Below are 57,671 nucleotides of genomic sequence, written 5' to 3'. Positions count from 1 at the left end.
TCTACGAGGCCGGCCGCGGCTGGTTCACCACGGCGCCCTTCAGCGAGCCCGAGGTGTTCGACTTCCCCGAGGGCATCGGCCCGGTGGAGTGCGTCAACGTGGAGCACGAGGAGGTGCTGCTCGTACCGCGCTGGGTGGACGCCCGCCGGGTCACCTTCAAGTACGGTCTGGGCCGCGAGTTCGTCGACACCCTGAAGACGCTGCACAAGCTGGAGCTGGACCGCACCGCGCCGGTGACCGTGCCGAGCGCGGCGGGCCCGGTGCCCGTCTCGCCGCGGGACGTGGTGGCCGCCTGTCTGCCCGACCCGGCGACGCTGGGCGAGCGCATGCACGGCAAGACGTGCGCCGGCACCTGGGTGCGGGGCGTGAAGGACGGCGCGCCGCGTGAGGTGTACCTGTACCACGTGGTCGACAACCAGTGGTCCATGGCCGAGTACGGCAGCCAGGCCGTGGTGTGGCAGACGGCCGTCAACCCCGTCGTCGCCCTGGAGCTCCTCGCCGGCGGCGCCTGGTCCGGCACGGGTGTCCTCGGCCCCGAGGCGTTCCCGGCCCGCCCCTTCCTCGACCTGCTGACGGCGTACGGCTCCCCGTGGGGCATGCGGGAGCAGTGACGAGGTTTCCCGGTCGCGTCCGTTTCACTTCCGCCGCTGCGGTGACCCGCTGTCGAGCGACGCCCGCGGTAGGGCGAAGTACCGCGGGAACAGCGAAGAACACGGACGACTTTCGATCGGAGCGACTTCGATGGACGACTGGCGACAGCATGCGGCGTGCCGCCACGAGGACCCCGACCTCTTCTTCCCGATCGGCACATCGGGCCCGGCCCTGCTCCAGACGCAGCAGGCGAAGGCGGTCTGCCACCGCTGCCCCGTGCGGGAGCAGTGTCTGGACCGGGCGTTGGCCACGGACCAGGCCGTGGGCGTGTGGGGCGGCACCACCGAGGCGGAGCGGCGCGCGCTCAGGCAGCGGACCGGAGCCCGCCGGGGTTCCTGACGCGCGCCGCCCCGGCCGTCACGGGGTGCCGGGCTTGCCCGCCTGGTAGAGCCACTTCTGGAACAGGGGCCCGAGGTTCTGGCCGGACTCCCGCTCCGCGAGCCGCTCCAGCTGGGCGGTGGTGCCGTGGCCGCCCCGGTGCTGCTGTGCCCAGGCGCGCAGTACGCGGAAGAAGGTCCGGTCGCCGATCGCGACGCGCAGGGCCTGGAGGGTCATGGCGCCGCGGGCGTAGACGGGGGAGCCGAAGAGGTTGGCGCCGCTGCCGGGGGTGCCGGGCGGGTACGCCCAGACGTTGTCGGTGGCGGGAGTGGCGTACAGCGCGTCGAACCTCTTCTGGGCGCTGTCGCCGCCGTGCTGCTCGGAGTACAGCCACTCGGCGTAGGAGGCGAAGCCCTCGTTGAGCCAGATGTCCTTCCAGGACGTCAGGGAGACCGAGTCGCCGAACCACTGGTGGGCGCTCTCGTGGACCAGCGTGCTCAGGCTGGGCGCGCTGTCGTACACCGGCCGGGTCTGGGTCTCCAGGGCATAGCCGACGCCCGGCGCGTGGTCGACGATGGAGCCGGCGGCGCGGTAGGGGTAGGGCCCGAAGAGGGCGCTCTCCCATTCCAGCACGGACGGCAGCTTCTTGAGCACGGGCGCGGCGGCGCGGGCCTCGCGCGGGTCGACGGCGTCGTACACCTTGATGCCGTCCCGGGTCGTGTACTGCTTGACCTGGAACGTCCCCACGGTGGCGGTGGCGAGGTAGGCCGCCATGGGTTCCTTCTGGCGCCAGTGGAAGGTGGTCCTGCCGTTGCGCGTGGTCTTGCCGAGCAGGATGCCGTTGGAGACGGCGGTGCAGCCCCGGGGGACGGTGATCGTGATGTCGTAGGCGGACTTGTCGAGGGGGTGGTTGTTGGCGGGGAACCAGGTCATGGCGCCCTGCGGTTCCCCGGCGACGAAGGCGCCGTCGTCGGTGGGCACCCAGCCGTCGAGGGAGCCGTCGGGGTCGGTGACCGGTCCGGGCTTGCCCTGGTAGGTGACGGTGACCCGGAAGGTCTGGCCCTTGCGCAGGGGGCGGGCGGGGGTGACGACGAGTTCCTGGCCGTCGCGCCGGTGGGCGGCCTCGCGGTGATCGACCGTCAGGCCGGTGATCTTCAGGCCCTTGAGGTCGAGGTCGAAGCGGCTGAGGCGCTGGGTGGCGCGGGCGGTCAGGACGGCCTTGCCGGTGAGATGGCCGCTGCTCGGGTCGTAACCGAGCGTCAGACCGTAGTGGGAGACGTGGTAGCCGCCGTTCCCGGCGAGCGGGAAGTACGGGTCGCCGACGCCGGGCGCGCCCGCCGAACCGGCCGCGGTGGCGGGTCCGGCCGCCGCCAGCAGGGCCGCCAGGGCGACCGGGACGGTGGCGACGACGGCTTCCCGCCGTAGCGGGGCGGGGCGTCTGCGGGAGAGGGTCACGTGCGCTCCTTGGGGGGTGGCGAGTGATCAAACGCCCATCAGACTAGGCAACGCGCCGCCCGGAGTCCCCCTCCTCCAGGTCAAACCGCGCGGCGTCGGGGGACGGCCGCGGGCAGGCCCTACGCTCGGCGGCATGACTGTCCGTGTGCGCCGCGTCTACGAACCGCCCGAGCCCGCGGACGGCGTCCGTGTCCTCGTCGACCGGCTGTGGCCGCGCGGCCTGGCCAAGGACGCGGCGCGGATCGACGAGTGGCCCAAGGCGCTGACCCCCTCGACGGAGCTGCGCCGCTGGTACCACGCGGGCGAGGCGTCGTACGAGGAGTTCTCCCGCCGTTACGAGGCGGAGCTGGCCGCCCCCGAGGCGGCCGAACTCCTGGACCACGTGCGGACGTTGGTCCAGGAGGGGCCGGTGACCCTGCTGACGGCCGCGAAGTCCCCGCAGGAGAGCCACGCGGCCGTCCTGCTGGGGCTGCTGGGCTGACGGCCGCTCAGCCGGTCTGCCGGGCCGCCGCCCGGCCCGCCGCGCGGCCCGAGAACAGGCAGCCGCCGAGGAAGGTGCCTTCGAGGGCGTTGTAGCCGTGGACGCCGCCGCCGCCGAAGCCGGCGACCTCACCCGCCGCGTACAGGCCCTCGATGGGCTGTCCGTCGGCGCCGAGGGCGCGCGAGTCGAGGTCGGTCTGGATCCCGCCGAGCGTCTTGCGGGTCAGGACGTGCAGTCTGACGGCGATCAGCGGGCCGGCCTCGGGGTCGAGGATGCGGTGCGGGGTGGCGACCCGGCCGAGGCGGTCGCCAATGTAGCGGCGGGCGTTGCGGATGCCCTGGACCTGCGCGTCCTTGCTGTACGGGTTGTCGATCTGGAGGTCGCGGGCGCGGATCTGGCGGCGCAGTGCGTCCGCGTCGAGCAGGGGCTTGTCGGTGAGCGCGTTCATCTTCTCGACGAGCCGGTCGAGGGTGTCGGCGACGACGAAGTCCGCGCCGTGGTCGAGGAACGCCTGCACGGGGGCCGGGGCGCCCTTGCCGAGCAGCCGGTCGCGCAGGACGGCCCGGCGGTCCTTGGCCGTGATGTCGGGGTTCTGCTCGGAACCGGAGAGCGCGAACTCCTTCTCGATGATCTTCTGGCTGAGGACGAACCAGGAGTGGTCGTACCCGGCGATGTCCTCGGTGGTGCGCAGGTGTCTGAGGGTGCCGAGGGTGTCGTAGCCCGGCAGGCACGGGTCGGGCAGCCTGCGGCCGAGCGCGTCGAACCACATCGAGGACGGGCCGGGCAGGATGCGGATGCCGTGGCCGGGCCAGACGGAGTCCCAGTTCTGGATGCCCTCGGTGTAGTGCCACATGCGGTCCCGGTTGACCAGCCGGACGCCGGCCTCGGCGCTGATGTCGAGCATGCGGCCGTCGACGTAGGCGGGCACGCCGGTGACCATCTCGGCGGGCGGGGTGCCGAGCCGCTCGGGCCAGTAGCGGCGCACGATCTCGTGGTTGGCGCCGATGCCGCCGCTGGTGACGACGACGGCCTGGGCGGTCAGCTCGAACTCGCCGATCGCCTCGCGGCTGGAGACGACGCCGCGGGCGGAGTCGTCGGGCGCCAGGACCGTGCCGCGGACGCCGCGGGCGGCGCCGTCCGTCACGACCAGCTCGTCCACGCGGTGGCGGTGGTGGAAGGTGAGCAGCCCGTCCTTGGCGGCCTGCTTGGCGTAGCGGACGAACGGCTCGACGACACCGGTGCCGGTGCCCCAGGCCACATGGAATCGGGGCACGGAGTTGCCGTGGCCGTCGGCGCGCAGGTCGCCGCGCTCGGCCCAGCCGACGGTCGGCAGGAGCGAGATCCCGTGTCCGGTCAGCCAGGTCCGCTTCTCCCCCGCGGCCCATTCGACGTAGGCGCGGGCCCAGCGCACCGCCCAGGAGTCCTCGTCCTCGGTGCGGTCGAACTGCGCGCTGCCCTGCCAGTCGTTCCAGGCGAGGTCGAGGGAGTCCTTGATGCCGAGGCGGCGCTGCTCCGGGGAGTCGACGAGGAACAGTCCGCCGAAGGACCAGAACGCCTGGCCGCCGAGGTTGGCGGCGTTCTCCTGGTCGACCAGGGCGACCCGCCTGCCCCTGCTGGTGAGTTCGTGCGCCGCGACGAGGCCCGCGAGGCCCGCTCCGACGACGATGACGTCCGCGTCCATGGCGACCGTTGCCTTTCTGTGACGGGGAGCTGCGATGAGGTGCTATTGCGGGGCGCTGCCGTCGGTCAGCAGCGCGGTGAGCAGTTGCTTGAGCCAGGCGCGGGCGGCGTCGACGTCCTTGTCCAGCAGCAGTTGGGTGGTGACCCCGTCGTACGCGGCCACGACCGCGTGGGCGGCGGAGTCGGCGTCGCCGAGGACGGCGGGCAGCGGGAGGGGGCCGCGGGCCCGGGCCAGCCGGTCGGCGATGGCGCGGCGCAGCCTGGCCCGTTGTTCCAGGAGGGTCTGCGCGACGACCGGGTCCCGTGCCGCGTGCACCAGGAAGTCCGTCTTCACCAGCAGCCAGTCGAGGTCGAGGAGCAGCACCTCGGTGACCCGGTCCACCGAGGCCGGTACGTCGAGATCGGGGCCGTCGCCGGCGAGGGCGTCGGCGACCTGCTGGGCGATCAGGTCCGCGCGTTCCTGGTAGAGCGCGAAGAACAGCTCGTCCAGCGTGGCGAAGTTGGAGTAGAAGGCGCCCCGGCTGTAGCCGGCGGCCTCGCAGACCTCCTCGATGGAGACCCGCCCGAATCCCTTGGCGGCGAACACGGCGAAGGCGGCGTCGAGCAGGTTGGCCCGGGTGCGCACCCGGCGCCGGGTGACCCGGCCGGTCGCCCGTTCGTTCTGTTCCGTCACCTCGGTTCGGACCTCCGTTCGATACAGCAATGTATCGGATGCACTGATGTATCGAAAGGGGTCTCCCGGAGCTACGGCGCCCCTGCCCGGGCTACGCCTGCCCGGACACCTCCGGGGGCAGGTTGAACGGCGTCACCACCTGGAGCGCCGAGGGCAGCGCGGGCCCGTCGCCGGGAAGCCCCCCGTGGGCGCGCATCACGGCCTGGCAGGCCCGTCGTACGGCCGAGGGGATAGGCGGCGGTGCTCCCGGCGGCCCGGTTGCCGATCCCGACGTACGCCACGCGGGCGCTCGACGGCAGGTCGGTGACCAGGGTGACGACGGGGATGCCGGCGGCGGCGAGCCGGCCGACGGCGGCGCTGGTCTCGGGCAGGTCCGGCGCCTTGAGGATCACCCCCTCGAGCCCCGCCGGGCGATCCGGTCGAGGATGCCGGTCAGTTCACGAACGGGCGCGGTCTGGCGGAATTTCGGCGGTGGAGAACCGCTCCGGCGCCTGCATCACGGTGTCGATCATGAAGGTCCGGCCCGGACGGTGCTCTCGCGGACACCGCCGCGGCGGTTGACCGGGTCCTCAACCGCCGCGGCGGTTGAGGACCCGGTCGACCGTGGCCGCGCTCAGGCCGGACTGACGGGCGATCTCCTTGATCGCATAAGGGTGCCGCATGCCTGATTTCCCACGATTGCTGAGGTGTTTTTGATGTATTTCCGAGCCTTGAACGATCGCTCCGGGCTCAGAAGACTGGCAGAAAAGCGAGGGCTGAGAAAGGACCCGCGATGATCCCCTCCCCCGTGCGCTCCCGGACCTGGCTGGCCGAGGAGGACTGCGCTCTCGACGTGTTCCGCTCGCTCGTCGAACAGCGGACCGACCCCGCCGACCATCCTTCGGCCCTGCGGATCGAGCAGAACGTCCCGCTCTACGACAGTGGCCGGCTGCGCGAGCTGACGGCCACCGCCGAGGGGCGGCGCGAGGTGCAGAGCGAGCTGGTGCGGGCCCTGCTGGACGGCCCCGGTGTCGTGGTCCTCCTGGGTGCGTACACCGACCCGGCGGTGGTGGACCGGGCGTCGGAGGTGTTCCGGGCGCTGATCGAGGAGGAGCGGGCCTCCGGCACGGCCCGCGGTGACCACTTCGCCAGGCCGGGCGCGAACGACCGGGTGTGGTGCGCGCTGGACAAGATGGCCGTCCGGGCGCCGGAGGTGTTCGCGGACTACTACGCCAACGACATGCTGGAGCTGATCGCCGAGGCCTGGCTAGGTCCGGCCTACCAGGTGACCTCGCAGGTCAACGTGGTCAACCCGGGGGGCGCCGCGCAGAGCTCGCACCGCGACTACCACCTCGGCTTCCTGTCCGGGGCGCGGGCGGCCGCGTACCCGGCGCATGTGCACCGGCTGTCGCCCGTGCTGACCCTCCAGGGCGCGCTCGCCCACTGCGACATGCCCGTGGAGTCCGGTCCGACCCTCTATCTGCCGCACTCGCAGAAGTTCGAGCCCGGCTATCTCGCCTGGCGGCTGCCCGAGTTCGTCGCCTACTTCGAGGCCCACCACGTCCAGCTCCCGCTGCGGAAGGGGGACGCGGCCTTCTTCAACCCGGCGCTGTTCCACGCGGCCGGCCACAACGCCTCCCCCGACATCCGGCGGATGGCCAATCTGCTCCAGATCTCCTCCGCGTTCGGCCGGGCGATGGAGACGGTCGACCGGGAGGCGATGGCGAACGCGCTCTTCCCGGTCCTGCGGCAGCGCCGGGCGGAGGGCGCCGGGGAGGACTGGCTGCGCCGTGTGGTCGCGGCCACCGCCGAGGGTTACCCCTTCCCCACCGACCTCGACCTCGACCCGCCGGTCGACGGTCTGGCCCCGCCCTCCCAGGCGGACACCCTCTGGCAGGCGGTCGCCGAGGACTGGGAGCCGGAGCGGCTGCGCCGCGAGCTGGCGGCGGGCAGGCAGCGCCGCAGGAGCTGAACCGGCGTACGACCTGGAACGGCGTACACCCGGCCGCCGCCACACAGGCTTGACCGGCGGGGGGCCGAACGGCTCACGAGCGCGGCCGCCGGCCACCGCCCGCTGCCAGCTCGCCTGCTTCGTCCCGGTCCGACCAGGGCGACGACGGCCCCCGCCGGGTCCGACGGTGACGACGCGCGCCGGGGCGACTCACGGCGTCGGCCGCCCACCGGTCCGACGGGGCGGGCCATCGGCCCCGCCGGTTCCGACGGTGACGACGGGAGCCGGGACGGCTCACGGCCCGTCCGCCCGCCGGGCGGACGGGGCGGGCCCCGGCACCCCGGCGAGGACAGGACGCCGGCCGGAGCCCCACGCGGCGCGGGCAGCCGGATGCGGTGATCGAGCCCTTCCCGCACGCGGTCACCGCAGCCGGACCGGGCCCACGCGCGGATCATCGGCCCCCACCGGTCCGACCGTGACGGCGGAAGCCGGGACGGCTCACGGCGTCGGCCGCCCACCGGTCCGACGGTGACGGCGGAAGCCGGGGCGGCAAACGGCGCCCCCCCGGCCGCCGGGCGGAAGGGGCGGGCCCCGGCGCCCCCTACGAGTACACGACACCGGCCAGAGCCCCGCGCGGGGCGGGCAGCCCGGGCGCGGGGATCGGGTCCTTCCCGTACGCGAGCAGCTCGGCGTGGTGCGGGGGCGCGCGCGGACGTCGTGCGGTCCGCATCGGCCGCGCGGTGTCGACCCGGCACAGCCGGAGCATCCGGAAGTGACGAGTCCGGCGGACGACATCCCGTCGCGGGGGTCGGGGACGGTCCCCCCCCCTCGCGGCAGGCTCACCCCTCGCGGTCGTGGTCCCTCGCCGGGCGGCCGGGCGGGGGCTCGCCCGCCGTGAGGTGCTCCAGGACCTCCACCAGTTCCTGGCAGGCCTGCTCCACCGACCGCCGGGTGTTGCGCTGTTCCATGATCACTGCGGAGAGCAGCAGGGCGGAGAGGGCCATCGTCCCGTTGAAGGCCTGGAGCTTGATCATCACCTCGACCCGGCTGAGGCGGGCGAACGGCCCGATCCGGTCGGTGGCGGAGATCGTCGCCATGACGGAGGTGAACAGCGCGCACAGCATGCTGCCGGCCAGCAGGAAGCGCAGGGCCGCCCAGATCAGCAGCGGATAGACGAGGAAGAGCAGGCTGACCGTGCTCCGGGTGGCCACAGGCACGAGGGCGAGGCAGATCACCGCGAGGCCCGCGGCCTCCTTCCAGCGGGACAGGAGCGGGGGGCGGCGCGCCGTCCGCAGGAGCAGCAGCACCGGCGTGACGATCAGGACGCCCATCGCGTCACCCACCCACCAGCCCAGCCAGACCGGCCAGAAGGACTGCGCGTCGAGCCTGTCGGTGAGGATCAGCAGGCACACGCCCACGCTCGCGCTCAGCAGCATCGCGGTGAGCGCCGCCAGGAAGACCAGGGCGAGGCCGTCGCGTAATCGGGCGAGGTCGCTGCGGAAGCCGACCCCGAGCAGCAGGAGGTAGGCGCAGACGGGGGCGGCGGTGTTGCCCACCACGTTGACCAGGACGAGGGGGTGCAGGGTGGTGATCGACAGGACGACGAGCAGGACCCCGAGGGCGATGCCCGGCCAGGCGCGCAGCCCGAGGATCAGCAGGGAGGCGACCGCGACGCCGGTGGGCGGCCAGATGGGGGTGAAGACGGCGCCGTCGACGACGAGCCGGCGGATGAGTCCCAGCCGTCCGGCCCCGTAGTAGCAGACGGCGACGGCGAGCGTCTGGACGGCGAAGACCGCCGTCCGGCGCAGCTCGAGGTCCCGGACACCCACCACAGCAGCCATCAGACACCGTCCCGGCGCGGTCGGCGAGGTGAGAGCCGTGCCGCACCGAGCCCTTTGACCGCAGTCGGGGGCCCTACGGCCGCATCCGGCGTACGTCCGCGAGGAGTCCGTCGTGGCCGACCACCAGGACCGCAGCGTCGTCCTCGTGTCCGGAGCGATCGGCGCCCCGGAGCACGGCGGCGGCGAGCGAACCGGCCTCCATGCCGGCCACCGCGGCGATGCCCGCGAGACGGACGACCTGGTCCAGGCCCTCATCGACGCTGAGCCGGGGTCCCTCGACCACACCGTCCGTGAGCAGGACGAACAAGCCGCCCTGCGTGAGGCGGTAGCGGGTGACCGGGTAGTCGACGCCCCCGACGACACCGAGCGGCGGGCCCCCCTCGTCCTGGGCTATGCCGGACTTGCCGTCCGCGGTGGCCCAGACGCAGGGGACGTGCCCGGCCCGGGCGCTCTCCAGGACCCCGCTGGCCGGATCCAGCCGCATGAAGGTGCAGGTGGCGAAGAGCTCGCCGCCGAGGGAGAGCAGCAGGTCGTTGGTGCGGGCGAGGAGCTCGCCGGGCTCGCCGGTGACGGAGGCGAGCGCCCGCAGGCCGACCCGGACCTGCCCCATGAAGGCGGCCGCCTCGATGTTGTGGCCCTGGACGTCGCCGATGGACAGGCCTATCCGCCCGTCGGGCAGGGTGAAGGCGTCGTACCAGTCGCCGCCGACGTTGAGGCCGGAGCAGGCGGGGGCGTACTGCACCGCGAGCCGGTACCCGGGGGCCACGGGCAGGTCACGGGGCAGCATGCCGCGCTGTAGGGCGAGCGCCAGTTCGACCCGGGACCGCTGCAACTCCGCGCGCTCCCGGGCCTGGGCGGTCAGCGACCCGAGCCTGGCCAACAGCTCGTCGCCTTCGTCCGGGGGGCGCCTGCGGGACATCGATCACTCCGGTGCAAAACAGACATTTTACGCTTAGAGGATCATATCCGGCCGTGGGGCGGCGCGGGGCGCCGGTGCGGAGCGCCCCTGGCCACCGTCGGCTCCCTTTCCGTCAGGCCTCCAGGGCCGCCGTCACCACCGCCTTGGCCTCCTCCTGGACCCGGGTGAGGTGCTCGGCGCCCTGGAAGGACTCTGCGTAGATCTTGTAGACGTCCTCGGTGCCGGAGGGGCGGGCCGCGAACCAGGCGTTGGCCGTGGTCACCTTGATGCCGCCGAGGGCCGCGCCGTTGCCGGGGGCCTCGGTGAGGACGCCGGTGACGGGCTCCCCCGCGAGCGTGTCGGCGGTGACCTGCGCGGGTGAGAGCTTCGCGAGCAGCGCCTTCTCCTCGCGGGTGGCCGGCGCGTCGATACGGGCGTAGGCCGGCTCGCCGAAGCGCTCCGTCAGGGCGGTGTAGTGCTCCGAGGGCGTCTTCCCGGTGACCGCGGTGATCTCGGAGGCCAGCAGCGCCAGGATGATGCCGTCCTTGTCGGTGGTCCACACGGAGCCGTCGCGGCGCAGGAAGGACGCCCCGGCCGACTCCTCGCCGCCGAAGCCGAGCGAGCCGTCGACCAGGCCGTCCACGAACCACTTGAAGCCGACCGGCACCTCCACGAGCCGACGCCCGAGGTCGGCGGCGACCCGGTCGATCATCGACGAGGACACCAGTGTCTTGCCCACCCCCGCGTCGGCGGGCCACTGCTCGCGGTGCGCGTAGAGGTAGGCGATGGCGGCGGCCAGATAGTGGTTCGGGTTCATCAGGCCCGCGTCCGGGGTGACGATGCCGTGCCGGTCGGCGTCGGCGTCGTTGCCGGTGGCGATCCGGAACCGGTCCCGCTGTCCGATGAGCGAGGCCATCGCGTACGGCGAGGAGCAGTCCATGCGGATCTTGCCGTCCCAGTCCAGCGTCATGAACCGCCAGGTGGGGTCGGTGAGCGGATTGACGACGGTCAGGTCGAGCCGGTGCTGCTCGGCGATCCGGCCCCAGTAGGCGACCGAGGCCCCGCCGAGCGGGTCGGCGCCGATCCGGATCCCGGCCGCGCGGATCGCGTCCAGGTCCAGGACGGCCGGGAGGTCGGCGACGTACGTGCCGAGGAAGTCGTGACGCCCGGTGGTGGGCGCGGCGAGGGCCTGCTGGTACGGGATGCGGCGGACGTCCTTCAGACCGGCGGCGATGATGTCGTTGGCGCGGTCCTGGATCCAGGAGGTGGCGTCGGAGCCCGCCGGGCCGCCGCTCGGCGGGTTGTACTTGAAGCCGCCGTCGGCGGGCGGGTTGTGCGAGGGGGTGACGACCACGCCGTCCGCGAGACCGGAGGCCCGGCCGCGGTTGTGGGCGAGGACGGCGTGCGAGACGGCCGGGGTGGGCGTGTAGCCGTCGGTGCTGTCGATGAGCACGGTGACGTCGTTGGCCGCGAACACCTCCAGGGCCGTGACGCGCGCGGGCTCGGACAGGGCATGGGTGTCGGCGCCGAGGAAGAGCGGCCCGTCGGTGCCCTGGGCGGCGCGGTACTCGACGATCGCCTGGCTGGTCGCGGCGATGTGGTCCTCGTTGAAGGCGGTGTTCAGGGACGAGCCGCGGTGGCCCGAGGTGCCGAACGCGACGCGCTGGGCGGGGTCGGCCGGGTCGGGGTGCAGCGCGTAGTACGCGGTGACCAGCCGGGCGACGTCGACGAGGTCCTCGGGGCCGGCCGGCCGGCCCGCTCGCTCGTGCTGCATGTGCCCGCTCCTCCATGTCGGTTGACCATTTGGCTGTGCGGTTCCATCTTCCCCCGGCGCGGTGATCACCCGCGACGCCGGTCCGGGGCACGTCGCCGCGGCCGCGCCCTGACCTCGGCCCCCCTAGCGGTCCGCACCGGACCGGGCAGGACACGACGGCCGTGCCCGCGCCCGGCGCGCCGGTCGTCACGGGTCGTCACCGGTCGTCGCCGGTCGTCGCCGGTCGTCGCCGGTCGTTGAGTATCCGTACTCAGGCGCCCGGCCACCGCCACCCGCGAGACTGTGACCGGATCATCACCCGTCGAGAGGCCGACCCGTGTTCAGTCGCACCGTCATCGCCCTGACCCCGTTCTTCGGGCGGCTCACCGTCACCAGTGAGATCAAGATGCGGCTGCCCGCGGGGAGCATCTTCGTCGCCAACCACGACTCCCTGGCCGACCCCGCGGTCGTGATGGCCGCGCTGCGCAGCTTCGACCTGAAGCCGGTGGTGCTGGCCACGGCGGGCCTGTGGCGGATCCCGCTGCTCGGCAGGGCGCTCAGCCGGGAGGGGCACATCCCGGTCCACCGCGGGACCGCGCACGCCGCCCTGGCGCTCGACGCGGCCGCCGAGGCGCTGGCCGGCGGCCGCCATGTGCTCCTGTACGGCGAGGGCGGCCTGCCCCGCCGCAGGGACGCGGGCCCCACTCCCCCGGAGCCGTTCCGCACCGGGCCGGCCCGGCTGGCCCGCACGACCGGTGCGATGGTGGTCCCGATCGGCCACGCCGGAGCCCGCCGCATCGCCTCGGGCTCCCCCACCAAGCAACTCGCCGGCACCCTGACGGCCCCGATCCGCCGCCCCCGCTGCCATGTGCACCTCGGCGCCCCGATCCGTCTCCCCGAGGAGACCGACCGCGGCACGAGAGCGGCCCACCAGGCGGTGACAGCGGCCTGGCGCACGGCGGTCAGGGCGGCGGGCGAGCCGGCCCTCACGGGCTCGCGCTGACCGAGGGCGGGGCGACGCCCCGCACCCCGGGAACTACCGAGCCCCCGGCGGCGGAGCCGTGCTCTCCCGCACCACCAACCGCGTCGGCACCAGCGTCGTCCCCCTCGCCCCGTCGTCCGGATCGCGCATCTTGCGCAGCACGGCCCGCACGCACAGCCGCCCCACCTCAGCGAAGTCCTGGTGCACGGTGGTGAGCGGCGGCATGAAGGACCCGGCCTCGGGAATGTCGTCGAACCCGATGACACTCACGTCCTGCGGCACCCGCCGCCCCCGCTCCTGGAGCGCCCGCAGCAGCCCCAGCGCCATCTGGTCGTTGGCCACGAACACCGCCGTGCAGTCCTCGCGCGCGGCGAGCTCGATGCCGGCGCGGTAGCCCGACTCCGCCGACCAGTCACCCCGGATCAGCGGCGGCGCCGTACACCCCGCCTCGGTCAGCGCGGCCCGCCACGCGTCGGTCCGCCGCTGCGCGGCGAAGGAGTCCTCGGGTCCGCCCAGGTGCCACACCGTCTCGTGCCCGAGGCCGAGCAGGTGCTGGACGGCGGTCCGGCTGCCGCCCGCCTGGTCGGTGTCGACGACCGTGTAGTGCTCGCCGGCGTCGGAGTCGACGACCAGCACCTGGACGTACGGCGGCAGCATGATCGTCGCCGCGTCCAGCAGATGCACCTCCATGATGACGATCACCGCGTCCACGGCCAGTTCCTCGAGCCGGGTGAACGCGCCGCGCACCTCGTCCTGCGTGGGCAGGGCCACCGGCAGCAGCGTCACGGCGTACCCCTCGGCGGCGGCCGAGTTGGCGATCGCCTCCAGGGTGCGCACATTGCCCGTCGAGGACAGCGAGAAGGTGATCACGCCGAGGGTGCGGAACTCGCCGCGCTTGAGTGCGCGGGCCGCGCTGTTGGGCCGGTAGCCCAGTTCCTTCATCGCGGCGAGCACCTGCTGCCGTGTCTCCTCGTTCACACCGGCGTAACCGTTGGAGACCCGGGAGACGGTCTGCGAGGAGACCCCCGCCCGACGGGCCACGTCGGCCATGGAGACGGTGACCCGGCCCTGCCTCGGCGTTCTCGCCGGGCTTCTTTCAGCCATCTCCATGGCGTCCCCGCCTCTCTGTCCGCACAGGTGTCACGGTCTCCCCCAAAGGACCATTGACCATCGTAATCAGGGCAGTGTAGACATGCCGCCATCCAATGTTTACGTAAACATAACAGTCCGCCAAGGCTCTTGCGGGGCCGATGTTTGCGTAAACATCATGGGTCCGGTGAGGCGGCCGAAAATCTCCGCACCACCGCTGGTTCCACCACCGCACGAGCGAGGAACGACATGACGACGCTGCAACCGCCGGCGGCCGCCGAGCCACGGCAGGCACCGCCTCCGGCGAGACGGGACCGACGCTCCTGGGCGGGGTGGGGCTTCATAGGTCCCTTCGTGGCGGTGTTCGCCCTGGTCTTCCTGGCCCCGATCGCCTACTCGATCTACCTCAGCCTCTTCCGCGACCAGCTCATCGGCGGCAACCACTTCGTCGGGCTGGACAACTACACCCAGGCCCTCGAGGACGACGCCTTCTGGGCGTCGGTCGGCCGGGTGGCGCTCTTCCTCGCCGTCCAGGTGCCGATCATGCTGGGCATCGCCCTGCTGGTGGCGCTGGCCCTGGACAGCGGCCGGCTTTACGGCAAGAGCTTCTTCCGGATCACGATCTTCCTGCCGTACGCCGTGCCCGCCGTGGTCGCCACCCTGATGTGGGGCTTCATGTACGGCACCAAGTACGGCCTGGTGGGCGACATCAACTCCGCGTTCGGTGTCACGCTCCCCGACCTGCTGTCCCCCGGCTGGGTGCTCGCCTCCATCGGCAACATCGTGACCTGGGAGTTCGTCGGCTACAACATGCTGATCTTCTACTCGGCGCTGCGGGTCATCCCGACCTCGCTGTACGAGGCGGCGGAGATCGACGGCGCGGGGCAGTGGCGGATCATCGGCTCGATCAAACTGCCCGCGATCCGGGGGGCGCTCGTCATCGCGACGATCTTCTCGATCATCGGCAGCTTCCAGCTCTTCAACGAGCCGAGCATCCTGCGTCCGCTGGCGCTGAACGCCATCACCACGGACTACACGCCGAACTTCTACACGTACTCGCTGTCCTTCAACGGGCAGCAGCACAACTACTCCGCGACGGTGGCCATCATCATGGGCGTCATCACGATGATCGTCGCCTACGCCGTCCAGCTGCGCGGCATGCGCAAGGGAGCGTGACCCGATGAGCACCTCTGTCACCGTCTCCCCCGCGAAGAACACCGCCGCCCCCAGGCTGCGGACCCCCCGCAAGAAGCACACCCCGGGCAAGCCGAAGCGCAATGTGCTGCTGACGGTGCTGATGGGCCTGATGGTCCTCTACACCGTGGTGCCGCTGATCTGGCTGGTCATCAACTCCACGAAGACACAGACCGGTCTGGCCGAGTCCAACGGGCTCTGGTTCGCCCACGACTTCGCCCTGTGGGACAACGTCCGGGACACCTTCACCTACCACGACGGCATCTTCGGCCGCTGGCTGCTCAACACCCTGCTGTACGTGGTGCTCGGCGCGGGCGGCGCGACCCTGCTGGCGGTGCTCGGCGGGTACGCGCTGGCGAAGTTCGACTTCCCCGGCAAGCGCGCGGTCTTCGCCGTGGTGATCGGCGCGGTGGCCGTGCCGGGTACGGCGCTGGCGGTGCCGACCTTCCTGATGTTCAGCAAGATGGGGCTGACCGACACCCCCTGGGCCGTGATCATCCCGTCGCTGGTGTCGCCGTTCGGTCTCTATCTGATGTGGGTGTTCGCCGCCGAGGCGATCCCCACCGAGCTGCTGGAGGCGGCCCGGATGGACGGGGCGAGCGAGGTGCGGACCTTCTTCCAGGTCGCCCTGCCGCTGCTGGCCCCCGGGATCGTGACGGTGCTGCTGTTCACCACGGTCGCCACCTGGAACAACTACTTCCTCCCGCTGATCATGCTGAAGGACCCCGACTGGTACCCGCTGACGCTGGGTCTGAGCGCCTGGAGCTCCCAGGCGCAGACCATCGGCGGTGACGTGATCTTCAACCTGGTGATCACGGGGTCCCTGCTCACGATCCTTCCCCTGATCGCCGCCTTCCTGTTCCTCCAGAAGTACTGGCAGTCCGGCCTCGCCGCCGGAAGCGTCAAGGAGTGACACGGGCCGCGTCCCCCAAGCCCCACATGTGAGCCGAGACCGGCACCACCCCCACCCTCACCTGTCCCACCCACGAAGAAGTGGAAGCACCCTCATGCGCAGATCAACGAGCCGCGTCCTGCGCGGCCTCGCCCTCCTCTCCACCCTCGCCCTCGGCGCCACCGCCTGCGGCAGCTCGGACGACAGCTCCGACACCAAGGCCGTCTCCGCCGGTGACATCCAGTCCGCCCTGAAGAAGGGTGGCTCGGTCACCGTCTGGGCCTGGGAGCCCACCCTGAAGTCGGTCGCCGCCGACTTCGAGAAGAAGTACCCCAAGGTCAAGATCAACCTGGTCAGCGAGCGGTCCGGCGACAAGCACTACACCGCGCTGTCGAACGCCATCTCCGCCGGCAAGGGCGTCCCGGACGTCGCGCAGGTCGAGTACTTCGCGCTCGGCCAGTACTCCCTCACCAAGGGCCTGACCGACCTGGCCCCCTACGGCGCCGGCAAGCTCGCCGCCAAGTACACGCCCGGCCCGTGGAACGCCGTCAGCGACGGGGACAAGGTCTACGGCCTGCCGATGGACTCCGGTCCGATGGCGCTGTTCTACAACAAGAAGGTCTTCGACAAGTACAAGATCGCCGTCCCGACCACCTGGGACGAGTACCTGGACGCGGCCCGCAAGCTGCACAAGGCCGACCCGAAGGCGTACATCGCCAACGACACCGGCGACGCGGGCTTCACCACCTCCATGCTGTGGCAGGCCGGTTCGCGCCCCTACAAGGTCGACGGCACCAAGGTCGCCATCAACTTCGACGACGCCGGCGCCAAGAAGTTCGAGACCGTCTGGCAGAAGCTGGTCAGCGAGAAGCTGCTCGCCCCGGTCACCGGCTGGACCGACGACTGGTACAAGGGCCTCGGCGACGGCACCATCGCCACCCTGGCCACCGGCGCCTGGATGCCCGCCAACTTCGAGACCGGTGTCCCGAACGCCAAGGGCGACTGGCGCGCCGCCGCCATGCCGGCCTGGACCAAGGGCGACAAGGCGAGCGCCGAGAACGGCGGCTCCTCCCTGGCGCTGCCCGCGCTGGGCAAGAACAAGGAACTCGCCTACGCCTTCGTCGAGTACGCGAACGCCGGTGCCGGTGTGGCCACCCGGGTGAGCCAGGGCGCCTTCCCGGCGACCGTCGCGGAGCTGCAGTCCACCGCGTTCAAGAACAAGGAGTTCCCGTACTTCGGTGGCCAGAAGGCCAACGAGATCTTCGCCGAGTCCGCCGCGAACGTCGCCGACGACTGGTCGTACCTGCCCTTCCAGCCGTACGCCAACTCGATCTTCAACGACACGGTCGGCAAGGCCTACGTCTCCTCCACCACGCTGGCCGACGGCCTGAAGGCCTGGCAGGAGGCCTCGGTCAAGTACGGCCAGGAGCAGGGCTTCACCATCGAGAAGTAGTTCTCGGGCAGCAGTACGTCAACGCCGGGCGGCGCGGCTCCCGGGCCGCGCCGCCCCCGTGCACCACCCTTCGGAAGGACCGCCATGATCTCCACCCTCCAGTCCCGCATGCTGCGCGGGGCGGACGGTGAACCCGCCCCGCGTCTGGCCTACGGCGCCGACTACAACCCCGAGCAGTGGCCCCGGGACGTGTGGGAGGAGGACGTCCGGCTGATGCAGGAGGCCGGCGTGACCGTCGTCTCCGTGGGGATCTTCTCCTGGGCGAGGATCCAGCCGGGCCCGGACACCTGGGACTTCGGCTGGCTCGACGAGGTCATGGACCTGCTGCACGCGGGCGGCATCGGCGTCGACCTGGCGACCGCGACCGCCTCCCCGCCCCCGTGGCTGACCACCGCCCACCCGGAGATCCTCCCGGTGACGGCGAACGGCGAGACGCTCTGGCCCGGTGCCCGCCAGCACTGGCGCCCCACGTCGCCCGTCTTCCGCGAGCACGCCCTGCGCCTGGTCCGCACGATCGCCGACCGCTACAAGGACCACCCGGCGCTGGTCGCCTGGCACGTCTCCAACGAGCTGGGCTGCCACAACGTCTACGACCACTCCGACGACGCGGCCCGCGCCTTCCGCGTCTGGCTGCGCGCCCGCTACGGCACGCTCGACGCCCTCAACCACGCCTGGGGCACCGCCTTCTGGTCGCAGCGCTACACCGACTGGGAGCAGATCCTGACGCCCCGGCTGGCCGCCTCGCACCCGAACCCGACCCAGCAGCTCGACTTCAAGCGCTTCTCCTCCGACGCCCTGAAGGACCACCTCGTGGCCGAGCGGGAGATCCTGAAGGAGATCACGCCGGACATCCCCGTCACCACCAACTTCATGGTGATGGGCAACACCAAGGGCATGAACTACCCGGAGTGGGCCGACGAGATCGACTTCGTCTCGAACGACCACTACGTCCACCCCGGCCCGCAGGACCGCGACGAGCTGTCCTTCTCCGCCAACCTGACCAGCGGTATCGCCGCCGGGCGGCCCTGGTTCCTGATGGAGCACTCCACCAGCGCGGTCAACTGGCAGGCCGTGAACGTGGCGAAGCGGCCCGGCGAGCTGGCCCGTGACGCGCTGCTGCACGTGGCGCACGGCGCGGACGCGGTGTGCTACTTCCAGTGGCGCCAGTCCGCGGCCGGCGCCGAGAAGTACCACTCGGCGATGGTCCCGCACGCCGGCGCCGACAGCGACGTCTTCCGCGCGGTGGCCGCACTCGGCGCCACCCTGCGCACGCTGGCCCCCGTGGCCGGCGCGGAGCGGGAGACCGCGGCCGTCGGCATCCTCTACGACTGGGACTCGTGGTGGGCGAGCGAGCAGGACTCGCACCCCACCTCGCTGCTCGACTACCGGCAGGAGGCGCTCGACTGGTACTCGGCGCTCCTCGCCCTGGGTGTGCGCGCCGACCTGGTCACCACCCGCGCCGACCTCGCCCGGCACCAGGTGCTCATCGCGCCGGTGCTGCACGTCGTGCCCGCCGGGCTCGCCAAGGAGCTGACGCGGTACGCCGAACAGGGCGGCCATCTGATCACCACCTACTTCTCCGGTGTCGTCGACGAGAACGACCACGTCTGGCTCGGCGGCTACCCGGGCGCCCTGCGCGAGCTGCTCGGCATCCGCATCGAGGAGTTCGGCCCGCTGCTCGCCGGGGAGGACGTCGAGCTGGACGGCGCCGGTCCCGGCACCCTGTGGACCGACCGGATCACCGTCACCGACGAGGCCGGCACCGAGGTCCTCGCGCGCTACCGCACCGGGGTGCACGCCGGGCGGCCCGCGATCACCCGGCGCGCCACGGGCAGCGGTTCCGCCGCGTACGTCTCCACCCGGCTCGGCGTCGACGGGCTGCGCTCGCTGCTGCCGCGGCTGCTGGAGCCGGCCGGGGTGCGCAGCGAACTCCCCGAGGACGCGCGGGGCCGGGTCGAGCTGACCGTCCGCCGCGGCACGACGGAACGCTTCCTCTTCCTGGTCAACCGCACCGACGACACGGTGCCGGTGACCGGCCTGGAGGGGGACGTGCTGGTCGGCGACGACCGCACGGACGGCGCGCTCGTCCTCGGGCCGCGCGCGGTCGCCGTACTGCGCCAGGCCCTGTAGCACCCCAGGCAGCACCCCACGACTCCCCGGCACGGCCTGACCCGTGCCGGGGGCCATCCCCTCCTGCCCGCGCGGCGGGAGGGGCCCACCACAGCGACCGCACCGCAGTTGGGAGCATTGATGGCACGCCGTACCAGACGGTCCCTCGGGGCCGCAGCGCTGACCGCCCTGGCCACCGGGGCCGCCCTGCTGAGCGTCCCCGCTCAGGCGCAGGCGGACGCCGCCGTCACCGTGACGCCGGATCCGTCGTACAAGCAGGACAAGTTCGAGGGCTGGGGCACCAGCCTGGTCTGGTTCGCCAACGCGACCGGCGCCTACCCGCCCGCGATCCGCGAGAAGCTCGCGAAGCTGCTCTTCGGCGACGACGGGCTCGCGCTGAACATCGCCCGCTACAACATCGGCGGCGGCAACGCGCCGGACGTCAAGGACTACCTGCGCGCGGGCGGCGCGGTCGAGGGCTGGTGGAAGGCGCCCGCGGGCACCACCCGGACGGACACCGACTGGTGGAGCGCGGACGACAAGGCGGACTGGAACAAGGACGCCGACGCCACCCAGCGCTGGTGGGTGGACCGCATCAAGAACGACATCGACCACTGGGAGACCTTCAGCAACTCCCCGCCGTGGTTCATGACCGTCAGCGGCTATGTCTCCGGCGGGTTCAACGCCAACACCGACCAGCTCAAGGCCGACTCGGTCGGTGACTTCGCCGCCTACCTCGCCGGGGCGACCAAGCTCCTGGAGAGGTCCGAGGGCATCAAGGTCGACACGATCGACCCGTTCAACGAGCCCAACACCGGCTACTGGAGCACCCGTCTGGGCGCCGACGGCCAGCCCGTCGGCGGCCGGCAGGAGGGCGCCCACATCGGACCCGAGCTCCAGCAGAAGGTGCTCGCCGCGCTCCCGGCCGCGCTGAAGAAGGCCAGGGTCGGGGCCGACATCTCGGCGATGGACGAGACCAACCCGAGCATCTTCGCGACGAACTGGAACTCCTACTCGCAGGCGTCCAAGGACGCCGTCGGGCAGATGAACGTCCACACCTACGGCACCGGGCAGCGCACCGCCGTGCGCGATCTCGCCAAGGCCGCCGACAAGCCGCTGTGGATGAGCGAGGTCGAGGGCGACTGGGGCGACGGGCAGAGCTTCACCGACATGCGGCCGGGTCTCGGCCTCGCCCAGCAGATCGTCAACGACCTGCGTGAACTGGAGCCCAAGGCCTGGGTGTTCTGGCAGCCGGTCGAGGACTACGACAACATGAAGCCGGGCGGCGAGTCCGCCAAGGGCGGCAACTGGGGCTCCATCCAGCTCCCGTTCAGCTGCACCGGCAAGGACACGCTCCAGTCGTGCCCGATCTACACGAACACCAAGTTCGACACGGCCCGTAACTTCACGCACTTCATCAAGCCCGGCGACAGGCTGATCAAGGTGGACGACACCTCCAGCGCCGCGGCGGTGACGAAGGACGGCAAGGGCGTCTCGCTGGTCCACGTCAACAGCACCACCGCGGCCCGCACGGTCACCATCGACCTGTCGAAGTTCCGCAAGGTCAGGAGCAACGCGACCGTCACCCCGACCGTGACCAGCGCCGACGGCAAGCTCGTGCGGCAGGCCCCGGTGAAGGTCGTCGGCGGCCACGCCACCTACACCGTGCCCGCCCAGTCCGTGACCTCCTTCTCGGTCAAGGGCGTCTCGGGTGTCGCGAAGAACGCGGCGCTCTTCAGCCAGGGCCACTCCTACACGCTGACCGGTGTGCAGAGCGGCAAGGCGATCACCGTCGGCGCGGGCGGCACCAAGCTGGTCATCGGCGCGGCCAACGGCACGGTCGCGCAGAAGTGGCAGCTCGACGCGCGCTACGGCAAGGCCGGCAACCGCCAGCGGTACGTCTTCGCCAACCCGGCCGAGGGCAAGCGGCTCGCCGTGCGCAACAACGTGCCGGTCGTCGAGCCGGACACCGGTGAGCGCGATCCGGCGACTGAGTGGATCATGTCGACCACCGGTGACGGGACGTGGACGCTGATCAACGTGGCCACCTCCCGTGTCCTCGAGGTCGGCGGTCAGGCCACCAACGAGGGGGCCGCCGTGACCACCTGGCAGCCCAACTCCGGCTCCAACCAGCGCTGGAGGGTCACGGACGTGACGCCGTAACACCACGCTCCGGACCAGCTCGCCCGGAAGCCGCCCGCCCACGCGCCCCCTGCGCGTCGGCGGGCGGTCCGCGTCGGGACACTCACGGGCGTCCTCCGTACTCGCTCAACGCCAGCCGGCCCTGAGCGTGCCGTGCGACGAGGTACTCGTCGAAGCCCGCCGCTCTCCACAGCCGGCGCAGTACCCACGGCCGGTCCTCGATCGGCCGGTCGGGGTGGTCGTAGGCGTGCCGGACCGCGGCCTTGAGCAGCCGGTGCCGCACTCCGCCCAGGACCGGGCCCCAGTCCGCCCGGTCGAAGTGCAGGTCCCACCGGGCGCTCGGCCGGAAGTGGTCGTAGTACGCCGTGCGGCTCCAGCGCAGCAGGACATCGGCGCGCGGCGCCCATGCGAGCGGCGTGGGCGGCGTGCGCAGGGACCGCCACCACTCGGCCAGCAGGCCGGCCGCGAGCAGTTCCCGGAGCAGCACGTCCCCCGGGCGGGGAAAGGTCGTCGCCGCCCAGTCGCTGTGCGCCGCGGTCGGGGAGTCGTCCAGCGCCCGCCGGAGATATGCGGTGTACCGGTCGTCCCCGGTGGCGGGGAGCTCCGGCGCGCAGGGGTCGCGGGTGGCCAGGACGAGCCGCGCCTGTTCGGTGAGCGCCTCGTTCACGCAGTTGGCGAACCAACGGCAGCGGCGCAGCGCGCGGCTCGTCCTCCCCACGGTGAGGGGTATCGTGCGCGGTCGGCCGCCTTCGTCCAGGTGGATGACGAGCGTGAAGAGCTCGCGCGGCATGGCGTCCCGGTTCTTGCGCCGGTGCGGGATCTCCAGGATCAGTACCTGCTCCAGCGGTATCCGCGCAGTGCGGCCCCAGGGGAGGGGCCGGGTACGCCGCGTCAGGGAGACGGTGTGCCCGTCGAACTCCAGGCGCGACCACCGGGTGTGCACCCGAAGGGGCCGGGCGGGCGGCACACCTGGATGCCGAGGGGTCGTCATGACGGAAGTACGACCGCGCCGAGCCGCTCGGTCGCCGGGATGCGTTCCAGGACGCCGCCCGCGAACACGTCGTACAGCGGCAGGGTCTCCAGGTGCACGTAGCCGATGTGGCAGTCGCAGACGGCGAGCGGGCAGGCGCGGGGGCGCAGGGCGGCGCGGTAGGTGCCGTCGTAGAGGTTGCCGAGTTCGGCGGGGACGAAGTGGCAGCGGCGGACCGTGCCCTCGCCGTCGACCGAGATCACCGACTCGCCGGTGCGGCAGGGCAGTCCGGCGCTGGCGTGGGGGTGGCGGCTGTACGGGAAGAGGGGATCGAGGGCGGTCCACTCCTCGGCCTCGGGGTCGGTGTAGGTGTGGCCCTCGGCCGCGTTGATCCACAGGTAGACGTGCTCGGGCAGGTCGGCACGGAGCCGGCGGGCCGCGGCGAGGTGCCCGGGCAGGCCGACGACTCCGACGCTGAAGCGGATGCCCCTCTCGGCGAGGTCGCGGCACTTGGCGAGGAAGCGGTCGTAGGGGGTCTGGCCCGGGTGGTACGTGCACCACAGGGCCAGCGTCCCGGGGTCGGCGTCGGCGAGCCAGTCGGTGCGGCAGCTCAGGTTGGTCTGGATGGCGACGCGGCGGATGTGGGGCAGGTGGGACAGCTCGGTCAGGGTGCGCCGGTACCAGGAGCGGACCAGGCCCTCGCCCCAGGGAGTGAAGAGGAGGGAGAGCCGGTCGTCCGTCCGGTCCGTGGCCCAGGCCGCGAACCGCTCCAGCGCTGCGCGGTCGGCCCGCAGTTGGGCGCTGGAGTCACGGCGCTTGGCGAACGGGCAGTAGGGGCAGTCGTAGTCGCAGGAGGCGAGCGGGCCCCGGTAGAGGAGAGTCAGGTCCACGGCGGCCGGTCACTTCCGCTCGTAGGCGGCCATGGCGGCACGCACGGCCGGGGAGAACAGCGCGGGACCGATGGCGTCGGAGTGGGCGAGGCCCTCGGCGGTGAGCCGGACGAGCCGCGAGTCCTCCGTCAGCCAGCCGCGGGCGGCGAATCCGGCGAGTTCCGGGCCGAAGTCCTCGGTGGGGGTGCCGCCGAAGCGGGCACGGTAGTCGGCGACTTCGAGTCCCTCGGCCTGGAGGAGGGACTGCAGCAGGTGCCGGCGACGGGACTCGTCGGGGGTCATGGGGTGGCCGACCTCGGCGTGCGTGAAGTCGGTGGTGGTGACGTAGTCGTCGATGATGCCGCGGATCTCGTGCATGCCGACCGCGTAGTCGAAGGAGTAGTGCAGTGCTGCGGTGTAGGAGCGGGCTCCGCAGCCCAGTCCGATCATGCCGTCGGTCTGGCAGGCGTAGTCGTCGGCGCCCTGGGGCGGGGCGTCGGCGCGGCGGAACATCCGCATGGACTGCTGGGTGTAGCCGTGCGCGAGGAGGTGGTCCCGGCCGGTCCGGTACAGGGTGAGCCGCTGCTCGTCCCAGGCCGGGTCGTGGCCGGTCGCGGCGCGCCGGTCGAGGCCGGTGAGGGGGCGGACGTAGAGCGGGTAGAGGTACAGCTCCTCGGGGCGCCAGGCGAGGGCGGCGTCCAGGGAGTGCAGCCAGCTCCGCTCGGTCTGGCCGTCGATGCCGTAGATCAGGTCGATGTTGAGGACCGGGATGCCCGCGTCGCGGATGCGGGCGAGGGCGCTCTCGACGTCGGCGCGGCGCTGCGGGCGCACGGCGGCCCGGGCCTCGGTCTCGACGAAGCTCTGGACGCCCAGGCTGAGCCGGGTGGCGCCGCGCTCGGCGAGGACGGCGAGCCGGTCGGCGGTGGCGGTCGCGGGCGAGGCCTCCACGGACAGCGGGACCGCGCGCAGGTCGGCGCCCATCCGGTGCTCGGCGATGTCGCAGAGCCGCTCCAGCTCGGCGGCGGTGAGGAAGGTGGGGGTGCCGCCGCCGAACGCGGCCGTGGCGAAGCGGACGACGTCGGTGTCGCCGAGGGCCTCGCGGACGGCGGTGGCCTGGCGGTCCAGGGCGTCGAGGTAGGCGCCGGTGAGGCCGTCGGGGGCGCCGATGCGGGTGAAGAGGTTGCAGAAGCCGCAGCGGACCTCGCAGAACGGTATGTGCAGGTAGAGCGAGAGGGCGTCCTTGGGCTCCGCCGCCCACAGGCTCCGCAGCGCGGGCCGGTCCGTGAGCGTGCGGTAGGCCGTCTTGTGGGGGTAGGCGTAGACGTAGTGCTGGTAGGGGGTTGCCGCGGTCGCGGTGGTCATCGGGCGGCCTCCGCCGGGTCCAGGAAGAAGTGGGCGTACGGCACGGTCCACACCGACGGGTGACCGAGGCGGTGGCCGCTGTAGCCGTCGTCGCCGTAGGCGGTGCCGTGGTCCGAGCAGACGATCACGAAGCAGGGGCGCCGGCTGCTCGCGGCGGTGAGGAGCCGGCCGATGTGCCGGTCGACGTACTCCAGGGCGGCGGCATGGGTCTCGCGGGTGTCGCCGGCCTCGCGGGTGGCACCGGGGAGGTGGAACCAGTTCGGCTGGTGCAGGGCGGAGACGTTGACGAAGAGGAACAGCCTCTGTTCCGACGGGAGTCGAGCGACGACGCGTTCCGCGCAGGCGACCTGGTTCTCGAAGGAGTGCGGTGAGGTGACCCCGAACTCCGGTGCCCAGTGGGACTCGTGGAAGAGTCCGGGCAGCACCGAGCCGAGCGGGCCCTGCTTGTTGAAGAAGCCCACTCCGCCGATGCACACGGTGTGGTAACCGGCCTTCGCCAGGCCGGAGACCAGGTCCGGGGTGTCGTACACGAAGGTGCCGTCGGCGGTGGTCTCGCTGCCCGCGAAGCTCGCCGCGAACAGCCGCGGGTGCGGGCCGGGGGCTGCCGGGGTCGGCAGGAACCCCGCGAAGATCGCCTGGTGGGAGGCGTAGGTGAAGCTGCCCGGGGCGTGCCGCTCCTCCCAGCGTCCGCCGGGGAGGTGCCGGGCGAGATGCGGGATGCGGCCGGCTGCCGCCAGTTCCACGGCCACGTCGTGGCGCAGGGTGTCGAGGGTGACCAGGAGGATGTCGTGGCTGCCGACGACGTCCTTCATGTCGGGCTGACCGGGCAGACCGGGGAGATCGGGGAGAACGGGGAGATCGGGTTCAGGCATGAGGGGTTCCTCTGTCGCGCCGGTCGTGCCGGTCGTGCCGGTCGTGCCGGTCGTGCAGTACGGCGGCCACCTGGGCGCCGTAGGTGTCCAGGTGCTCGGCGCCGCTGCCGGGCAGGCCGGTCAGCCGGGGCAGCAGGTCGCCGAAGGCGTTGACCTCACCGACGGCGGCCCTGCGCCAGCCGACGGCCGGGAGCAGGTCGACGCCGACGCAGAGGGTGCGCGGGAAGCAGGCCGCGGCCCGCTCGCACACCCCGAGGACGTCGGCCCAGCGGGTGCCGGCCGCCTCGAAGGAGCGGCGGACGGCCTCGAGGTCGCCCCGGCTGCCGCCGAGGTGGAGATTGGTCAGGGGGGAACGGCTGGTGCGGACCACCGCGTGGGTGGCCCGGCCGGCCACGACGACGACCCGCAGATCGGCGGCGCGGCCCTCCTGGGAGGCCTTCGGCAGCCAGCGTTCGAGGTGCAGGCCGTCCGGGGCGAGGGCGTCGACGACGGCCGCGATGTCCCGCTCGCTCTCGTAGCGGCGCACCTTGAGGGAGTTGTGCAGGCTGCCGTCCGGGGCCAGCTCCACCGAGGTGGTGGCCCTGATCCGGCCGCCGCCGGCCGCCTCCACGGCGAGGACGCCCGACGCGGACGATCCGTGCGCGGGTTTCACGAACAGCCGGTGCATCCGGTGCGCGTCCATCAGCGCCCGTACGTCGTCCCAGCCGCGCACCTCGGCGGCGCCGGGGCCGGAGGTCGGCGAGGCGGGTACGGGGACCCCGGCGGCGTCGAGGACGGCGTGGCAGCGGCGTTTGTCGAACAGGACGGCGAGGTCGTCCGGGTCGTCGAGGCGGCGGCCACCGCGCAGCCCGCGCACCGCTGCGGTGAACCGGGCGTACCAACGGGCCGAGCCCTCGACCCGGGTGGGGTCCCCGGCGCCCCGCAGGGTCCGGTCGACCTCGGTGTTCTCCCCGGGGGAGTCGACGCGGACGGTCTCGTCGGCGGTGAAGTCGGCTCCGCCGTCGCGCAGGACGTCCGTCCAGGGGACGATCCGCGGGGCGGGCAGTCCGGCCGCGAGGACCGCGTCGCGGAAGAGGGCGACGCGGCGGTTCTCGGGGTTGCCGACGACCGCGAAACGCGGTGCGGGCGGGGCGGATGCGCTCACTCGGGTGTGCTCACTCGCCCACGGCGACGTAGCGCCAGACCGTGCCGTCGGCCTCGGTGTCCTCGTCGGCGTCGTCGCGGTCGAGGTCCAGTTCGACGCCCGCCAGGGTCTGGCGCAGGCGGTCCTGGAGCGGCTCGGTGAGGTAGTGGTGGTGCAGGTCGAGCTTCTTGAGGTGGGTGAGCGGCTGCCCGCCGAGCAGCGCGGCGGCGCCCTCGTCGGTCAGGATGCCCATGGAGAGGTCCAGCACCTCCAGGCGGGCGACGACCGGCGCGGAGGCGACGGCCGCGGCGACGGCGTCCTGCATCTCGCTGTTGCGCAGGGCCAGGTGACGCAGGTGCGGCAGCCGCGCGCCCGACAGGAGGGGCTCCAGGTCGGCGACCTCGCTGTCGCCGCCGTAGTCCGGGGTGCCGAGCCACAGATCGAGGTGCTCCAGGGCGGGCAGGTCGCTGCCGCCGACCCCGCGCACCACCTCGGCGCCCAGGCCGCCCGCCTCGATGACGAGCCGGCGCAACGCGCCGTGGCTCACCGCGGGGAACTCCAGCCCGGAGCCGCCGCGCACCCCCAGCTCCTCCAGCGCGGGGTAGGCCTTGAGCAACGGGGTGACGTCGGTCTGGTTGATCCAGGAGATCTCGCACTCCTCGGACTCCATGTCCCCCACGAACAGGGCGCGCAGCGCGGGGAAGCGGTCCCCGGCGCCGACCAGGGCGTCGATGACGGCGGTGGGCTCGGTGTCGTACGCCTCCTGCCAGGGGCCGACGATCAGGGCTCGTACGCGGGTGGTGTCGACGGCGGCGCAGAAGCGGGCGAAGGCGTCCGTCCACGGCTCGCCGGCGTCGTAGACGTCGGAGGTGATCCGCCAGGCGACGCCCTCGGCGTCCGGCAGGTCGTCGGTGCGGGCCTCGGGGCCCGGGAAGGAGTAGGCGGGCAGCCCGTACAGCGAGACGAGATGGGTGGCGTAGGACATACGGCTGCTCCCGTGCGGAAAAGGTGTGCGATCCCTGATGCCCGCAGTTGTACCAACAGGCACTGACAACGGCCCTCGGCGGGGGCGGGGTTGCGGGGTGGGGGTCGACGGGCGGGTCCGGGGCGTTGTCAGTGGTGGCCCGTACGGTCGTGGTCATGAGGCCGGTGCGCGGTGCACCCGGCGGTGAGGGGAGAGCCATGTACCGGCAGGGAGACGTGCTGATCGTGCCCGTGGACGCGGAGGCGGTGCCGCCGCATGTCGCTCTGGCGCCGCGGGAGGCACGGGACGGGCGGGGGCGGCTGGTGCTGGCGCTGGGCGAGGTCACCGGGCATGCCCACGCCGTGGTGGGGCCGGGTGATCTGGTGCGCGAGCCGGGGCCGTTCGGGCCGCGGCTGCTGCATCTGCCGCAGGGCGGCCGGGTGGTGCACGAGGAGCACGCGGTGATCCCGCTGCCCAGGGGCTGGTACCGGGTGATCCGGCAGCGGGAGTACGTGCCGGGGTCCGTGCGGATCGTCGCGGACTGACCCGGGCCGGGCGCCGCCCGGGTCGAGCAGGGCCGAACAGGCGTGGGCAGGGCTGAACAGGGTTGAACCGGTGAAGCAGGTCGAGCAGGTGGAGCAGGGAGTGGGGGACAGTCCGATGACGACGACGGGTGTGCAGGTGGGGGCGGTGGCCTCGGACGAGGCTCTCGCCGGGTGGCGGGCGTGCGCCACGGCGACCGGTCCCGCCGACCGGGCGGCGGCCGAGGCCGGGGTGCGCCGGGCCTACCGGCAGGCCGGGCTGGCCGCACCGGAGCGGGTGGTGTGGGCAGGTTCGCCGCGTGCGGCGGTGACCCTGATCCGGGCGATGACGGACACGGGTCCGAGCGTGCGCGAGACCGTGCGCAGCGCGCCCTGGGCGCAGGAGCGGCAGCTGCTGCACGCGGAGTTGGGCACGTCGGGCTGGCCGGCCCACTGGGCGGCCACCGGTGGCCGGCTGTGGGACTCCACCCAGGCGCTGGTGGACCGGATCCGGACCGGGCTCCTGGAGGAACTGGCCGGCGGGGAGAGGGGCGAGGAGGCCGCGCGCATACGGCTGATCCTGCTGGACGCGGTGCTGGGGCAGCACGACGCGCCGTGGCTCGCCGCGTTCGCCACCGACGGCGGCCCGCTCGACGGACTGGCCACGGTGTCCCGCAACGCGGGCTGGTGGTGGCCGTTCGCGCGGGTGGCGGTGGTGTCGGAGCGGCCGGTGGCCCTGCACCGCGACGAGGCGGGCCGCCTCGACCACGGCGACGGCCCGGCGCTCGCCTATCCCGATGGGTTCGCCCTGTACGCCTGTCGGGGCATGCCGGTGCCGGCCGCGTTCCTGGCGGAGCTGCCGTCGCTGACCCCGGACCGGATCCGCGCCGAGGAGAACGCCGAACTGCGCCGCGTGATGCTGGAGTACTACGGCTACGACCGGTATCTGGCGGACTCCGGTGCCCGCCCCGTCCACCGGGACGGGACGGGCATCCTGTGGCGGATCGACCTCGCGGACGACGAGCCCGTGGTGATGGTGGAGGTCGTCAACGCAACGCCGGAGCCGGACGGCACCCGGCGCACGTACTGGCTGCGGGTGCCGCCGTCGACGCGGACGGCGCGGGAGGGGGTCGCCTGGACGTTCGGACTGGCGGCGGACGCCTACCGGCCGCTGCTGGAGACGTGAGGAGGCCTCAGACGCCCGTGCGGGCCAGCACGTCCGTGACCTGCTCGCGCAGATGGGCCCGGGCCGGGGCGGGCAGGGCGGCGAGGTCGGTCCGTTCCAGGGCGTGCAGCACCTGGTCGGCGTCCGGGTCGAAGGGGGTGCTCTCGCTGAGCACCTCGTAGCCGTCGCGTACGGCCACCCGCAGCAGACCGGGCGCCCCGGCATCGCCGTCGGCGTCCGTGTGGACCGCGGCGGCCACGACGAGCGGGGGCGGGCCGCCCGCGTCGCCCTCCACCTTGCGGTAGCCGCTGACCAGGGGGGTGCGCCAGCGCAGGGCGAGCAGCAGCGGACGCTTGGCCACCAGCTCGGTGAGGTCGGTGTCGTACACGCTGTCGGCTTCCAGGACCGTGGCGCGGGCGTCCAGGACCAGCGCCGCGGGGAGCAGACAGCGCAGGGTGCTGCCGACGATGTTGCCGCCGACGGTGGCGGTCCGGCGCACCGCTCCGGTGCCGATGCCGCAGGCCGCCCGGTGCAGCACCTCGGGCACGGTGGTGTCGACGCGGTGCAGCAGCACGGCCCCGCCGAGTTCCTCGGCGCCGACGACGTTCGCCTCGGGCACATGGCGCAGCGACAGCGCCTGTTCCGGGAAGCCGTCCCGTTGCCAGGCGGCCCACACCAGTGTGGCCCCGCCGATCGGTACCGCCCCCTCGGCCAGACAGCGCTGAGCGTCGGATATGGAGGTGGGAAGACGCAACTGCACGACAACCGACCTGCCTTCCCGGGTAGTTCGTGGGGAGACACGTGTCACTCCCCCGTGTGATCAATGGCCGAACGGATTCTGCCCAGGCGGATGGGGGCGCATACAGGGCTCATGGCGGCACTCGGTGCCGGGACGAAATGCGTTGCGGCCGGGGCCGCCGCTGCCGACCCTTGGCCCATGTCCTATGTCCTGCGCCCCGCCACCCTCGCCGACGCGCCCGCCGTGACCGAACTGCTCAACGCCGTCGACCTGATCGAGATCGGCCGGCCCGAGACGGACCTGCACACCGTCGAGGCCGATCTGAAGCACCCGGAGACCGATCTGGAGCGCGACTCCTGGCTCGCCTTCGCGGGCGACCGGCTGGTGGCGTACGGACTGTTGTGGGACGAGTCGGGGGGCGAGCGCGTCGACGTCGACCACTACGTCCTGCCCGACCGCCAGGACGCCGGGCGGCTCGTCCTGGAGGCGATGGAGGCACGGGCGCTGGAGCGGGCCCGGGAGAACGGCGCCGGGCGCGCCGTGGTGCATCTGCACCTCAACATCGCGCCCACGCTGGACACCTCGCTGCTGACGCAACGCGGCTGGTCCGTCGTACGGCGCTATCACGTGCTGCGCCGGGCGCTGGATGCGGCCGAGGACCGGGCGCCGGTGCCGCCCGCCGGGGTGCGGCTGCGCCCGTGTGCCACCGAGGCGGACCGCCGGCGGGTGCACGAGCTGTACCAGGCCGCGTTCGCCGAGCACTTCGACTTCCAGCGGCGCGGCTACGAGCAGTGGCTGCACGACGTGGACGCCGAGGGGCTCGACTGGTCGCTGGTGTGGATCGCCGCCGCGGACGGGTTCGGGGACGCCGGGTTCCTGCTGGCCCGCGACGACCGTGAGGCGATGGGCTGGATCCGCAGCCTCGGGGTGCTGCGCGAGGCCCGGGGGCGCGGGCTGGCCGGGCTGCTGCTGCGGCACGCCTTCGCGGCCTTCGCCGCGCGGGGCCGGGACACCGTGGGGCTCGGCGTGGACACCTCCAACGCCACGGGCGCCCCGCAGCTGTACGCCCGCCACGGGATGGGCGTGCACTACGCGGTGGACACCTGGGAGGCCGTCCTGCGCTGACGTCCGAGCGCCCCGACGGGCGTCTTCCAGGACCCCGCCGCCCCGGACGTCCTGCGCTCCCGCGAGCCGGCGCCCGGCACCGTGGCACTGCCGAACGCCTTTCGTGCCGTGGCGCGCCGCCGGTCAGACCGCCGGCGGAGAGCCAGGGCCGAGAGGCGGTGGAGTGGCCGTCGCAGATCACCTGGAGGCGCGGATACGGGCCGGTCGACAGGCCGGTGGAGCCGACCCGTCCGACCGTGGTGCCGGTCTGCACGGCCCGTCCCGCGGTGACGTCGATCCGGGAGAGAGGGCTCCTGCCCGTGCCCGTCTTCCCGTAGCCCGCCCGCACAGGGTGCGGATCGACCCGTCCGGCGGGCCGGAGCCGGGGGAGGGCGCGGAGCGGTGCGTGGCCGCCGGTGAGTGACCCCGCCGGCGGCCGGCCGGTCAGTCCACCACGACCAGCAGGTCACCGCCCTCCACCTGCTGGATCCGGGTGATGGCGAGCCGGGTGACGCGGCCGCCCCGGGGCGCGGTGATGGTCGCCTCCATCTTCATCGCCTCGATGGTGGCGACCGTGGCACCGGCCGCGACCTCGTCGCCCTCGGCGACGGCGAGGGTCACCACGCCCGCGAACGGGGCGGCGACATGGCCGGTGTTGGCGCGGTCGGCCTTCTCGGTCACCGGGATGTCGGAGGCCGCCGCCCGGTCACGGACCTGGATGGGGCGGAGCTGGCCGTTGAGGCTGGACATCACCGTGCGCATGCCGCGCTCGTCGGCCTCGCCGACCGCCTGCAGTTCGATCAGCAGCCGCACGCCGGGCTCCAGGTCGACGGAGTACTCCTTGCCCGGGCGCAGCCCGTAGAAGAAGTCCTTGCTGTCCAGCACGCTGGTGTCGCCGAACGCCTGGCGGTGGGCCTCGAACTCCCGGGTGGGGGCGGGGAACAGCAGCCGGTTGAGGGTGGCACGGCGGGACTTCTCGAGGCCGTCGCGGTCCTCGGCGGTGAGGTCGTTGACCGGCTTGGCGTCGGCGCGGCCCTCCAGGGCCTTGCTGCGGAAGGGCTCGGGCCAGCCGCCGGGCGGGGTGCCCAGCTCGCCGCGCAGGAAGCCGATGACGGAGTCGGGGATGTCGTAGCGGTTGGGGGCCGCCTCGAAGTCCTGCGGGGAGACGCCGGCACCGACGAGGTGCAGGGCGAGGTCGCCGACCACCTTGGAGGAGGGGGTGACCTTGACCAGGTGGCCGAGGATGCGGTCGGCGGCGGCGTACATCGCCTCGATGTCCTCGAAGCGGTCGCCGAGGCCGAGCGCGACGGCCTGGGTGCGCAGGTTGGACAGCTGGCCGCCGGGGATCTCGTGGTGGTAGACGCGCCCGGTCGGGGAGGCGAGGCCCGCCTCGAAGGGGGCGTAGACCCGGCGGACGCTCTCCCAGTACGGCTCGAGGTCGCCGACGGCCTGGAGGTCGAGGCCGGTGGGGCGCTCGGAGTGGTCGGTGGCGGCGACGAGCGCCGACAACGAGGGCTGGGAGGTCGTGCCGGCCATGGAGGCCACCGCGCCGTCCACCGCGTCCGCGCCGGCCTGGATCGCGGCGAGGTAGGTGGCGAGCTGGCCGCCGGCGGTGTCGTGGGTGTGCAGGTGGACCGGCAGGTCGAACTCGCGGCGCAGGGCGGAGACCAGCTTGGTGGCGGCGGGGGCGCGCAGCAGGCCCGCCATGTCCTTGACGGCCAGGACGTGGGCGCCGGCCTCGACGATCTGCTCGGCGAGCCGCAGGTAGTAGTCGAGGGTGTACAGGCGCTCGTTCGGGTCGGACAGGTCGGAGGTGTAGCAGAGGGCGACCTCGGCGACCGCGGTGCCCGTCTCGCGCACGGCGTCGATGGCGGGGCGCATCTGGCCGACGTCGTTGAGGGCGTCGAAGATGCGGAAGATGTCGATGCCGGTGGCGGCGGCCTCCTGCACGAAGGCGTCGGTCACCTCGGTCGGGTACGGCGTGTAGCCGACGGTGTTGCGGCCGCGCAGCAGCATCTGGAGGCAGATGTTGGGGACGGCCTCGCGCAGGGCGGCCAGCCGCTCCCAGGGGTCCTCGGCAAGGAAGCGCAGGGCGACGTCGTAGGTGGCACCGCCCCAGCACTCCAGGGAGAGCAGGTCCGGCAGGGTGCGGGCGACGAGCGGGGCGGAGGCGAGGAGGTCCTTGGTGCGCACCCGGGTGGCCAGCAGGGACTGGTGGGCGTCGCGGAAGGTGGTGTCGGTGACGCCGATCGTCGGGGACTCGCGCAGCCAGCGGGCGAAGCCCTCGGGGCCGAGCCGGACCAGCCGCTGCCGGGAACCGGCCGGCGGCTCCCCGGCGGGCAGCGGGGGCAGCTTGGTGGTGGGCTCGATCAGCTCGGGGCGCTCGCCGTGCGGCTTGTTGACGGTGACGTCGGCGAGGTAGGTGAGCAGCTTGGTGCCGCGGTCGGCGGAGGAGCGGGCGGTCAGCAGGTGCGGGCGCTGCTCGATGAACGAGGTGGTGACCCGCCCGGCCTGGAAGTCGGCGTCGTCCAGGACGGCCTGGAGGAAGGGGATGTTGGTGGCCACACCGCGGATGCGGAACTCGGCGACGGCCCGGCGGGCCCGCCGGATGGCGGCCTCCAGGTCCCGGCCCCGGCAGGTGAGCTTGACCAGCATGGAGTCGAAGTGCGCGCTGATCTCCGTACCGGCGTGGGTGGTTCCGCCGTCGAGGCGGATGCCGGAGCCGCCCGGGGAGCGGTAGGCGCTGATGCGGCCGGTGTCGGGGCGGAAGCCGTTGGCGGGGTCCTCGGTGGTGATACGGCACTGCAGGGCCGCGCCGCGCAGGGTGACCGTCTCCTGGGAGAGGCCGAGGTCGGCGAGGGTCTCGCCGGAGGCGATGCGCAGCTGTGCCTGGACGAGGTCGACGTCGGTGACCTCCTCGGTGACCGTGTGCTCGACCTGGATGCGGGGGTTCATCTCGATGAAGACGTGGTTGCCGTCGCGGTCGAGGAGGAACTCGACGGTGCCCGCGTTGCGGTAGCCGATCTGGCGGGCGAAGCGGACGGCGTCGGCGCAGATCCGCTCGCGCAGCTCCGGGTCCAGGTTGGGCGCGGGGGCCAGCTCGATGACCTTCTGGTGGCGGCGCTGGACGGAGCAGTCGCGTTCGAAGAGGTGCATGACGTTGCCCTCGCCGTCGGCGAGGATCTGCACCTCGATGTGGCGGGGGTCGACGACGGCCTTCTCCAGGAAGACGGTCGGGTCGCCGAAGGCGGAGGCGGCCTCGCGGGAGGCGGCCTCGATGGACTCGCGCAGCACGGCGGGGTCCTCGACCCGGCGCATACCGCGGCCGCCACCGCCGGCGACGGCCTTCACGAAGACGGGGAACCCGATCTCCTCGGCGGCCCGGACGAGTTCGTCGATGTCGTTGGAGGGGGCGGAGGAGCCGAGGACGGGGACGCCCGCCTCCCGGGCCGCCGCGACCGCGCTCGCCTTGTTGCCGGTCAGTTCGAGGGTGCGCGCGTCGGGGCCCACGAACGTGATGCCGGCCTCCTCGCACGCGCGCGCGAGCTCGGGGTTCTCGGAGAGGAACCCGTAGCCCGGGTAGACGGCGTCGGCGCCCGCCCGGCGGGCGGCGGCGACGATCTCCTCCACGGAGAGGTAGGCGCGCACCGGATGCCCGGGTTCGCCGATCTCGTAGGCTTCGTCGGCCTTCAGCCGGTGCAGTGAGTTGCGGTCCTCGTGCGGGAAGACGGCGACCGTGCGCGCGCCCAGCTCATAGCCGGCGCGGAACGCACGGATCGCGATCTCACCACGGTTGGCGACCAGCACCTTGCGGAACATCCTGGACCCCTTCAGCCTGACGGTGACGGGACCCATGGTGGCGGTGGGTGACTTCTTTGACCATGTGAGCCGGGCCACTCAGCGGCATGTCTCGCCCGATGAGACGTGTTCCGCAGGGCGAATCAGGTCACGGTGGCCGCCTCCGCCGGACCCGGCGGGTCTCGCTCACGCGGGCGGGGGCCTCGATCCGCCGCCCGAGGTCGGCGAGCCCGGGGTGGATGCTCGCGGTATGTCCGGAGTCGTCAACACCGCACTGAACAGCGGGGCTTGAGACGCATGACGTTTTCGTTCGACCTGTCGGACATTGTTCGAGAAGTCTTGACGCGGCCATGTACACCGTTTGACACTCTCGCAACATCACGTCACACGGCTGAAACGGCGGTCTCCTATGACGCAGAGAAAACGCTTCCGCTTCCGTGCGAGACGCGGGGCGGGCCAACTGGCCGCCGTGACCGCCGTTTCGCTGCTCATGGGCCTCACCGCGGCGGCCGCACCGGCCCAGGCCGCAGGCGACCTCACCGATGGCCTCGCCCTCTGGTACAAGCTCGACGGCGCCTCCGGCACGACCGTGCCCGACGCCTCCGGCCACGGCCTGGACGGCACGCTCAACGGCACCGCCGACTGGTCCGGCCAGGGGCTCGGCTTCAACGGCTCGGACACCTACGTCAAGGTGCCCAACGACGTGATGAAGGGGATGACGTCGATCAGCGTCGCCTTCGACGTGAAGCTCGACGCCACCCAGGCCACGCCCTACTTCCTCTACGGGTTCGGCAACACCAGCGGCGGCACCGGCAACGGCTACCTCTTCGCCACCGGCAACTCCCTGCGCACCTCGATCGCCACCGGCAACTGGTCGACGGAACAGAACACCAAGCCCTCCGACTCCCGCAATCTCACCCGCTCGGTGTGGAAGAACCTCACCTACACCCAGACGGGCACCACCGCGGTCCTGTACGAGGACGGCGTCGAGATCGCCCGCAACACCTCGGTGACCATCACCCCGGGCGCGATCGGCTCCGGCACGACCACCGCCAACTACGTGGGCAAGTCTGTCTACTCGGGCGACAGACTGTTCAAGGGCAGCATGCGCGACTTCCGCATCTACGACCGCGCCCTGGCCGCGTCCGAGGTCGAGCAGCTCGCGCTGCCCCTCGCCACCCAGGGCGTCGAGGACGACAAGGCCGCCCTCGACCTGGGCGACACCAGCGCGGTCACCGCCGACCTGACGCTGCCGAAGACCGGTACCGCCGGCGGCTCCACCATCACCTGGGCCAGCGACAACGCGGACGTGGTGACGGACGCCGGCAAGGTGACCCGGCCCGCCGCGGGCCGGCCCGACGGACACGCCACCCTCACCGCGACCCTGCGGAAGGGCACCGTCACCGCGACCAGGACGTTCGACATCACGGTCCTCTCGGCATTCGACGACCGGACCGCGACCGAGCAGGCCGCCGAGGCGCTGACCGTCCACAACCTCGACGACGTACGCGGCAACCTCACCCTGCCGACCTCCGGCACCTACGGCACGGACGTCTCCTGGTCCTCCGCCGACCCGGACGTCGTCTCGGCCGCCGGTGTGGTCCACCGCCCCGCGCACGGCGCGGGCGCCACCACGGTCGAGCTCACCGCGACGGTCACCAAGGGCGACGCGAAGGCGACCCGGGTGTTCACCGCGAAGGTCCCCGAACTCCCCGCGAAGGAAGCCCTCAAGGGCTACATGTTCAGCTACTTCACGGGCGAGGGCACCGCGAACGGCGAGCAGCTCTACGCCGCGCTCAGCAAGGGCGACGACCCGCTGCACTGGCGTGAGCTCAACGACGGCCAGCCCGTGCTGACCTCCACACTCGGCGAGCAGGGCCTGCGCGACCCGTTCATCATCCGCTCCCCCGAGGGCGACAAGTTCTACCAGATCGCCACCGACCTCAGGATCTACGGCAACGGCGACTGGGACGCCGCCCAGCGCACCGGCAGCAAGTCCATCATGGTCTGGGAGTCCACCGACCTCGTGCACTGGACGAACCAGCGCCTGGTGAAGGTCTCCCCGGACAGCGCGGGCAACACCTGGGCGCCCGAGGCGTACTACGACAGCACCCTCGGCGAGTACGTCGTCTTCTGGGCGTCGAAGCTGTACGACAACGCCGCGCACTCCGGCGACACCTACAACCGGATGATGTACGCCACCACCCGCGACTTCTACACCTTCAGCCAGCCCAAGGTCTGGATCGACCGCGGCTACTCCGTCATCGACTCCACGGTCATCCAGCACGACGGCACCTACTTCCGGCTGTCGAAGGACGAGCGCAACAACACCTCCTCCACGCCCAACAGCAAGTTCATCTTCGAGGAGAAGAGCGACTCGCTGCTGAACCTGTCCTGGGACGCGGTCGCCGAGGGCATCGGCAAGGGCGCGATGAACGCGGCCGAGGGCCCGCTGGTGTTCAAGTCGAACACCGAGGACAAGTGGTACGCCTTCCTCGACGAGTTCGGCGGGCGCGGCTACATCCCCTTCGAGACCACCGACCTCGCCTCCGGCACGTGGACGCCGGTCGCCGACTACGACCTGCCCTCGCGGCCCCGCCACGGCACGGTCCTGCCGGTCACCCAGGCCGAGTACGACCGGCTGCTCACCGCCTACCAGCCGGACCAGCTCGTCACCGGCGTCGAGGACGTCACGGTCAAGACGCGCACCGGCGAGGCGCCGGTGCTGCCCGCGACGGTGATCGCCACCTACTCCGACGGGGTCGAGCGGCCGGTGGCCGTGCACTGGGACGACGTCCCGGCGTCGGCGTACGCGCAGCCCGGTGAGTTCACGGTGACGGGCAGCCTGCCCGACGGCACCGCGATCCCCGTACAGGCGAAGGTGACGGTCTCCGCGGCCGGCGCCGACGTGCCCGCCGACCTGCTGTTGCACTACCGCTTCGACGAGACGTCCGGCAACATCGCCGTCGACTCCAGCGGCCACGGCTACCACGGCACCTACGTCCGTACGCCCGCCTTCGGCACCGGCGTGAGCGGCGGCTCGTTCAGCATGTCCGGCGCGAGCGACTCACCGTATGTGAAGATCCCCGGCGGCGTGCTGAAGAACGCCGGCAGCGTGACCGTCTCGACGTACGCGAAGTGGAAGGGCGGCAGCAGCTGGCAGTGGCTGTTCGGGCTCGGTCCGGACAGCAACAAGTACCTCTTCGCGAGCCCCTCCAACGGCTCCTCGAAGCTGTACTCGGCCATCACCAAGGCGAGTTGGTCGGCTGAGTCCAAGCTGACGGCGGGCTCGCAGCTCACCGCCGGCGAGTGGCGGCACGTCACCGTCACCCTCGAAGGCTCGACCGGCACGCTGGTCCTCTACGTGGACGGCATCGAGGCGGCCCGGGCGACCGGCGTCACCATCAAGCCCTCCGAGCTGTACGACGCCGGCAAGGACTACAGCGGCTACATCGGACGCTCCCTGTACGCGGCCGACCCGTACTTCGGCGGTGAGGTCGACGACTTCCGCATCTACGACCGCGCGCTGTCGGCGGCCGAGGTGATGGAGCTCAGCGGCAACACCACGGGCATCGCGCGCGCCACCCACCCGGCGCTCAGGGTCGACGCCCTGATCGACAACGGCAGGAGCCGCATCACCCTGCCGGTCAAGGAGGGCACCGACCTCACCGCGCTGGCACCGGAGTTCACCCTCGCCCACGGCGCGGCCGTCAGCCCCGCCTCGGGCAGTGTGCAGGACTTCACCAAGCCGGTGACGTACGAGGTCACGGGCTCCGACGGCAGGAAGCGCACCTGGACGGTCTCGGCGCTCGAGATGAAGAGCCCGGTGCTGCCGGGGCTCAACGCCGACCCGAACATCGTCCGCTTCGGCGACACCTTCTACCTGTACCCGACGACCGACGGCTTCGACGGCTGGAGCGGTACGCAGTTCAAGGCGTACTCCTCGACCGACCTGGTGCACTGGACGGACCACGGCGTCATCCTCGACCTGGGCCCGGACGTGAGCTGGGCGGACAGCAGGGCCTGGGCGCCGACGATCGCCGAGAAGGACGGGAAGTACTACTTCTACTTCTGCGCCGACGCGAACATCGGCGTGGCCGTCTCCGACTCGCCCACCGGTCCCTTCAAGGACGCCCTCGGCGCACCGCTGCTCAAGGCGGGCCAGCTGAGCGGTCAGATGATCGACCCTGCCGTGTTCACCGACGACGACGGCCGGTCGTACCTCTACTGGGGCAACGGCCACGCCTACGTGGCGCCGCTGAACGCCGACATGACCTCGATCGACACCGCGCAGATCAAGGACATCACCCCGAGCGGCTACAACGAGGGCTCGTTCGTGGTGAAGCGCAAGGGCACCTACTACTTCATGTGGTCGGAGAACGACACCCGCGACGAGAACTACCGCGTCGCCTACGCCACCGGCTCCTCTCCCACCGGCCCCTGGACCAAGCGGGGCGTGATCCTGGAGAAGGACGCCTCGCAGGGCATCCTGGGCACCGGCCACCACTCGGTCGTCCAGGTCCCGGGCACGGACGACTGGTACATCGCCTACCACCGGTTCGCGATCCCGGGTGGTGACGGCACCCACCGTGAGACCACCATCGACAAGATGGAGTTCGACGCGGACGGTCTGATCGAGAAGGTCGTGCCCACGCTCACGAGCATCGACCCGGTCGCCGTCGTGCACGCCGGTCCCGACGCCACCGGCACGGAGGGCTCGGCGATCGCCCTGAACGGCACGCACTCCGGCGCGGGCACCCCGAAGTGGACCCTCGCCCAGGGCGCGCCCTGCACGATCGCCGACCCGGGTGCGGCCCGGACCACGGTCACCTGCACCGACAACGGCACCTTCACCCTCACCCTGACCAGTGGGCGCAGCACCGACACGGCCGTGGTGACGGTCGGGAACGCGGCACCGGTCCTCACCTCCGCCACCGGTCCGAGGGCCCCGGCCCCGGTCGGCCGCCGGACGACCGTCGCGGTCTCCTTCACCGACCCGGGCACCGCCGACACCCACACCTGCACGGTCGACTGGAAGGACGGCACCAGGCCGGCCGCGGGCAAGGTCAGCTCGTCCGGCTGCATCGCGGAGCACACCTACACCTCGGCGGGCATCCGCCGGCCGGTGGTCACGGTCACCGACGACGACGGCGCGTCGGCCGGGCGTACGCTCCCCGAGATCGTCGTGTACGACCGCTCGGCCGGTCCGGTGGTGGGCGCGGGCGCCGTCGGCACCCGGAGCTTCTTCATCGTCGCCGCCCGCTACCTCCCGCAGGCCACCACCCCGCTCGGCCAGGTCAGCTACGTCTCCGGACCCGCCCGGGTGAAGTTCCGGTCCACGGGGCTGGACTGGCTGGTCGTCAGCGGCTCCAAGGCCGTCGTCGAGGGCTCCGGCACGCTGGCCGGCAAGAAGGGCTACGGCTTCCGGGTCACGGCCACCGACCACCCCGACACCTTCGCGATCAGAATCTGGAAGAAGTCGGACGGCAAGGTGATCGTCGACACGGGGGCGCGGGTGAAGCCCGGCTCCGTGACGATCGGCAGGCACCGCCGCTAGCACCGGATCGAGGTCATGGGCCCCCTGCTCACGCGGGGGGCCCATGCGCTGTTACGAGGCGGAAGTCACCGCATGAGGACGTCCTGCTCGGGCTGCCGGCGGACGCGGCGGTAGGCGCCCCGGCCGCCCGTGATCCCGGGACGCCGGCGGAGGTCGTGGACCGGCTCACCCGGGACCCGGATCCCGGTGTGCGGGCCGCGCGCGTCCGGCACCCGAACCTTCCCGCGGCCCGGCTCGCCGAGTTGCTCGACGACGAGGAGCTGGTGCAGCACGCCGCCGCCGACCCGGCGCCGGGCGTGGACGCCATGCGCGCGCCGGTCGCGGCGCTGCCGGTCAGATGACGCCCAGCAGGGCCTCAAGGGCCCGCGCGGTTCCCGGGTGCTTCGTGAGCAGGAGCGCGCCACCCGGTTCCGCCGTCTCCCAGGCGCCCTCGCAGCCCAGCAGGGCGGCCAGCGCGTCGCAGGTCCCGGGGTGGGCGGCGAGGAGTGCCGCGCCGCCGCCGGCGGGCGCGGAGGGCAGGGCGAGCGGCGGAGCCTCCGGGAGCCGCCACGGCGGGACCCAGCTGTCCAGCTCCGCGAGGCGCGCCGGGAACACGCGGCCGGCCTCGCGGACGATCAGCGGGGCCAGTTCGGTGCCGCCCGCGCGCAAGGTGGTGATCAGGGTCGGCAGCCAGGGCAGCAGGACCCGGTCGGGGAGCCGGGCGAAGGCGTTGGACACGGCCTCGACGACGAAGGCGGCCAGGGCCGGAACGGGTTCGAGGGCGTGCACGAATCCGCTCAGGTAGCGGGGGTAGGCCGGGACGACCAGCGGGTTGGCGAGCAGCTCGTCGCAGCGCTCCCGCAGCGCCGCCCTGGGCAGGGTGCCCAGGTGGGTCTGGGCCGCCCACAGCAGGGCGGTGCGCGCGGGCTCGGCCGGGTGGGACTGGGCCAGGGCCAGTTCGAGCTGGGTGCGGTCGCAGCCCAGCGAGAGGGCGAGGCTCTCCATGCTGAACAGGAAGCCCAGCATCGCGGCGACCTGCCGGACGGTCGCGTCCTCGTCGGCGAACGCGGTCGGCAGCAGTGTGCAGTAGTGCGCGTACCCGGTCGTGACGAAGGACTCGAGCCAGGACGGCAGGACCGGTTCGGCGGTGCGGTAGTACCCCAGCAGCCGGCGGACGCGGCCCAGCACCTCCGGGGCGCCGTCGACGCTGCGTTCGGCCGCGAGGACCTCCAGCGCGCGGGTGCCCAGCTCGTCGGCGAGCCGTCGGCTGCGCAGGTACACGATCGCGTCCTCGACCGCCGCGAGGACGGTCGCCGCCGTGGCCTGCGGGGCGTACGCGGTGCGGCGCAGCCGCTGCTCCAGGACCTGCTCGATGCTGACGCCCTCGTAGCCGAGTTCGATGAGCGACCGCTGGTGGGTGCCCAGGGCGAGGTCCCAGGACTCCTGGATGGGGCGCTGGCCGAGACTGCGGTCGCCCATGACGGGGCGGGCGGCGCCCTCGGGCAGCAGCCGGCGCAGCATCCACAGCACGTCGGAGCAGTGCCCCAGTTCGGGCCGGGCGGCGATGTCCAGCAGGGCGCGCTGCACGCCGCGCTGCTGGAGCCGCAGGTTCAGCGGGGCGAGCCGGTCGTGGACGTCCCGGGCCAGCGGCGGCAGCGCGTCGTAGCCGACCTGACCGACCCGGTCGCCGCCCATCATGATCTCGACGAGCCGGCCGACGTCCCGCCGGCCCGGTACCCGGTCCTTCTCGATGCAGGTGACGGCCGCGTCCTGGAAGTCATACGGCGTCGGCTTGGCGCGGTCGCGCATGCCGGCCAGCAGGATCGACGTCTCGAAGACGGCGATGGCGTCGGCGGTGGAGGCGAGGTAGCCGCCCCGGCGGGCGGCGCGCACGATCTCCACCGACCAGCCGAGCAGTTCGGCCTCGTCGAGGGTGTCGAGGACGGGCGGCCGGCGCAGGAACCCGGTGAGCCTGTCGGCGGGTACGGCCGGGGCGGCGGCCGGCGGGGCAGCGGGCGCGGGGAGGCTCTTCTTCGGCTTGCTGCCCGCCTGGCCCGCGAGCCGGTAGGGCTTCACCCGGGTGCGCTTGAGGTTCTTGGCCCATTCCGTGGCGGCGATGGAGACCGAGCCGGCGGCCAGCCCGAACTGGGCCTCGATCGCGGCGTGGCTGGACGGGATCAGCCCGTGGCGCCAGGTGGTGCCGCTGGGCGGACTGATGCTGAAGGTGTCGCCGCCGTGCACACCGAACTCCTCGACCCGGCTGACCGCGTGGAAGGCTCCGCAGACGTACAGGCAGTCGGCGGGGTCGGTGCCGGTGGCGGCGAGGTGTTGCCGCATCCGCGTCCACATGTACCGCTCGCGGTCCTCGTCGACGCGGGCCTTGTGCTCCTCCCCGGGTGCGAGACGGCGGAAGAGGCTGCCGATGAGCAGCATCACCTGGCGGTAGGTGTCGTGGTCGCTGTCGCCGAGGGGCAGTTCGACGTACTGGTGCCACCACTCGGACCAGTGCCGGACCCGGCCGTGGCGCAGGAGGTGTTCCTCCAGTTCGGCGAAGCGCGGGCGCAGGTCGCCGATCTCCACGCCGACGGCGTCGCCGTGCAGGGCGCTCTCCTCGCCCGCCGCCGGGGCGTCGGGGTCGGGGGCGGCCGCCGGGTCCGCCGGGGTCGGCTCGTGCGTGCCGGCGTCCCGCTCCCACTGGAACACATGGTCCGAGGAGCGGTCGACCAGGACCAGTTCGACGCCGGGGGTGTCCAGGGCGTAGGCGATGGCCTGGTACTCGGCGGAGGCCTCGGTGATCGGGGCGACGACCGACAGCGGGGACCAGTCGGCGGGGAAGCCCTCCACCTCGGACGCGAACGCCTGGACGGCCACCGGGAGGCGGCAGTTGCGCAGCTCGGTGAGGAGGGGGGCCATGTCCTCGCACAGCTCCAGGTAGACCACCTTCGGCTGCTTCTCGCGCAGCCGGCGGGCCATGGCGATCGCCGAGGCCGGTGAGTGGTGGCAGACCGGGAAGATCTCCAGCGGTTCGCGCACCGCGCGCTCGACGTCGTCGACGATGCCCCGCAGGATGCCCTCCAGGGCGCCGGGGCCGTCGGCGAAGGCGGTGGCGGCCTCGTGGAGCCGGCCGCGGAGGGCCTCGAAGGGGGTGCCGCTCCCGTTCGCGCCGGTCATGACAGGGTCGCGATCGCGTCGCGGCCGCCCTCGAGGAACTCCGGCCAGGAGCCGCCCTCTTCCTTGCTGCGCGGCTCGACGACACCGTGCAGGTACTTGTTGAGGATGGCGAGGTCCTCCGGCTCGCGCCGGGCGAGGGAGCCGACGAGCGAGGAGGCGAGGGTACGGGCGGTCAGGGCGCGGTCGCCGAAGAAGTTGCTGTGCAGGATGGCGTCCTCCAGGACACCGATCTGCTCGGCGGTGGACAGCGCGGACTCCAGCTTCTCGTCGTCGCTGCCGGCGGCGGCCGCGGACGCGCGCAGGTCGGCGAAGCTCTGGAGGAGCACGTCCAGCAGGGTGGGCGGGACGTCGAGTTCGATGCGGTGGCGGCGCAGGAGTTCCTCGGTGCGGAAGCGGACGATCTCCGCCTCGCTCTTCTTGTTCGTCACGACCGGGATGCGGACGAAGTTGAAGCGGCGCTTGAGCGCGGAGGACAGGTCGTTCACGCCCCGGTCGCGGCTGTTGGCGGTGGCGATGATCGAGAAGCCGGGCTTGGCGAAGACGATGTTCTCGCCGTCGGCGCCGTCCAGTTCGGGGACGGAGATGTACTTCTCGGAGAGGATCGAGATCAGCGCGTCCTGGACGTCGCTGGTGGAGCGGGTCAGTTCCTCGAAGCGGCCGATGGTGCCGGTCTCCATCGCGGTCATGATCGGCGAGGGGATCATCGAGGCGCGCGACTGGCCCTTGGCGATCACCATGGAGACGTTCCACGAGTACTTGATGTGGTCCTCGGTGGTGCCCGCCGTGCCCTGCACGACCTGGGTGGAGTTGCGGCAGACGGCCGCCGACAGCAGTTCGGCCAGCCAGCTCTTGCCGGTGCCGGGGTCGCCGATGAGCAGCAGCCCGCGGTCGGAGGCGAGGGTCACGATGGAACGCTCGACGAAGCTGCGGTCGCCGAACCACTTCTGGTCGATCTCACGGTCGAGGCCGTCGGCGCACTCGGAGCCCAGGATGAACACCCGGATCATCTTCGGCGACAGCCGCCAGGAGAACGGCTTGGGGTTGTCGTCGATCGACTCCAGCCAGTCCAGTTCCTCGGCGAACTTGATCTCGGCGGGGGCGCGCAACAGGTCGGTCATCACAGTGCCTTTCGGAAACGGGAAGTGTGGGGGCGGGCTGTCAGGCGAGGAACGTCTTGAGTTCGTCGACGAGCTTGCGGATGTGGCCCGAGATCACCGGGGTGCCCTGGTCCTTGAAGCGCTCCCGGAACCAGGGGTTGACGCTGCCTCGCCCGGAGCTGGTCACCGAGCCGACGGGGATGAACTTGACCCCGGAGCGGTGCAGGGCGGCCATGCTGTCGAACAGCGGCTGGTGGTGCCATTCGTAGAAGTCGGAGATCCACACGACGACGGTGTTGCGCGGCTCGGCGATCTTCGGCTGGGCCAGGGCCATGGCGACCGTGCCGTCGGTACCGCCGCCGAGCTGGGTGCGCAGCAGGGTCTCGAAGGGGTCGTGCACCCAGGGGGTGAGGTCGACCGCCCGGGTGTCGTACGCGACGAGGTGGACGTCCACTCGCGGCAGTCCGGCGAAGATCGAGGCCAGGATCGTGCAGTTGACCATCGAGTCGACCATCGAGCCCGACTGGTCGACGACCACGATGAGCCGCTGGGGGGTCGTCCGGCGGGCGGTGTGCCGGTAGTAGAGGCGGTCGACGTAGAGCCGCTCCTCCTCGGGGCTGTAGTTGGTGAGGTTCTTCCAGATGGTGCGGTCGAGGTCGAGGTTGCGGAAGACGCGCTTCGGCGGGATCGAGCGGTCGATCGCGCCGACGGTGGCCTTCTCGACCTGGGTGCGCAGGACCTCCGCGACCTCGTCGACGAAGCGGCGGATCAGCGACTTGGCGTTGGCGAGGGCCACGCCCGAGAGGTTGTCCTTGTCGCGCAGGAGTTGCTCGATGAGCGACATGCTCGGGGTGAGGCGGGCGGCGAGCGCGGGGTCGGCGAGCACCTCGCGCAGCTTCATGCGGCGGACGAGGTCTCCCTCCAGGGCGCCCAGTTCGGGTCCGATCGCCGGGATGAGGTTGCCGAGGTCGGGGGTGGTGCCGGGGCCGCCGGTCCCGGCGGGGCTCGCGCCCCGGCCCGCGCCGCGTCCGCCGCGCAGGTCGCCGGGTGAGCAGCCCAGGGCGCGCTCGAGCCAGCCGGCGTCGGACTGCCACCGGGCGAGCTGTCCGGCGCTGACGGCTCCGCTGCCGGTGGTGAACACATTGAGCAGCACCTTGGACACCAGGGCCGCGCGGCGCACCTCAGCGGCGCCGTCCCGCGGGTCGGTGTCGGTGTCGGTGTCGTCGGGCACCATCAGGCCGTCGAACGCGTCGGCCAGGTGCGGATGACGCTGCACGATCGAGTCGACCGAGGCCTGCGGGTCCAGCAGGGCGGGCGGAAGGCCGATGTCCTCGACGACGGCCAGGCTCGCCGACTCCAGGGCGGGCTGCTCCTCCGGGTCGAAGAGACGGGCGAGGAGCCGCCAGTACAGCACCTGCCGACGGTTGTCGTGCGGCACGGGCGTCGGATCGGCTGTCGGATCGGTTGTCGGTTCGGTCATGTGCGCAGCAGCCTTCCCGCTCGCTCCCGCAGGACGGTCACGGCGTCGGTGGCGGCCTTCTCGGCCTTGACGCCCGTCCGGTCGGTGGTGCCGCCGGCCCAGGCGCCCGCCTGGAGGGCGACGGTCTTGCGGCGCACCGTCGTCTCGACGGCCAGCGGCTGGATCCGGAAGGCGCCGCCGTCCCAGCGGAGCAGGCCGATGCAGGCGCCGGAGGCCGCGACGGCCTCGGGGGTCAGCGGGCCCGCGACCGGGATGCGGTCGGTGTCGACGACGAGGTCGTCGCCCGCGTGGGTGAGGACGAGGGTGTCGCCGTCCCACCGGGTGGCGTAGCCCTCCAGGAACACCGGTTCCGCGAGGCGCGCGGGGTGCCGGTCGAGCGGCGCGGTGGCCGTCGCGGTGGCCATGGGCAGGGCGACGCGGGCGGTGGCGAAGGGGTCCGCCGGTTCGCCCGGGCGGGCTCGGACGTCGTCCCAGAGGAGGTCGCCCTCCTCGGTGAGGGGCATGGCGTCCAGCCGCATCGCCCGGTCTTCGCCGAGGGCGGCGAACAGCGACAGGTGCGGCCGCAGCAGCTGCCAGACGCCGGCCGCGACCACGCTGTCCGGCTTGGGCACCGAGACGCTCGCGCGGACCAGCCGGGACGGGGTGCCGTCGTCGGGTTCGAACACGGCGTGGACCTGGGCCTGCGCGGCGGTCGCGTGTTCGTGCAGGTCGATGCCGAGCGGCAGCAGCCGCCCGGTGGCGGTGCCGGCGGTGGGCCGGTCGGTGGCGCCGGGCCGGGTGAGCAGCAGGCCGCGGGCCCAGAGGTCGCCCCAGCGGCGGGCCGGGACGCGCTCCAGGGCTGATCCGGGGCAGGAGGCGGCGAGTTCGGCGGCGAAGCCGTCGACCAGGGCGGCGAGCCGGCGCAGTTCGGGCCGCGGCAGCATCGCGGAGACGATCGGGGCGGCACCGCCGACGAGTTCGTGGTCGATGCCCTGCCAGCCGGCGCGGGCGAGGTCCGCGAGCCAGGTCCGGGCGGCGGCGAGCAGGTTGGCCTGCTGCGGGTCGCCGGCCGCGGCAGGGGCGTCGTCGGCGCGGGTGCGGCCGGTGGCGGTGTCGGCGCGGGCGGTGAGCGCGTCGTGGACGGCGCCGAGGAGGGCGGAGCGGGCGGCGGCCAGGGCGAGGAGGTGGTCCTCGTCCGCGGTTCCCGCGGCGGCCTTCTCGACGGCCTCGGCGACCCGGGCGGCCAGCGGGCTGCCGGAGACCGCGCGGGCGAGTTCCGCCAGGCCGGCGGCCTGGTCGGAGCCGGGCCGCAGCAGCCCGGCGACGAGACACCGGTCGAGGGCGTCGACCGCGGCCAGGGCCTCCTCGAGTCCGTCCACCGGGGCACCGAGTGCACCGGTGGACTCCCCCGCGCCCGGGCGCTCCCCCGCGCCGCCCGGATCCGCGGCACCCTCGGGGAGGGACGTCCGCGTGCCCTCCGCCCGCGTCGGGGCGAACCAGTGCATCTCCGGCAACGGGTCGGTGACCGGCGCCTGTTCGAGATAGGCGAGGTAGCGCAGGAACCGGCTGAAGACGGGGGCGGCGGCCGCCTTGCCGTCCGCCTGCTGCGGCTGGGTGCCGGTCATCGCGGCGGTGAGGGCGGCGGCGTCGGGCTCACCGCCCGTCGGCTCGACCCGCAGATAGCGGGCGATGCGCGGGCCGCCGTACTGGAGGACCGCCTCGGTGACCAGGGCACGGATGTGGTTGCAGAACGAGCCGCGTGCGCCGCCGCAGGGCCGGTTGTTGTTGGTGCTGCACGCGAAGGCGTAGGTCCCGGCCGCGATCGACGAGACGTAGACGCGCTCGATGTCCGAGCCGCTGGAGACGACCCCTTGCAGGCGCCCTTCGGCCAGTTCGACGAAGGGGACCTTGGCGAGCTTGCGCGGACGGGCGGGCGGCACCACCCGGGCCGTACTCGCCCTTTCCCAGTTCTCCCGGTCCGACAACGCACCATCTCCTTTGCGGCACACGGCTGCACACGCCGGGGCGGCGCAGCACAGGGGGTTCGCCGCATCCGAGCGGCGCGACACCAATGAACGTATCGGCGACCACTGACAACGCGTCCGACCTGTGGAAACAGCGCCAGGTGAGGGGTGCGGGCGGCAACACCTCCCAGCGCCTGCCCGGCGCTGTCCGGATCCCGGTCGGGATCGCACAGCGAACGCCGCGCTCTCCTAGAATCCGATCGGTCACGGCCGGTGGTGCGGGCAGCCCGGCGAGGGCGGGAGGGACGGGATTGAGCGGGGAGCAGGCGTCGTTCGGGCCACTGCTGCGGGAGTTGAGGCTGGCAGCCTCGCAGACGATCGAGGGTCTGGCGGAGGCGTCGGGCGTCAGTGTGCGGGGCATCGGCGACCTGGAGCGGGGGCGCCGGGCGGCTCCGCAGCGGCGTACGGTCGCGGCGCTCGCGGACGGTCTGGGGCTGGACGAGGCGCTGCGCGAGCGGCTGCTCGCGGCCGCCCGGACGGGGCGCGCGCCGGGTTACAGCCCGGTGGGCGTCCAGGCGTTCCCCCGCGGTGTCGACGACTTCGTGGGCCGCGAGGCGCAGTTGGCGCGGCTCGCGGAGCTGGCGGCCGGGCGGCAGGACGCGGTGCAGCCGGTGGTGGTGGCGGTGTCCGGGCCGCCGGGCGCGGGCAAGACGACGCTCGCGCTGCACGCCGCCCGCGCGCTCGCCGACCGGTTCCCCGACGGACAGTTGGTGGTCGATCTGGGCGGCACCGACGACGAGCCGCCCGGCCCCGCGGAGCTGGTGCTGCGGGTACTCAAGGCGCTCCGGGTGGCCGACCGGGAGCTGGCCCAGGCCGGTCCGCAGGGCCATCCGGCGCTGTACCGGCAGGTGCTGGCCGACCGGCGCTGTCTGCTGGTCCTGGACGACGCGCGCGACGAGGCCCAGGTGCGGCCGCTGCTGCCGGCCGCGGGCGCGGCCATGGTGGTCGTGACGAGCCGGCGCATGCTGACCGGGCTGGACAGTGTGCACCGGCTGCCGCTCGGGGAGCTGAGCCCCGCGGAGGCCGCCGCGTTCCTCACGGCGCTGGTCGGCGCGGAGCGGGCGGCGGCCGATCCGGACGCCGTCGCCGACGTGGCCGGCCGGTGCGGGCGTCTGCCGCTGGCGCTGCGGGTGGCGGGCAACTGGCTGGCCACCCGCACCGGCTGGACGGTGCGCCGGCTCGCCGACCGGCTGGCCGCCGAGGACCGGCGCCTGGACGCGCTGTCCGCGGGGGACGTGCGGGTCGCCGCCGCCTTCGACCTGTCGTACCGTCAGCTCACCCCCGCGGCCGCCCGGTTGTTCCGGCGGCTCGCGCTGGTGCCGGGGCCGGACACGGGGGCCGCCGGGGCCGCCCGGCTGACGGGGCAGGCGCTGTTCGACGCCGAGGACACCCTGGAGGAGCTGGTCGAGACCGGGCTGCTCGGGGCGCACGGCGAGCGGTACCGGCTGCACGACCTGCTGCGGCTGTACGCGCATGCCCGGCTGGCGGCCGAGGAGAGCGCCGCGGACGCCGTACGCGCGCGTGCGGCGCTGTACGACTGGCTGCTCGGGACCACGGTCGTGGCCGGGCGGTGGTTCGAGCCGGACCACGGTGCGCCGCCCGCCGACTTCGACGGGACGGTCGACCTGTCGAGCGCGGCACGGGCCCGGGCCTGGTTGCAGACCGAGGGCGCGAACTGGCTGGCGGCCCTGCGCGCGGCGGCGGCCGGCGGGGCGCACCGGACCGTGGTGGAGGTGGCGGAGGCGCTGCACTGGTTCTCCGACCAGTGGATCTTCTGGGGACACTGGCCGGAGGTCTTCGGCGCGGCCGCCCGCAGCGCGCGCGAGCTGGGCGACCCGGTAGTGGAGGCGACGCATCTCAACTACCACGCGTGGGCGCTGCTCACCTGCGAGGCGCGCCCGCACGACAGCCTGGAGCGCTCCGCGCAGGCCCTCGAGGCGGCGCGGCGGGCGGGTGACGTACGGCAGGAGGCGTGGGGGCACACCTATCAGGGGCTGGCGTTGCGCCGGCTGGAGGACCATGTCCCGGCCGCCGCGCACATGCACCGCGCGGTCGCGCTGTTCGAGGCCGCGGGCGATCTGCACGGCAGCCTCCAGGCGCGGCACGGGCGGGCGCTGATCCTGATGGACTCGGGGCGGCCCGAGGAGGCCCTGGTGGTGTACGAGGAGACGCTGGCGTTCCTGGAGCGGGTCCGGGACCGGCTGGCGCCGCACATCGCCGAGTACGGCCGGGGCGGCATGCACTCGGGGATGGGCACCAGCCTCGCCCTGCTGGAGCGCTGGACGGAGGCGGTGGGCCACCATCGTGCCGCCATGGCGATCTGGCGGAGCAGCGGCAACACGGCCATGGCGAGCCGTCAGCTCGTCCACCTGGGTCACGCCCTGGCGTCCGCGGGGCGGCGGGACGAGGCGCGGGAGGCGTTCGCCCGCTGTGTGTCCCTCGGCCCGGACGCCGACCCGCAGCGCGTGACGGCGGCCCGCGACGCCCTCGCCCGCCTCGGCACACCCTAGGGCGGCACCGGCGGGCGAGGTCCCCGCGCCGTGGGACCATCCTCGCCGCCGCCGCTCCCCCGTGTCTTGTCCCTCGGTGCACCGGTCTGTTCCGTGCGCGCACAGCCGCTGCACGCCGTTTCTGCCTGCTTCCTGCCTGGAGGCGGTCCCGGCCGGCTGCTTGGCTGAGGACGGCGGGAGAGCGGGCCGCCGCCGGTGCGCGCTCTCCCGTGCCTCGTACGGCAGAAGGGGAGAACCGGGTGAGCCTGGTGTGGACGACGGACGCGGTGGCCGAGGGGGAGCGGCTCACGTACTGGCGCGACGCGCTGGGCCGGGCGCTGGTGCCGATGCACGTCACCCCCCGTGGGGACGGACCGTTCTCGGGCCGGATCTCCAGCGGGCGGCTCGGCTCGCTGCGGATCTCCACCGTGGAGGCGGACGCCCAGCGCGCCAGCCGTACGCCCGCCCAGATCGCCCGCGCCGACGCGGACTGCGTGGCCGTCGGCGTCCAGACGGCGGGCACCGCCACCCTCGTCCAGGACGGCCGGCACGCGCGCGTGGGCGAGGGGGACCTCGTCGTGTACGACACGTCACGCCCGTACGCCCTGGACTATCCGGGGCGGTTCTCGACGCGGGTGCTGCACATGCCCCGGCGGGCGCTCGGTCTGCCGGAGGAGGATCTGCGGCAGGTCACCGGGACCGCGCTCGCGGCCACGGAGGGCGCCGGGGCGCTGCTGGCGTCCTTCCTGACCGGTCTCGCCGCGTCCCTCCCGACCTGTTCCCCGGCGGTCGCGACCCGGCTGGCAGCCAGTGTGGTGGACCTGTTCGGCACGCTGGTGGACGAGCGGACGGCCACGGACGCGCAGACGCCCGCCGATCCGCACCACCCGCTCGTCGCCCGGATCCGGGACCACATCGACCGGCATCTCGCGGACCCCGGACTGTCCCCGGCGAGCATCGCGGCGGCACACCACATCTCCGTGCGCTACCTGCACCGGCTGTTCGAGGAGGAGGGCGTCACCGTGGCGCGGCTGGTCCGGCGGCTGCGGCTGGAGCGGTGCGCCCAGGATCTGGCGCGGCGGGACGCGGCGGCGCCCACGGTGTCGGCGGTGGCCCAGCGCTGGGGCTTCGCCAACCCGGCCCATTTCAGCCGGGTGTTCCGGGCGGCCTACGGACGGTCACCGCGCGACTGGGTGCGCCACGGCGCGGTCGGCTGAGGCCGCGAGGCCGGGGCCAGGCCGGCCCGGTGGGGCGCACCGGGGAGCGCGCCGGGCGCTCACTTCGCCGGACGGGCCGCCCGCCAGGCGCAGAGCACCGCCACTGCGGTGAGGGCGACCGCGGCGGCGCCGATCGCGCGGCCGCCGCCCGCGCGGGTGCGCCAGGCGAGCACCGCACCGGTCGACTGGGCGGAGAGCACCGAGCCGACGCTGAGCCAGGAGCCCACGGAGGCGACGGACGCGGCGGAGCCGACGGAACCCACGGACAGGAAGCCGCCGACCGAGCCGACGGACAGGGAGCTGCCCACGGAGCCGATGGAGAGGAAGGAGTCGACCGAGCCGACCGACAGCGCCGAGTTCCTCGACCACAGCGATCGCCAGGAGCCGTCCGCACCCGCCCGCTCCGTCACCGCTCTCGTCATGGTCCGATCATAGGGCGGCGGGTGTCAGGAGGGCGGCCGGTCGCGGTAGGCGACGCGGGCGAGGTCGCGGATCTCGCCGAGGGTGCCCCATTCATTGCGGCCCAGCCGGGACAGGGGCCTCAGCCGCCGGATGTCGGGGTGGCCGTCCACGATCACGTCCTCGCGTACGGCTGCGTGCACGACCTGCCCGAGGACCAGGGTGGAGGCGCCGATGCCGAGGGTGGAGTGCAGCCGGCACTCCAGCGCCACCGGCGAGGCGGCCACGCGGGGTGGCTTCACCCGCAGCGAGGCCTCCCGCTCGATGCCCACCGCCTCGAACTCGCCCTCGTCGGCCGGGAAGTCCGTGGCGGTGGCGTTGATCTGCTCGAAGAGCGGCTCGGGCGCGAAGTTGACGACGAACTCGCCGGTGGCCTGAACGTTGCGCAGGGTGTCCTTGCGGCCGACGGAGGTGAACTGGACGATCGGCGGGTCGGTGCAGGCCACGGTGAAGAAGGAGTGCGGGGCCAGGTTGGCCGTGGTGCCGTCGGCGGCCAGGGTGGAGACCCAGGCGATCGGACGGGGGACGACGACGGCCGTGAGCAGCCGGTAGAAGGCTCCCGCGCCCAGGGACTCGGGATCGAGGTCAACGCGCATACCGGCCACCCTACGGCGCGGTCCTCGCCCGCGGATCCGCCGAGGTGGGCCGAGGCCCCTCGAGACCCGTCGGAGGTTCTCCCGGGTCCCGCGGCGCCCCTGGCCCCCGGGCCCGGCCCCCGGGCCCGGGTTCCCCAGCTCACCCCACCTCCCACAGGAAGCGGTGGGTGTGGATGGCGAAGTAGGGGAAGGACTGGACACCGCCGACGCCCTCGATGAGCCGCACGGTGTCGTTGACGAAGTCGAGCAGCTCCTTCGCGGTGGGGCTCACCACCTCGGCGAACAGGTCGAAGCCGCCCGAGGTGAGCACCGCGTACACCACCTCGGGGTGGGCGGACAGCGCGTCGGCGACCGGGCGCGGATCGCCGTCGACGGTGATGCCGAGGAGCGCCATGGCCTGGCCGCCCATGGCCATCGGGTCGGTGACGCCGACGACCTGCACGGCACGGGAGTCGAGCAGCCGTTGCAGCCGCTGGCGGGCGGCGGAGGCGGACAGTCCGACCCGGGGGCCGAGATCGGCGTAGGCGATGCGTCCGTCGGTCTGGAGCTCGCGCAGGATGGCCCGGTCGATCTCGTCCATGTGTCCTCTCCTAGTCGGCCAGTTCTGCCAGGGCGGCGGCGAACAGGGCGGTGTGGGTGTCGACGTCCTGCTCGGTGGTGTCCGGGCACATCAGGGCCATGCTGTGGAACGGTGTGAGGAGGATGCCCCGGTTGGCGAGGTAGAGGTGGAGGAAGTCCTCCAGCTCGGTGTCGCCGGCCGCGGCGGCCTCGGTGCCGTTACGGGGCGCGGGGTCGGTGAAACGGTACTCGGTACGGGCGCCGAGGCGGCTGACCGACCAGGGCAGTCCGTGGGCCTCGATGCCGGCGCGGACGCCGTCCTCGAAGCGTTCGGACAGCTTGTGCATATGGGCGAACGCGTCGTCGGTCAGGACGTGTTCGAGGGTGGCGCGGGTCGCGGCGACGGAGAGCGCGTTGCCCGCGAGGGTGCCGCCGACCCCGCCCATGTCGACGAGGTCCAGATCGGCGCGGCCCAGCAGGCGGTCGGCGAGGTCCGCCGAGAGGCCGTAGGCGCCGGCCGGGATACCGCCCGCGATGGCCTTGCCGATGGTCAGCACGTCGGGCTCCAGACCCCAGGCGGCGGTGCAGCCGCCCGGGCCCGCCGAGAAGGTGTGCGTCTCGTCGTTGATCAGCAGCGTGCCGTGCCGGCGGGTCAGTTCGCGCACGCCCTCCAGGTAGCCGGGCTCGGGCAGCACGATGCCGATGTTGGTGAGCGCGGGTTCCATGAGGACGGCGGCCACGTCGCCGTGGGCGAGTTCGCGCTCCAGGTGGTCCAGGTCGTTGAACTCGGCGACCCGGCTGGTGAGGGTGACGTCGCAGGGGGCGCCGACGTTCCCGGGGCGGGGCGCGCCGTGACCGTCGGGGCCGGTCACGATCAGGGACTCGTCGACGCTGCCGTGGTAGCAGTAGCTGTTGACCAGGATCTTCGGCCGGCCGGTGACGGCCCGGGCGAGGCGGATCGCCCAGCGGTTGGCGTCGGTGGCGGTGAGCGCGAAGCTCCAGCGGGTCGGACCGAAGCGGCGGGTCAGCTCGGCGCCGACCCATTCGGCGTCCTCGGTGGGCAGCATCGCGGTCGCCCCGCCCAGTTCGGCGAAGCGGTGCTGCACGGCCTCGGCGACGGCGGCCGGCGAGTGACCCGCCATGGCGCCGGTGTCGCCGAGACAGAAGTCGATGTACTCATGCCCGTCGACGTCCCGGATCCGGGCGCCCCGCGCCGAGTCCAGGTAGCGGGGGAAGGCACCTGCCGTCTTGTTCATCCAGGTCATCGGCACCCGGCCGAAGAGATGGTCGGCACGGGCGTAGGCGTCCCGGGACCGGGGGTTGCGCCGCTCGGCGTCCGCGCTCTCGCGGGCGAGGAGTTGACGGATTCGGGCACGTTCCATGGCACATCCCTGGTCGAATCGGACGACTGGATGTGCTGAATCTACGGCCGTCGACGCGGCCACGGCAAGGGGCGACGCTCGAATCGATCGTGACGACACTCGAATCGAGCGTGGACTCCCGGCTCCCGGGGCTGGCCTTCCCGGCGATCGTGAGCGATCATGAACCGTGGTGAACCGGTCATCGCGGATCGGAACGAAGAGGCGAGAGACGAAGGTCACGAATACGTATCGGACATTTAACTCTTCAATCTTCACACCAGTCACACATGTTGGTTAGGTTTGCGCCCAGACCGCACGAGCGACTCCGGCGAACGAACGCCGGGTCAGGCGGCCCAACAGCCCGGCAGGGCATTGAGCTTGGGGCACCCCCTCCGCGGGGTCGCCCGGATCCGCGGGCCGCTACGGCCCGGCGGAGCACGGAAGGAGTACGTCTTCCATGGCGAGGGACGTCGGCGAGCCGAGCCGGGCGGAGGTCCAGCAGGCGGTCAACGCGCTGTACGACCGGGCCGAGAGCGACACCGGGAAGTACAACGTGACGCGCGCCCAGGCCGGCGGGCGCCGGTCGGGTGTCTCCCTCGCGCGCGGCGGGCGCGGTTCCGACCCGTCGACCGACGCCATGACGCGGAAGTGGTTCGACGTGGCGCGCGGCAGCATCGGTCCCACCGTGGCCGCCGCTCTGCCGGCGGACCGCATGCCCGCCCGCCCCATCGGCGGCCCCGTCGGTCCCCGCGTGCCCAAGGAGCTGGAGGAGGCGTTCGAGAAGCGGTCGCCGCGTGCCCTGGAGCCGGGTTCACGGCTCGAACTCGAGGCACCCGCACGGCAGGCGCCGGAGCTCCCCGCACGGCCGGTCGCCGCACTGCCGCCCGCGCCCCGGCCGATGCCCGCCGGGCCCCGGCCGGACGCCCCCGCGGCCCTGGAGCCCACAGCGGTGCAGCCTTCCCGGCCGGCCCAGCCGTCCCCCGCGGCGACGATGGCGATGCCGGTCGTGCCGCAGCAGATGGCACCTCAGGCGATGGCGCCGCAACCCATGACGCCGCAGTCCATGGGTCAGCAGTCCATGACGCCGCAACCCATGGGCCAGCAGTCCATGGGGCAGCAGTCCATGTCCCCGCAGCCGATGGCTCAGCAGCCCATGGCGGCCCAGGCCTCGCCTCCTCAGCCCATGACCGCCCAGCCCATGACCGCCCAGCCCATGGCTACGCAGCAGATGAGACCCCCGGCCGCACCCGTGGCGCGGCCCGGGGACACCGCGGCCCAGCAGGCGTACCGGGCCGAGGCCACGGCGGCGTGGGCCGGACAGAACACGTCCTCGCAGGCCGTCCTGAGCTCCGACACGGGCCCTCAGCCGGTGGTGGGCGGCGCGGACCAGATGCCCGAGGCGAAGATCATGACCCCGGGGGCGGCCAAGGCGTCGGCCCGCGGCTCCCGGCCCGCGCCCGCCTCCCAGAAGTCCGGATTCGGCGCCTCGAAGCCCGCGTTCAGCTTCCCGATGCCCGAAGTCGACCCCACGACCGGCACGTTCATCCTCCCCGACTTCGGCGATCCGGCCTCCGCTCCCCCAGCGGCCCCCGCCCCCGCTCCGGCCCCGGCGCCGAGCGCTCCCGCGCCGCAGGCCGGCCCGGGTAGCGGTTCGTTCGCCTTCCCGATGCCGGACGCGGGCAACGCCACCCCTGCCCCGGGGACCCCGATGCCCCAAGCGGGGCCCGGGACGGGCTCGTTCGCCTTCCCCATGCCGGATGCCGCCGCCCCGGCGCCCGCACCCGCGCAGAACGGCCCCGCGAGCGGTTCGTTCAGTTTCCCCATGCCCGGCGCCGCCACCGCCACACCTGCCCCGGGTACCCCGATGCCCACCGGCGCCCCGATGCCCACCGGCGCCCTGCCGACCCCGGGCCCCGGAGCTCCCGGTGCGGTCTTCCCGCCCTCCGAATTCGGTGTCGCGCAGCCGCCGTTCAGCTTCCCTTACCCCGAGGCAATGGCCTCCGCCGGAACGGCCCCGGCCGACCCCCTGACCGGCCCCTTCGCCTTCCCCATGCCCGACGCGGGGATGGGCACTCCCCCGGCCGGTACCCCGATGCCGCAGGCCGGTCCCGGAACGCCACCGAACGGCACGCTCCTGCCCGAAGGCGTCCCCGCCGCGCCCGCGCCGGGGTTCCCCGCTCCCGAACTCGTCGGTGCCGCCGCCATGACCGGTTTCCCGGCCCCCGCGGCGGCCCCCATGGCGGGACCGATGCCGGGGATGACCGGCGCGATGCCGGGCCTGGCGGAGCCGGCGTCTGCCCTGGCCGCCGGAATGCCCGGTGCGACGACCCCGGCCCCGGCCATGACGACCGCACCCATGGCACCTCCGATGCCCGCTCCTGTTCCCGCACCCGCACCCGCACCCGCACCCATGGGACCGCCCATGGCACCGCCCATGGCCCCGCAGATGGCCCCGCCCGCCGCCCCCGCCTTCGCGGCCACCGCGCCCTTCCCCGCCGCGCCCTCCGTGCCCCCGGCCGCCCCCATGCCCACGCCGGCGCCCATGCCCGCCGCCCCCGCCGGCCCCACCTTCGCCGGCACAGGTACGGCCTACCTCGGGAAGGCCGACAAGGCGCTCGCCTTCGCGCGCGCCCAGATCGGGCGGCCCTGCCTGCCGGGCGCGACGGGGCCGGAGTC

Annotated in this window: 42 protein-coding genes and 2 pseudogenes (2 of these 44 running past the window's edge); 18 read left to right on the top strand and 26 right to left on the bottom strand. The window is 73.0% G+C overall.

Features of this window, described 5'->3' with window-relative positions:
- On the top strand, positions 1–611 hold the 3' portion of the coding sequence (locus AQJ58_RS27835; RefSeq protein ID WP_067255044.1) for a saccharopine dehydrogenase family protein. Its footprint begins 607 nt before the window's first position; only the last 611 of its 1,218 coding nucleotides appear in the window; its start codon lies beyond the left edge, outside the window; it ends in the stop codon at positions 609–611.
- A 130-nt stretch (positions 612–741) separates the two neighbouring features.
- Complete coding sequence (locus AQJ58_RS27830; RefSeq protein ID WP_067255042.1) at positions 742–990, top strand: WhiB family transcriptional regulator; 249 nt, start codon at positions 742–744, stop codon at positions 988–990.
- 18 nt (positions 991–1,008) lie between these two features.
- Here the strand turns inward: AQJ58_RS27830 and AQJ58_RS27825 are convergent, their stop codons facing one another.
- The gene (locus AQJ58_RS27825) at positions 1,009–2,424 is read right to left on the bottom strand and encodes a M1 family metallopeptidase (RefSeq protein ID WP_067255039.1); all 1,416 of its coding nucleotides are present in this window, start codon (positions 2,422–2,424) and stop codon (positions 1,009–1,011) included.
- A gap of 133 nt (positions 2,425–2,557) precedes the next feature.
- Between AQJ58_RS27825 and AQJ58_RS27820 the strand changes: the two genes are divergently transcribed.
- Positions 2,558–2,905: a DUF488 domain-containing protein gene (locus tag AQJ58_RS27820; protein WP_067255037.1), complete on the top strand. Its 348-nt coding sequence runs from the start codon at positions 2,558–2,560 to the stop codon at positions 2,903–2,905.
- A 7-nt stretch (positions 2,906–2,912) separates the two neighbouring features.
- On the opposite strand, the gene AQJ58_RS27815 is transcribed toward AQJ58_RS27820, so the two are convergent.
- The 3 genes and pseudogenes from AQJ58_RS27815 to AQJ58_RS41615 all read right to left on the bottom strand — a co-directional run.
- Complete coding sequence (locus AQJ58_RS27815) at positions 2,913–4,586, bottom strand: FAD-binding dehydrogenase (protein ID WP_067255034.1); 1,674 nt, start codon at positions 4,584–4,586, stop codon at positions 2,913–2,915.
- Positions 4,587–4,628: 42 nt separating this feature from the next.
- On the bottom strand, positions 4,629–5,258 hold the full coding sequence (locus AQJ58_RS27810) for a TetR/AcrR family transcriptional regulator (RefSeq protein WP_067255033.1): 630 nt from the start codon (positions 5,256–5,258) through the stop codon (positions 4,629–4,631).
- A 209-nt stretch (positions 5,259–5,467) separates the two neighbouring features.
- Positions 5,468–5,920, bottom strand: a pseudogene (locus tag AQJ58_RS41615) (substrate-binding domain-containing protein); the annotation flags it as partial.
- Between the two features lie 110 nt (positions 5,921–6,030).
- Between AQJ58_RS41615 and AQJ58_RS27805 the strand changes: the two are divergent.
- On the top strand, positions 6,031–7,209 hold the full coding sequence (locus tag AQJ58_RS27805; protein ID WP_067255030.1) for a phytanoyl-CoA dioxygenase family protein: 1,179 nt from the start codon (positions 6,031–6,033) through the stop codon (positions 7,207–7,209).
- Positions 7,210–7,789: 580 nt separating this feature from the next.
- Here AQJ58_RS27805 and AQJ58_RS45495 read toward each other — a convergent pair.
- From AQJ58_RS45495 to pgm, 4 genes are all read right to left on the bottom strand, one after another.
- The gene (locus tag AQJ58_RS45495; protein ID WP_267892105.1) at positions 7,790–7,918 is read right to left on the bottom strand and encodes a hypothetical protein; all 129 of its coding nucleotides are present in this window, start codon (positions 7,916–7,918) and stop codon (positions 7,790–7,792) included.
- Positions 7,919–8,027: 109 nt separating this feature from the next.
- The gene (locus AQJ58_RS27800; protein ID WP_107122170.1) at positions 8,028–9,029 is read right to left on the bottom strand and encodes an MASE1 domain-containing protein; all 1,002 of its coding nucleotides are present in this window, start codon (positions 9,027–9,029) and stop codon (positions 8,028–8,030) included.
- Positions 9,030–9,102: 73 nt separating this feature from the next.
- The gene (locus AQJ58_RS27795) at positions 9,103–9,948 is read right to left on the bottom strand and encodes a PP2C family protein-serine/threonine phosphatase (RefSeq protein WP_067255026.1); all 846 of its coding nucleotides are present in this window, start codon (positions 9,946–9,948) and stop codon (positions 9,103–9,105) included.
- A gap of 112 nt (positions 9,949–10,060) precedes the next feature.
- Positions 10,061–11,701: a phosphoglucomutase (alpha-D-glucose-1,6-bisphosphate-dependent) gene (gene pgm, locus AQJ58_RS27790; protein ID WP_067255023.1), complete on the bottom strand. Its 1,641-nt coding sequence runs from the start codon at positions 11,699–11,701 to the stop codon at positions 10,061–10,063.
- A 316-nt stretch (positions 11,702–12,017) separates the two neighbouring features.
- On the opposite strand from pgm, the gene AQJ58_RS27785 reads away from it, so the two are divergent.
- On the top strand, positions 12,018–12,683 hold the full coding sequence (locus tag AQJ58_RS27785; protein WP_067255021.1) for a lysophospholipid acyltransferase family protein: 666 nt from the start codon (positions 12,018–12,020) through the stop codon (positions 12,681–12,683).
- A 33-nt stretch (positions 12,684–12,716) separates the two neighbouring features.
- Here AQJ58_RS27785 and AQJ58_RS27780 read toward each other — a convergent pair whose 3' ends face one another.
- Positions 12,717–13,712 (bottom strand): LacI family DNA-binding transcriptional regulator, encoded by a 996-nt coding sequence (locus AQJ58_RS27780; RefSeq protein ID WP_199844699.1) that lies wholly within the window; start codon positions 13,710–13,712, stop codon positions 12,717–12,719.
- A gap of 288 nt (positions 13,713–14,000) precedes the next feature.
- Between AQJ58_RS27780 and AQJ58_RS27775 the strand changes: the two genes are divergently transcribed.
- From AQJ58_RS27775 to AQJ58_RS27755, 5 genes are all read left to right on the top strand, one after another.
- Positions 14,001–14,927, top strand: a complete 927-nt coding sequence (locus AQJ58_RS27775; RefSeq protein WP_067255016.1) for a carbohydrate ABC transporter permease — start codon at positions 14,001–14,003, stop codon at positions 14,925–14,927.
- A gap of 4 nt (positions 14,928–14,931) precedes the next feature.
- Positions 14,932–15,858 carry a carbohydrate ABC transporter permease gene (locus AQJ58_RS27770; protein WP_067255013.1) on the top strand — a complete coding sequence of 309 codons (927 nt, stop codon included), beginning with the start codon at positions 14,932–14,934 and terminating at the stop codon, positions 15,856–15,858.
- Between the two features lie 94 nt (positions 15,859–15,952).
- On the top strand, positions 15,953–17,290 hold the full coding sequence (locus AQJ58_RS27765) for an ABC transporter substrate-binding protein (RefSeq protein WP_067255011.1): 1,338 nt from the start codon (positions 15,953–15,955) through the stop codon (positions 17,288–17,290).
- A gap of 84 nt (positions 17,291–17,374) precedes the next feature.
- Positions 17,375–19,420: a beta-galactosidase gene (locus AQJ58_RS27760; protein WP_067255008.1), complete on the top strand. Its 2,046-nt coding sequence runs from the start codon at positions 17,375–17,377 to the stop codon at positions 19,418–19,420.
- Between the two features lie 120 nt (positions 19,421–19,540).
- On the top strand, positions 19,541–21,562 hold the full coding sequence (locus AQJ58_RS27755) for an RICIN domain-containing protein (RefSeq protein WP_067255005.1): 2,022 nt from the start codon (positions 19,541–19,543) through the stop codon (positions 21,560–21,562).
- An 82-nt stretch (positions 21,563–21,644) separates the two neighbouring features.
- On the opposite strand, the gene AQJ58_RS27750 is transcribed toward AQJ58_RS27755, so the two are convergent.
- From AQJ58_RS27750 to AQJ58_RS27725, 6 genes are read right to left on the bottom strand one after another with little or no spacing between them, the layout of a single operon-like run.
- On the bottom strand, positions 21,645–22,532 hold the full coding sequence (locus tag AQJ58_RS27750) for a hypothetical protein (protein ID WP_159056347.1): 888 nt from the start codon (positions 22,530–22,532) through the stop codon (positions 21,645–21,647).
- Entirely contained in the window at positions 22,529–23,401 is an 873-nt protein-coding gene (locus tag AQJ58_RS27745) for an STM4011 family radical SAM protein (RefSeq protein WP_067255001.1), read from the bottom strand. Before AQJ58_RS27745 ends, AQJ58_RS27750 begins: the two co-directional genes overlap by 4 nt.
- A gap of 9 nt (positions 23,402–23,410) precedes the next feature.
- Positions 23,411–24,742, bottom strand: coding sequence for an STM4012 family radical SAM protein (locus tag AQJ58_RS27740; RefSeq protein ID WP_067254999.1), 1,332 nt, complete (start codon positions 24,740–24,742; stop codon positions 23,411–23,413).
- Positions 24,739–25,554 (bottom strand): STM4013/SEN3800 family hydrolase, encoded by an 816-nt coding sequence (locus AQJ58_RS27735; protein WP_199844698.1) that lies wholly within the window; start codon positions 25,552–25,554, stop codon positions 24,739–24,741. Before AQJ58_RS27735 ends, AQJ58_RS27740 begins: the two co-directional genes overlap by 4 nt.
- A 52-nt stretch (positions 25,555–25,606) precedes the next feature.
- Positions 25,607–26,758 carry an STM4014 family protein gene (locus AQJ58_RS27730; protein ID WP_067254996.1) on the bottom strand — a complete coding sequence of 384 codons (1,152 nt, stop codon included), beginning with the start codon at positions 26,756–26,758 and terminating at the stop codon, positions 25,607–25,609.
- A 10-nt stretch (positions 26,759–26,768) separates the two neighbouring features.
- Positions 26,769–27,722, bottom strand: coding sequence for an STM4015 family protein (locus tag AQJ58_RS27725; protein WP_067254994.1), 954 nt, complete (start codon positions 27,720–27,722; stop codon positions 26,769–26,771).
- 197 nt (positions 27,723–27,919) lie between these two features.
- Between AQJ58_RS27725 and AQJ58_RS27720 the strand changes: the two genes are divergently transcribed.
- Together AQJ58_RS27720 and AQJ58_RS27715 are read left to right on the top strand one after the other, a co-directional pair.
- Positions 27,920–28,246, top strand: coding sequence for a hypothetical protein (locus AQJ58_RS27720; RefSeq protein WP_067254991.1), 327 nt, complete (start codon positions 27,920–27,922; stop codon positions 28,244–28,246).
- A gap of 115 nt (positions 28,247–28,361) precedes the next feature.
- Entirely contained in the window at positions 28,362–29,408 is a 1,047-nt protein-coding gene (locus AQJ58_RS27715; protein WP_067255187.1) for a DUF6745 domain-containing protein, read from the top strand.
- A 7-nt stretch (positions 29,409–29,415) separates the two neighbouring features.
- On the opposite strand, the gene AQJ58_RS27710 is transcribed toward AQJ58_RS27715, so the two are convergent.
- Entirely contained in the window at positions 29,416–30,147 is a 732-nt protein-coding gene (locus AQJ58_RS27710) for an FAD binding domain-containing protein (protein ID WP_067254989.1), read from the bottom strand.
- Positions 30,148–30,324: 177 nt separating this feature from the next.
- On the opposite strand from AQJ58_RS27710, the gene AQJ58_RS27705 reads away from it, so the two are divergent.
- Positions 30,325–31,251 carry a GNAT family N-acetyltransferase gene (locus AQJ58_RS27705; protein ID WP_067254986.1) on the top strand — a complete coding sequence of 309 codons (927 nt, stop codon included), beginning with the start codon at positions 30,325–30,327 and terminating at the stop codon, positions 31,249–31,251.
- Between the two features lie 423 nt (positions 31,252–31,674).
- Here the strand turns inward: AQJ58_RS27705 and AQJ58_RS27700 are convergent, their stop codons facing one another.
- The gene (locus AQJ58_RS27700; RefSeq protein WP_067254984.1) at positions 31,675–35,049 is read right to left on the bottom strand and encodes a pyruvate carboxylase; all 3,375 of its coding nucleotides are present in this window, start codon (positions 35,047–35,049) and stop codon (positions 31,675–31,677) included.
- A 388-nt stretch (positions 35,050–35,437) separates the two neighbouring features.
- Between AQJ58_RS27700 and AQJ58_RS27695 the strand changes: the two genes are divergently transcribed.
- Together AQJ58_RS27695 and AQJ58_RS41610 are read left to right on the top strand one after the other, a co-directional pair.
- Positions 35,438–40,585, top strand: coding sequence for a family 43 glycosylhydrolase (locus AQJ58_RS27695; protein ID WP_067254981.1), 5,148 nt, complete (start codon positions 35,438–35,440; stop codon positions 40,583–40,585).
- A 155-nt stretch (positions 40,586–40,740) separates the two neighbouring features.
- Positions 40,741–40,926: a hypothetical protein gene (locus AQJ58_RS41610; protein ID WP_199844692.1), complete on the top strand. Its 186-nt coding sequence runs from the start codon at positions 40,741–40,743 to the stop codon at positions 40,924–40,926.
- On the opposite strand, the gene AQJ58_RS27690 is transcribed toward AQJ58_RS41610, so the two are convergent.
- From AQJ58_RS27690 to AQJ58_RS44855, 5 genes and pseudogenes are all read right to left on the bottom strand, one after another.
- The gene (locus AQJ58_RS27690; protein WP_067254978.1) at positions 40,919–43,735 is read right to left on the bottom strand and encodes a DUF5682 family protein; all 2,817 of its coding nucleotides are present in this window, start codon (positions 43,733–43,735) and stop codon (positions 40,919–40,921) included. The genes AQJ58_RS41610 and AQJ58_RS27690 overlap by 8 nt on opposite strands.
- A complete protein-coding gene (locus AQJ58_RS27685; protein WP_067254975.1) occupies positions 43,732–44,853 on the bottom strand; it encodes an ATP-binding protein in 1,122 nt (373 codons plus the stop codon). Before AQJ58_RS27685 ends, AQJ58_RS27690 begins: the two co-directional genes overlap by 4 nt.
- A gap of 40 nt (positions 44,854–44,893) precedes the next feature.
- Positions 44,894–46,312 carry a VWA domain-containing protein gene (locus tag AQJ58_RS27680; RefSeq protein WP_067254973.1) on the bottom strand — a complete coding sequence of 473 codons (1,419 nt, stop codon included), beginning with the start codon at positions 46,310–46,312 and terminating at the stop codon, positions 44,894–44,896.
- Positions 46,309–47,796, bottom strand: coding sequence for a hypothetical protein (locus tag AQJ58_RS27675; RefSeq protein WP_420712189.1), 1,488 nt, complete (start codon positions 47,794–47,796; stop codon positions 46,309–46,311). Before AQJ58_RS27675 ends, AQJ58_RS27680 begins: the two co-directional genes overlap by 4 nt.
- Positions 47,770–48,300: pseudogene (locus tag AQJ58_RS44855) on the bottom strand (hypothetical protein); the annotation flags it as partial. The gene AQJ58_RS27675 and the pseudogene AQJ58_RS44855, both read right to left, overlap by 27 nt.
- 266 nt (positions 48,301–48,566) lie before the next feature.
- Between AQJ58_RS44855 and AQJ58_RS27670 the strand changes: the two are divergent.
- Together AQJ58_RS27670 and AQJ58_RS27665 are read left to right on the top strand one after the other, a co-directional pair.
- Positions 48,567–50,825: an ATP-binding protein gene (locus AQJ58_RS27670; protein ID WP_067254971.1), complete on the top strand. Its 2,259-nt coding sequence runs from the start codon at positions 48,567–48,569 to the stop codon at positions 50,823–50,825.
- A 239-nt stretch (positions 50,826–51,064) separates the two neighbouring features.
- Positions 51,065–52,021: an AraC-like ligand-binding domain-containing protein gene (locus AQJ58_RS27665; protein WP_067254968.1), complete on the top strand. Its 957-nt coding sequence runs from the start codon at positions 51,065–51,067 to the stop codon at positions 52,019–52,021.
- A gap of 59 nt (positions 52,022–52,080) precedes the next feature.
- Here AQJ58_RS27665 and AQJ58_RS27660 read toward each other — a convergent pair whose 3' ends face one another.
- The 4 genes from AQJ58_RS27660 to AQJ58_RS27645 form a co-directional block, all read right to left on the bottom strand.
- Positions 52,081–52,443: a hypothetical protein gene (locus tag AQJ58_RS27660; protein WP_067254965.1), complete on the bottom strand. Its 363-nt coding sequence runs from the start codon at positions 52,441–52,443 to the stop codon at positions 52,081–52,083.
- 24 nt (positions 52,444–52,467) lie between these two features.
- Positions 52,468–53,076: a flavin reductase family protein gene (locus AQJ58_RS27655; RefSeq protein WP_067254962.1), complete on the bottom strand. Its 609-nt coding sequence runs from the start codon at positions 53,074–53,076 to the stop codon at positions 52,468–52,470.
- Positions 53,077–53,215: 139 nt separating this feature from the next.
- Positions 53,216–53,656 (bottom strand): Lrp/AsnC family transcriptional regulator, encoded by a 441-nt coding sequence (locus AQJ58_RS27650; protein WP_067254959.1) that lies wholly within the window; start codon positions 53,654–53,656, stop codon positions 53,216–53,218.
- 10 nt (positions 53,657–53,666) lie between these two features.
- Positions 53,667–55,016, bottom strand: a complete 1,350-nt coding sequence (locus tag AQJ58_RS27645; protein ID WP_067254956.1) for a transaminase — start codon at positions 55,014–55,016, stop codon at positions 53,667–53,669.
- Between the two features lie 436 nt (positions 55,017–55,452).
- Here AQJ58_RS27645 and AQJ58_RS44850 point away from each other — a divergent pair, with 436 nt between their 5' ends.
- Positions 55,453–57,671 carry the 5' portion of an NlpC/P60 family protein gene (locus AQJ58_RS44850; RefSeq protein WP_067254954.1) on the top strand. 277 nt of this gene lie beyond the right edge of the window, so only the first 2,219 of its 2,496 coding nucleotides appear in the window; its start codon is at positions 55,453–55,455; the stop codon falls past the right edge of the window.

Source organism: Streptomyces sp. DSM 15324 (assembly GCF_001514285.1).
GTDB lineage: Bacteria > Actinomycetota > Actinomycetes > Streptomycetales > Streptomycetaceae > Streptomyces.
Note: the sequence above shows the minus strand (reverse complement) of the source record. Positions and strands in the feature narration are given on the sequence as shown.

Coding starts and splice junctions, on each gene's coding strand:
- AQJ58_RS27830 (WP_067255042.1), top strand. CDS start 742: ATGGACGACTGGCGACAGCATGCGGCGTGCCGCCACGAGGACCCCGAC.
- AQJ58_RS27820 (WP_067255037.1), top strand. CDS start 2,558: ATGACTGTCCGTGTGCGCCGCGTCTACGAACCGCCCGAGCCCGCGGAC.
- AQJ58_RS27815 (WP_067255034.1), bottom strand. CDS start 4,586: ATGGACGCGGACGTCATCGTCGTCGGAGCGGGCCTCGCGGGCCTCGTC.
- AQJ58_RS27805 (WP_067255030.1), top strand. CDS start 6,031: ATGATCCCCTCCCCCGTGCGCTCCCGGACCTGGCTGGCCGAGGAGGAC.
- AQJ58_RS45495 (WP_267892105.1), bottom strand. CDS start 7,918: ATGCGGACCGCACGACGTCCGCGCGCGCCCCCGCACCACGCCGAGCTG.
- AQJ58_RS27800 (WP_107122170.1), bottom strand. CDS start 9,029: ATGGCTGCTGTGGTGGGTGTCCGGGACCTCGAGCTGCGCCGGACGGCG.
- AQJ58_RS27795 (WP_067255026.1), bottom strand. CDS start 9,948: ATGTCCCGCAGGCGCCCCCCGGACGAAGGCGACGAGCTGTTGGCCAGG.
- pgm (WP_067255023.1), bottom strand. CDS start 11,701: ATGCAGCACGAGCGAGCGGGCCGGCCGGCCGGCCCCGAGGACCTCGTC.
- AQJ58_RS27780 (WP_199844699.1), bottom strand. CDS start 13,712: ATGGCCGACGTGGCCCGTCGGGCGGGGGTCTCCTCGCAGACCGTCTCC.
- AQJ58_RS27775 (WP_067255016.1), top strand. CDS start 14,001: ATGACGACGCTGCAACCGCCGGCGGCCGCCGAGCCACGGCAGGCACCG.
- AQJ58_RS27770 (WP_067255013.1), top strand. CDS start 14,932: ATGAGCACCTCTGTCACCGTCTCCCCCGCGAAGAACACCGCCGCCCCC.
- AQJ58_RS27765 (WP_067255011.1), top strand. CDS start 15,953: ATGCGCAGATCAACGAGCCGCGTCCTGCGCGGCCTCGCCCTCCTCTCC.
- AQJ58_RS27760 (WP_067255008.1), top strand. CDS start 17,375: ATGATCTCCACCCTCCAGTCCCGCATGCTGCGCGGGGCGGACGGTGAA.
- AQJ58_RS27755 (WP_067255005.1), top strand. CDS start 19,541: ATGGCACGCCGTACCAGACGGTCCCTCGGGGCCGCAGCGCTGACCGCC.
- AQJ58_RS27750 (WP_159056347.1), bottom strand. CDS start 22,532: ATGACGACCCCTCGGCATCCAGGTGTGCCGCCCGCCCGGCCCCTTCGG.
- AQJ58_RS27740 (WP_067254999.1), bottom strand. CDS start 24,742: ATGACCACCGCGACCGCGGCAACCCCCTACCAGCACTACGTCTACGCC.
- AQJ58_RS27735 (WP_199844698.1), bottom strand. CDS start 25,554: ATGAAGGACGTCGTCGGCAGCCACGACATCCTCCTGGTCACCCTCGAC.
- AQJ58_RS27725 (WP_067254994.1), bottom strand. CDS start 27,722: ATGTCCTACGCCACCCATCTCGTCTCGCTGTACGGGCTGCCCGCCTAC.
- AQJ58_RS27720 (WP_067254991.1), top strand. CDS start 27,920: ATGTACCGGCAGGGAGACGTGCTGATCGTGCCCGTGGACGCGGAGGCG.
- AQJ58_RS27715 (WP_067255187.1), top strand. CDS start 28,362: ATGACGACGACGGGTGTGCAGGTGGGGGCGGTGGCCTCGGACGAGGCT.
- AQJ58_RS27705 (WP_067254986.1), top strand. CDS start 30,325: ATGTCCTATGTCCTGCGCCCCGCCACCCTCGCCGACGCGCCCGCCGTG.
- AQJ58_RS27700 (WP_067254984.1), bottom strand. CDS start 35,049: ATGTTCCGCAAGGTGCTGGTCGCCAACCGTGGTGAGATCGCGATCCGT.
- AQJ58_RS27695 (WP_067254981.1), top strand. CDS start 35,438: ATGACGCAGAGAAAACGCTTCCGCTTCCGTGCGAGACGCGGGGCGGGC.
- AQJ58_RS27690 (WP_067254978.1), bottom strand. CDS start 43,735: ATGACCGGCGCGAACGGGAGCGGCACCCCCTTCGAGGCCCTCCGCGGC.
- AQJ58_RS27685 (WP_067254975.1), bottom strand. CDS start 44,853: ATGACCGACCTGTTGCGCGCCCCCGCCGAGATCAAGTTCGCCGAGGAA.
- AQJ58_RS27680 (WP_067254973.1), bottom strand. CDS start 46,312: ATGACCGAACCGACAACCGATCCGACAGCCGATCCGACGCCCGTGCCG.
- AQJ58_RS27675 (WP_420712189.1), bottom strand. CDS start 47,796: ATGCACTGGTTCGCCCCGACGCGGGCGGAGGGCACGCGGACGTCCCTC.
- AQJ58_RS27660 (WP_067254965.1), bottom strand. CDS start 52,443: ATGACGAGAGCGGTGACGGAGCGGGCGGGTGCGGACGGCTCCTGGCGA.
- AQJ58_RS27655 (WP_067254962.1), bottom strand. CDS start 53,076: ATGCGCGTTGACCTCGATCCCGAGTCCCTGGGCGCGGGAGCCTTCTAC.
- AQJ58_RS27650 (WP_067254959.1), bottom strand. CDS start 53,656: ATGGACGAGATCGACCGGGCCATCCTGCGCGAGCTCCAGACCGACGGA.
- AQJ58_RS27645 (WP_067254956.1), bottom strand. CDS start 55,016: ATGGAACGTGCCCGAATCCGTCAACTCCTCGCCCGCGAGAGCGCGGAC.